Origin of the sequence: Chryseobacterium gwangjuense (assembly GCF_021311115.1) — a bacterium.
In the GTDB taxonomy this organism is placed as follows: domain Bacteria; phylum Bacteroidota; class Bacteroidia; order Flavobacteriales; family Weeksellaceae; genus Chryseobacterium; species Chryseobacterium gwangjuense.
Genome location: NZ_JAJTNP010000006.1, coordinates 288,358 through 346,028 on the forward strand (window position 1 = coordinate 288,358; position 57,671 = coordinate 346,028).

The 57,671-nt window shown below is 33.9% G+C and carries 57 protein-coding genes, 1 other RNA gene and 1 pseudogene (1 of these 59 running past the window's edge); 35 read left to right on the top strand and 24 right to left on the bottom strand.

Translation table 11 applies throughout. The features are described from left to right. Nucleotides 1-151 precede the first annotated feature (151 nt). Both panD and LV842_RS13675 read left to right on the top strand, forming a co-directional pair. Nucleotides 152-502, top strand: a complete 351-nt coding sequence (gene panD / locus LV842_RS13670) for an aspartate 1-decarboxylase (RefSeq protein ID WP_039366628.1) — start codon at nucleotides 152-154, stop codon at nucleotides 500-502. Nucleotides 503-506: 4 nt separating this feature from the next. Further along, on the top strand, nucleotides 507-1,532 hold the full coding sequence (locus tag LV842_RS13675; RefSeq protein WP_233111995.1) for a lysylphosphatidylglycerol synthase transmembrane domain-containing protein: 1,026 nt from the start codon (nucleotides 507-509) through the stop codon (nucleotides 1,530-1,532). A 59-nt stretch (nucleotides 1,533-1,591) separates the two neighbouring features. Here LV842_RS13675 and LV842_RS13680 read toward each other — a convergent pair whose 3' ends face one another. The 7 genes from LV842_RS13680 to LV842_RS13710 form a co-directional block, all read right to left on the bottom strand. Then, a complete protein-coding gene (locus LV842_RS13680) occupies nucleotides 1,592-2,254 on the bottom strand; it encodes a hypothetical protein (RefSeq protein ID WP_233111996.1) in 663 nt (220 codons plus the stop codon). A gap of 201 nt (nucleotides 2,255-2,455) precedes the next feature. Then, nucleotides 2,456-2,797 (bottom strand): hypothetical protein, encoded by a 342-nt coding sequence (locus LV842_RS13685; protein ID WP_233111997.1) that lies wholly within the window; start codon nucleotides 2,795-2,797, stop codon nucleotides 2,456-2,458. Between the two features lie 229 nt (nucleotides 2,798-3,026). Then, entirely contained in the window at nucleotides 3,027-3,299 is a 273-nt protein-coding gene (locus LV842_RS13690; protein ID WP_233111998.1) for a DUF4242 domain-containing protein, read from the bottom strand. Between the two features lie 176 nt (nucleotides 3,300-3,475). Further along, complete coding sequence (locus tag LV842_RS13695) at nucleotides 3,476-3,862, bottom strand: tetratricopeptide repeat protein (RefSeq protein WP_233111999.1); 387 nt, start codon at nucleotides 3,860-3,862, stop codon at nucleotides 3,476-3,478. Between the two features lie 94 nt (nucleotides 3,863-3,956). After that, nucleotides 3,957-4,487: a dihydrofolate reductase family protein gene (locus LV842_RS13700; RefSeq protein WP_233112000.1), complete on the bottom strand. Its 531-nt coding sequence runs from the start codon at nucleotides 4,485-4,487 to the stop codon at nucleotides 3,957-3,959. An 11-nt stretch (nucleotides 4,488-4,498) separates the two neighbouring features. Further along, entirely contained in the window at nucleotides 4,499-4,930 is a 432-nt protein-coding gene (locus LV842_RS13705; protein WP_233112001.1) for a hypothetical protein, read from the bottom strand. Between the two features lie 82 nt (nucleotides 4,931-5,012). Then, a complete protein-coding gene (locus LV842_RS13710) occupies nucleotides 5,013-7,067 on the bottom strand; it encodes a M3 family metallopeptidase (RefSeq protein ID WP_233112002.1) in 2,055 nt (684 codons plus the stop codon). Between the two features lie 201 nt (nucleotides 7,068-7,268). On the opposite strand from LV842_RS13710, the gene LV842_RS13715 reads away from it, so the two are divergent. Beyond that, entirely contained in the window at nucleotides 7,269-7,802 is a 534-nt protein-coding gene (locus LV842_RS13715; protein WP_233112003.1) for an SRPBCC family protein, read from the top strand. A gap of 35 nt (nucleotides 7,803-7,837) precedes the next feature. On the opposite strand, the gene LV842_RS13720 is transcribed toward LV842_RS13715, so the two are convergent. Further along, nucleotides 7,838-8,380, bottom strand: coding sequence for a hypothetical protein (locus LV842_RS13720; protein ID WP_233112004.1), 543 nt, complete (start codon nucleotides 8,378-8,380; stop codon nucleotides 7,838-7,840). A gap of 48 nt (nucleotides 8,381-8,428) precedes the next feature. Between LV842_RS13720 and LV842_RS13725 the strand changes: the two genes are divergently transcribed. Further along, nucleotides 8,429-8,878: a GreA/GreB family elongation factor gene (locus LV842_RS13725; protein ID WP_233112005.1), complete on the top strand. Its 450-nt coding sequence runs from the start codon at nucleotides 8,429-8,431 to the stop codon at nucleotides 8,876-8,878. Between the two features lie 144 nt (nucleotides 8,879-9,022). Further along, entirely contained in the window at nucleotides 9,023-9,535 is a 513-nt protein-coding gene (locus LV842_RS13730) for a nitroreductase family protein (protein ID WP_233112075.1), read from the top strand. A gap of 13 nt (nucleotides 9,536-9,548) precedes the next feature. On the opposite strand, the gene LV842_RS13735 is transcribed toward LV842_RS13730, so the two are convergent. After that, the gene (locus tag LV842_RS13735; protein WP_233112006.1) at nucleotides 9,549-11,165 is read right to left on the bottom strand and encodes a serine hydrolase; all 1,617 of its coding nucleotides are present in this window, start codon (nucleotides 11,163-11,165) and stop codon (nucleotides 9,549-9,551) included. A 177-nt stretch (nucleotides 11,166-11,342) separates the two neighbouring features. Between LV842_RS13735 and LV842_RS13740 the strand changes: the two genes are divergently transcribed. Together LV842_RS13740 and rimM are read left to right on the top strand one after the other, a co-directional pair. Then, nucleotides 11,343-11,906, top strand: coding sequence for a 30S ribosomal protein S16 (locus LV842_RS13740; RefSeq protein ID WP_233112007.1), 564 nt, complete (start codon nucleotides 11,343-11,345; stop codon nucleotides 11,904-11,906). Nucleotides 11,907-11,917: 11 nt separating this feature from the next. Beyond that, entirely contained in the window at nucleotides 11,918-12,460 is a 543-nt protein-coding gene (gene rimM / locus LV842_RS13745) for a ribosome maturation factor RimM (RefSeq protein WP_233112008.1), read from the top strand. A gap of 82 nt (nucleotides 12,461-12,542) precedes the next feature. On the opposite strand, the gene LV842_RS13750 is transcribed toward rimM, so the two are convergent. The 3 genes from LV842_RS13750 to LV842_RS13760 all read right to left on the bottom strand — a co-directional run bounded on the left by LV842_RS13750 (nucleotide 12,543) and on the right by LV842_RS13760 (nucleotide 15,997). Then, nucleotides 12,543-14,186: a serine hydrolase domain-containing protein gene (locus LV842_RS13750; RefSeq protein WP_233112009.1), complete on the bottom strand. Its 1,644-nt coding sequence runs from the start codon at nucleotides 14,184-14,186 to the stop codon at nucleotides 12,543-12,545. An 82-nt stretch (nucleotides 14,187-14,268) separates the two neighbouring features. Beyond that, the gene (locus LV842_RS13755; protein ID WP_233112010.1) at nucleotides 14,269-15,069 is read right to left on the bottom strand and encodes a helix-turn-helix domain-containing protein; all 801 of its coding nucleotides are present in this window, start codon (nucleotides 15,067-15,069) and stop codon (nucleotides 14,269-14,271) included. Nucleotide 15,070: 1 nt separating this feature from the next. Beyond that, the gene (locus tag LV842_RS13760) at nucleotides 15,071-15,997 is read right to left on the bottom strand and encodes an XRE family transcriptional regulator (RefSeq protein WP_233112011.1); all 927 of its coding nucleotides are present in this window, start codon (nucleotides 15,995-15,997) and stop codon (nucleotides 15,071-15,073) included. Nucleotides 15,998-16,101: 104 nt separating this feature from the next. Here LV842_RS13760 and LV842_RS13765 point away from each other — a divergent pair, with 104 nt between their 5' ends. From LV842_RS13765 to rpoN, 4 genes are all read left to right on the top strand, one after another. Then, entirely contained in the window at nucleotides 16,102-16,650 is a 549-nt protein-coding gene (locus tag LV842_RS13765) for a hypothetical protein (protein ID WP_233112012.1), read from the top strand. 2 nt (nucleotides 16,651-16,652) lie between these two features. Next, on the top strand, nucleotides 16,653-17,252 hold the full coding sequence (locus LV842_RS13770; protein ID WP_233112013.1) for a CDP-alcohol phosphatidyltransferase family protein: 600 nt from the start codon (nucleotides 16,653-16,655) through the stop codon (nucleotides 17,250-17,252). 136 nt (nucleotides 17,253-17,388) lie between these two features. After that, nucleotides 17,389-18,837, top strand: a complete 1,449-nt coding sequence (gene asnS, locus LV842_RS13775; protein WP_233112014.1) for an asparagine--tRNA ligase — start codon at nucleotides 17,389-17,391, stop codon at nucleotides 18,835-18,837. Nucleotides 18,838-18,995: 158 nt separating this feature from the next. Beyond that, nucleotides 18,996-20,459 carry an RNA polymerase factor sigma-54 gene (gene rpoN / locus LV842_RS13780; protein ID WP_233112015.1) on the top strand — a complete coding sequence of 488 codons (1,464 nt, stop codon included), beginning with the start codon at nucleotides 18,996-18,998 and terminating at the stop codon, nucleotides 20,457-20,459. Nucleotides 20,460-20,509: 50 nt separating this feature from the next. Here the strand turns inward: rpoN and LV842_RS13785 are convergent, their stop codons facing one another. The 3 genes from LV842_RS13785 to LV842_RS13795 all read right to left on the bottom strand — a co-directional run bounded on the left by LV842_RS13785 (nucleotide 20,510) and on the right by LV842_RS13795 (nucleotide 23,352). Continuing rightward, nucleotides 20,510-22,132, bottom strand: a complete 1,623-nt coding sequence (locus tag LV842_RS13785) for an AMP-binding protein (protein WP_233112016.1) — start codon at nucleotides 22,130-22,132, stop codon at nucleotides 20,510-20,512. A gap of 61 nt (nucleotides 22,133-22,193) precedes the next feature. After that, nucleotides 22,194-22,868 carry an MFS transporter gene (locus tag LV842_RS13790; protein WP_233112017.1) on the bottom strand — a complete coding sequence of 225 codons (675 nt, stop codon included), beginning with the start codon at nucleotides 22,866-22,868 and terminating at the stop codon, nucleotides 22,194-22,196. After that, entirely contained in the window at nucleotides 22,861-23,352 is a 492-nt protein-coding gene (locus LV842_RS13795; protein WP_233112018.1) for an RNA polymerase sigma factor, read from the bottom strand. Before LV842_RS13795 ends, LV842_RS13790 begins: the two co-directional genes overlap by 8 nt. A 161-nt stretch (nucleotides 23,353-23,513) precedes the next feature. Here LV842_RS13795 and rnpB point away from each other — a divergent pair. Next, an RNA gene (gene rnpB / locus LV842_RS13800) (RNase P RNA component class A) lies at nucleotides 23,514-23,838 on the top strand. A gap of 149 nt (nucleotides 23,839-23,987) precedes the next feature. On the opposite strand, the pseudogene LV842_RS16130 reads toward rnpB, so the two are convergent. The 3 genes and pseudogenes from LV842_RS16130 to LV842_RS13810 form a co-directional block, all read right to left on the bottom strand. Next, nucleotides 23,988-24,602: pseudogene (locus LV842_RS16130) on the bottom strand (CPBP family intramembrane glutamic endopeptidase); the annotation flags it as partial. Between the two features lie 3 nt (nucleotides 24,603-24,605). Continuing rightward, entirely contained in the window at nucleotides 24,606-25,475 is an 870-nt protein-coding gene (locus tag LV842_RS13805; RefSeq protein WP_233112019.1) for a PPK2 family polyphosphate kinase, read from the bottom strand. Between the two features lie 122 nt (nucleotides 25,476-25,597). Beyond that, nucleotides 25,598-26,086 (bottom strand): DUF1573 domain-containing protein, encoded by a 489-nt coding sequence (locus tag LV842_RS13810; RefSeq protein ID WP_233112020.1) that lies wholly within the window; start codon nucleotides 26,084-26,086, stop codon nucleotides 25,598-25,600. 128 nt (nucleotides 26,087-26,214) lie between these two features. Here LV842_RS13810 and LV842_RS13815 point away from each other — a divergent pair, with 128 nt between their 5' ends. The 6 genes from LV842_RS13815 (at nucleotide 26,215) to LV842_RS13840 (ending at nucleotide 32,139) form a co-directional block, all read left to right on the top strand. After that, entirely contained in the window at nucleotides 26,215-28,830 is a 2,616-nt protein-coding gene (locus tag LV842_RS13815) for a valine--tRNA ligase (protein WP_233112021.1), read from the top strand. 75 nt (nucleotides 28,831-28,905) lie between these two features. Continuing rightward, entirely contained in the window at nucleotides 28,906-29,265 is a 360-nt protein-coding gene (locus LV842_RS13820; RefSeq protein ID WP_233112022.1) for a GIY-YIG nuclease family protein, read from the top strand. An 11-nt stretch (nucleotides 29,266-29,276) separates the two neighbouring features. After that, nucleotides 29,277-29,918, top strand: coding sequence for a DUF4241 domain-containing protein (locus LV842_RS13825; protein ID WP_233112023.1), 642 nt, complete (start codon nucleotides 29,277-29,279; stop codon nucleotides 29,916-29,918). 112 nt (nucleotides 29,919-30,030) lie between these two features. Then, nucleotides 30,031-30,876, top strand: coding sequence for an alpha/beta hydrolase family protein (locus tag LV842_RS13830; RefSeq protein ID WP_233112024.1), 846 nt, complete (start codon nucleotides 30,031-30,033; stop codon nucleotides 30,874-30,876). Then, the gene (locus tag LV842_RS13835) at nucleotides 30,869-31,513 is read left to right on the top strand and encodes an HD domain-containing protein (RefSeq protein ID WP_233112025.1); all 645 of its coding nucleotides are present in this window, start codon (nucleotides 30,869-30,871) and stop codon (nucleotides 31,511-31,513) included. The genes LV842_RS13830 and LV842_RS13835 overlap by 8 nt, the downstream gene beginning before the upstream one ends. Before the next feature lie 89 nt (nucleotides 31,514-31,602). Continuing rightward, a complete protein-coding gene (locus LV842_RS13840; protein ID WP_233112026.1) occupies nucleotides 31,603-32,139 on the top strand; it encodes a hypothetical protein in 537 nt (178 codons plus the stop codon). Between the two features lie 116 nt (nucleotides 32,140-32,255). On the opposite strand, the gene LV842_RS13845 is transcribed toward LV842_RS13840, so the two are convergent. The 5 genes from LV842_RS13845 to LV842_RS13865 all read right to left on the bottom strand — a co-directional run bounded on the left by LV842_RS13845 (nucleotide 32,256) and on the right by LV842_RS13865 (nucleotide 37,045). After that, a complete protein-coding gene (locus LV842_RS13845) occupies nucleotides 32,256-32,480 on the bottom strand; it encodes a hypothetical protein (RefSeq protein WP_233112027.1) in 225 nt (74 codons plus the stop codon). A 192-nt stretch (nucleotides 32,481-32,672) separates the two neighbouring features. After that, nucleotides 32,673-33,563, bottom strand: a complete 891-nt coding sequence (locus LV842_RS13850) for a DUF72 domain-containing protein (protein ID WP_233112028.1) — start codon at nucleotides 33,561-33,563, stop codon at nucleotides 32,673-32,675. Nucleotides 33,564-33,932: 369 nt separating this feature from the next. Beyond that, nucleotides 33,933-35,600 carry a ribonucleoside-diphosphate reductase subunit alpha gene (locus LV842_RS13855; RefSeq protein ID WP_317207300.1) on the bottom strand — a complete coding sequence of 556 codons (1,668 nt, stop codon included), beginning with the start codon at nucleotides 35,598-35,600 and terminating at the stop codon, nucleotides 33,933-33,935. Nucleotides 35,601-35,645: 45 nt separating this feature from the next. Beyond that, nucleotides 35,646-36,020 (bottom strand): hypothetical protein, encoded by a 375-nt coding sequence (locus tag LV842_RS13860; protein WP_233112030.1) that lies wholly within the window; start codon nucleotides 36,018-36,020, stop codon nucleotides 35,646-35,648. A 50-nt stretch (nucleotides 36,021-36,070) separates the two neighbouring features. Beyond that, nucleotides 36,071-37,045, bottom strand: coding sequence for a ribonucleotide-diphosphate reductase subunit beta (locus tag LV842_RS13865; RefSeq protein ID WP_233112031.1), 975 nt, complete (start codon nucleotides 37,043-37,045; stop codon nucleotides 36,071-36,073). A 430-nt stretch (nucleotides 37,046-37,475) separates the two neighbouring features. Here LV842_RS13865 and LV842_RS13870 point away from each other — a divergent pair, with 430 nt between their 5' ends. The 4 genes from LV842_RS13870 to LV842_RS13885 all read left to right on the top strand — a co-directional run bounded on the left by LV842_RS13870 (nucleotide 37,476) and on the right by LV842_RS13885 (nucleotide 42,045). Next, nucleotides 37,476-38,165 carry an ABC transporter ATP-binding protein gene (locus LV842_RS13870; protein ID WP_233112032.1) on the top strand — a complete coding sequence of 230 codons (690 nt, stop codon included), beginning with the start codon at nucleotides 37,476-37,478 and terminating at the stop codon, nucleotides 38,163-38,165. 53 nt (nucleotides 38,166-38,218) lie between these two features. Then, nucleotides 38,219-39,448: an ABC transporter permease gene (locus LV842_RS13875; protein WP_233112033.1), complete on the top strand. Its 1,230-nt coding sequence runs from the start codon at nucleotides 38,219-38,221 to the stop codon at nucleotides 39,446-39,448. 17 nt (nucleotides 39,449-39,465) lie between these two features. Next, entirely contained in the window at nucleotides 39,466-40,734 is a 1,269-nt protein-coding gene (locus tag LV842_RS13880) for an ABC transporter permease (RefSeq protein WP_233112034.1), read from the top strand. 108 nt (nucleotides 40,735-40,842) lie between these two features. Further along, nucleotides 40,843-42,045, top strand: coding sequence for an efflux RND transporter periplasmic adaptor subunit (locus tag LV842_RS13885; RefSeq protein ID WP_233112035.1), 1,203 nt, complete (start codon nucleotides 40,843-40,845; stop codon nucleotides 42,043-42,045). A 161-nt stretch (nucleotides 42,046-42,206) separates the two neighbouring features. On the opposite strand, the gene LV842_RS13890 is transcribed toward LV842_RS13885, so the two are convergent. After that, nucleotides 42,207-42,587: a Fur family transcriptional regulator gene (locus tag LV842_RS13890; protein ID WP_233112036.1), complete on the bottom strand. Its 381-nt coding sequence runs from the start codon at nucleotides 42,585-42,587 to the stop codon at nucleotides 42,207-42,209. A gap of 108 nt (nucleotides 42,588-42,695) precedes the next feature. Here LV842_RS13890 and LV842_RS13895 point away from each other — a divergent pair, with 108 nt between their 5' ends. From LV842_RS13895 to LV842_RS13955, 13 genes are all read left to right on the top strand, one after another. Beyond that, a complete protein-coding gene (locus LV842_RS13895) occupies nucleotides 42,696-43,595 on the top strand; it encodes an NAD(P)/FAD-dependent oxidoreductase (protein ID WP_233112037.1) in 900 nt (299 codons plus the stop codon). A gap of 104 nt (nucleotides 43,596-43,699) precedes the next feature. Continuing rightward, the gene (locus LV842_RS13900) at nucleotides 43,700-44,026 is read left to right on the top strand and encodes an ArsR/SmtB family transcription factor (RefSeq protein ID WP_233112038.1); all 327 of its coding nucleotides are present in this window, start codon (nucleotides 43,700-43,702) and stop codon (nucleotides 44,024-44,026) included. A gap of 59 nt (nucleotides 44,027-44,085) precedes the next feature. Beyond that, nucleotides 44,086-44,559, top strand: coding sequence for a DUF6428 family protein (locus LV842_RS13905; RefSeq protein WP_233112039.1), 474 nt, complete (start codon nucleotides 44,086-44,088; stop codon nucleotides 44,557-44,559). A 132-nt stretch (nucleotides 44,560-44,691) separates the two neighbouring features. Then, entirely contained in the window at nucleotides 44,692-45,108 is a 417-nt protein-coding gene (locus LV842_RS13910) for an arsenate reductase ArsC (RefSeq protein ID WP_233112040.1), read from the top strand. Between the two features lie 106 nt (nucleotides 45,109-45,214). Next, nucleotides 45,215-46,480, top strand: coding sequence for a serine hydroxymethyltransferase (gene glyA, locus LV842_RS13915; protein WP_233112041.1), 1,266 nt, complete (start codon nucleotides 45,215-45,217; stop codon nucleotides 46,478-46,480). Between the two features lie 65 nt (nucleotides 46,481-46,545). Further along, complete coding sequence (locus tag LV842_RS13920) at nucleotides 46,546-47,007, top strand: regulatory protein RecX (RefSeq protein ID WP_233112042.1); 462 nt, start codon at nucleotides 46,546-46,548, stop codon at nucleotides 47,005-47,007. 458 nt (nucleotides 47,008-47,465) lie between these two features. Further along, complete coding sequence (locus LV842_RS13925; RefSeq protein ID WP_233112043.1) at nucleotides 47,466-49,745, top strand: T9SS type A sorting domain-containing protein; 2,280 nt, start codon at nucleotides 47,466-47,468, stop codon at nucleotides 49,743-49,745. Nucleotides 49,746-49,753: 8 nt separating this feature from the next. Further along, nucleotides 49,754-49,990 carry a hypothetical protein gene (locus LV842_RS13930; protein ID WP_233112044.1) on the top strand — a complete coding sequence of 79 codons (237 nt, stop codon included), beginning with the start codon at nucleotides 49,754-49,756 and terminating at the stop codon, nucleotides 49,988-49,990. Between the two features lie 222 nt (nucleotides 49,991-50,212). Continuing rightward, the gene (locus LV842_RS13935) at nucleotides 50,213-52,168 is read left to right on the top strand and encodes a polysaccharide biosynthesis protein (RefSeq protein ID WP_233112045.1); all 1,956 of its coding nucleotides are present in this window, start codon (nucleotides 50,213-50,215) and stop codon (nucleotides 52,166-52,168) included. A gap of 20 nt (nucleotides 52,169-52,188) precedes the next feature. Next, the gene (locus LV842_RS13940; protein ID WP_233112046.1) at nucleotides 52,189-53,181 is read left to right on the top strand and encodes a mannose-1-phosphate guanylyltransferase; all 993 of its coding nucleotides are present in this window, start codon (nucleotides 52,189-52,191) and stop codon (nucleotides 53,179-53,181) included. A 133-nt stretch (nucleotides 53,182-53,314) separates the two neighbouring features. After that, nucleotides 53,315-54,124 (top strand): polysaccharide biosynthesis/export family protein, encoded by an 810-nt coding sequence (locus tag LV842_RS13945; protein WP_233112047.1) that lies wholly within the window; start codon nucleotides 53,315-53,317, stop codon nucleotides 54,122-54,124. 26 nt (nucleotides 54,125-54,150) lie between these two features. Continuing rightward, nucleotides 54,151-56,523 (top strand): GumC family protein, encoded by a 2,373-nt coding sequence (locus LV842_RS13950; protein ID WP_233112048.1) that lies wholly within the window; start codon nucleotides 54,151-54,153, stop codon nucleotides 56,521-56,523. 69 nt (nucleotides 56,524-56,592) lie between these two features. Next, nucleotides 56,593-57,671, top strand: partial view of a nucleotide sugar dehydrogenase gene (locus LV842_RS13955; protein ID WP_233112049.1) — the 5' portion only. It continues 262 nt past the right edge of the window; 1,079 of the gene's 1,341 nt are visible here — the first part of the coding sequence; it begins with the start codon at nucleotides 56,593-56,595; the stop codon falls past the right edge of the window.

Sequence of the window (57,671 nt, forward strand, 5' to 3'; positions counted from 1 at the left end):
AAACTCTCAATGTTTTTAAGAATATGTTTGAATATTTGCTAATTAAAATTAAAAAAAAATATGTTTTTTTTAATTAAATCACTGGGTGTCTGTTAGTTTTAAAATCATTTTAAAAGGCTGTTTTCTGAATTTTTATTAATAAATTTGCAGCATGTTAATAGAAGTTTTCAAGTCTAAGATTCACAGGGTAAGAGTTACCGCTTCAGACCTAAATTATATCGGGAGTATTACGATTGACGAAGAGCTTATAGAAGCTGCAGGTTTGGTCGTAGGAGAAAGAGTATACATTGTAAATGTAAATAATGGGGAACGTTTTGATACCTACGTTATCAAAGGGAAAAGAAAATCAGGTGAGGTTTGCCTAAACGGTCCTGCTGCAAGAAAGGTACAGAAGGATGATATTATCATCATTATTGCCTATGCACAGATGACTCCGGAAGAAGCTAAAGACTTTCAGCCAAAAATCGTTTTCCCGGATGAAAAGACCAATCTTTTGACATAATCTGATGGAGAAAAAAGTAAAAAATCCTTTAAAATCTTTACTAACCATAGTGATCTCGCTTGCAATTGCAGGCTTTTTTTTATGGTTTGCTCTTAAAGGTTTAGATTTTAAGGTGATACAGAAGTCTATATCTAAAGCAAATTACTGGTGGGTTTTGTTTGCGGCCTGTTTTGGAATTGCAGCTTACTGGTTCAGGGCAATCCGTTGGAATTTGATGTTGGAACCTATGGGATATCAGATTTCCAATTCCAATTCATTGTGGTCACTTTCCTTTGGATATTTAATGAACCTTACAATTCCCAGAAGTGGAGAAGTAGCAAGAGCAACCGCTTTATATGGAGTGGAAAAAGTGCCTGTCGATCAGTCTTTCGGAACCATTATTTTGGAAAGAGTGGTAGATTTGGTTTGTATGCTTGCTTTTTTAGCACTGACTTTACTATTTAAAGGAGATGTAATTGTATCTTTTTATAAAAGTTCAGGAATAGATATTAATCCCAATAAGATTTTACTTATTTTGGGAGTTTTAGTTGTGGGAGCTGTCTTGTTTTTTGTTTTTAAAAAGCGATTGGCCAATGTTCCGGTTCTGGATAAGATTATCAAATTCATTGATGGAATTATACAAGGATTAACCTCAATATTCAAATTGAAACAAAAAGTAAAGTTTATTCTTTACACGATTGGAATTTGGGTTTCTTATTATTTTGCGGCGTATCTTGTATGTTTTGCACTTCCGGAAACCTCAGGTTTTACTTTTGATGATGGTTTTTTAATTCTTGTTGTAGGAACATTAGGAATGATTGTTCCTGCAAGTGGTGGAATTGGAGCTTTCAATCTGGCAATGAAGTTCGGTTTTATGGCATTGTTCATCTCGATGGGGAAAAGCGGTCAGCTGGGTGGAGAAATTGGATTAACGTATTCTTTTATTTCCTTACCTTTACAAATTACAATTATGATGGTTATGGGGCTTATTTCCATTCCAATGTTGGCAAAAGCGAGAAATAAAGCGGTTGCCGAAAAAGAGTTTGAATAACAGTTTATTTAAGATAAATATAAAGTGATCGGGAGAGTTTTCTTCCGATCACGTTTTTTTTAGACATTATTAACCTGAATGATGGAGCCTTTGTAAAATTTGGTAGAATCATACAGCTCAGAGAAATTGTCAAATAATATAATTCCTGTAGAGTTTAAATCTTCTGTAAGACCTGTTTTATTGCTTTTCTCTGTAAACTCCGATTGAGCGGTTTCGTAAATTGCCGGATATTGCGATTTTAAATAATCAACGAGAATGCGTTTTTCACTATCATCTTCCTGTGCAAGACTTGTATAAAAAAGTCCATACAGTAAAAACCTGTTAAATTTTTCAGCATCGGAAATATATTGAAAGTTGCTTTGGCTTGCCTTTTCATAATCCTTGAGAATGCTGTCAAAGGTTGGGGCAAGAACAGGTGGAATTTCATGAAACAGATCAATCCCATTAATATATAATTGGGTTTTCACTTCGTCATTATTTTTTGCTTCTCCATTTACGGAATTGGAAGCATATTGAAATTTAAACCAATTGAAGAGTTGCCGAAGCTCATCCGGAGTAAGATATTCTATCGAGTCCTGTAACTTGTCTTTAATAAGTTCGAGGCTGGTTTTATCATCATGTAGAAAATGTAAAACATTATCTTCTTCATTGCACAACTTATTGTATAAATTAATTTTGGCAACAAGAGGATTTGTTTTTAAAAAGTAAAGTTCTTCTGCCATATTGTAATAATTTATTTGCTGTTGCTTATTTAAAGATACAAATTAAGTTGATAGTTTTTAATGTTTTCAGCACGTATAAACTCTACATTTTTATAAGTTTCAGATCGGACTGTTTTCAAACCTAAAATACAATTATTATTAATTGGTGCAGAGTATTCTGTTTATATTTTTAATATGTATTGCATAGTTTGATCAGTTTCTTTATTGACTCAATCCTACAAGAGCTAAAATAGCACCAAATAAAAAGATAAGCAGAACAACCCCGATTAATGAAATGATTAATCCGGCAATGGCAAAACCTTTGGGTGCTCTGAAAATCCCGATAAATGATAAAATCAATCCTAAAAACCAAACGAACCAACCTAAAAATGGAATCCAACCTATGAAGATTGCGATTACAGACAAAACAAACCCCGCGATACCAATTCCATTCGATTGATTGACTCCTTGCTGGATAAGTATGGGTTGACTATTCAGCTGTTGGGTATTTTGAAGATCCTGAGAATTCTCATTGGTGGTTTTTTTGTATTGGCTTTCTATCATGGTTTTTTGATAATTGTTTAATAGTTATGATGATTTTCTACGAATTAAAAATAGAAAAAAATAAATGTAAATATTAACTTATGAATACTTTGAAATAAAAACTCAATATTTATAGTGTATGAGTTAGGTACAAAAAAACTTAGCATCAGATTGAGAAATATCTCCGTCTGATGCTAAGCCTCAGTTTATAGACTGCTCGTTAAAATTAAATGTATTGAATGTTCAATTTCTATTCAGCAGTTGTTGGATCAATAATGGTAGCAACTTCATTTACAGAGTTTGCAGGAAATCCACCTTGTCTTGCATGCTCCCGAACCATTTCTTCGTTGGGTGCAATGTAAACACAATAGACTTTATCACCTGTTACATAACTTTGTAACCATTGAATTTGTGAACCCATTTTACTGAGTACCCCACAAGAAGTTTGTGAGATTCCTTTTAATTGCTCGGCTGTTAATTGGCCTGCTCCGGGAATTTCCCGTTCAATTACGTATTTAGGCATGATTCAAAAAATCTAGTTTTCTACTTATTGGACCTTTGGGTATTGTCAGTTTTTCAAATGATAATTGACTTTCTTTTTTTGAAAGCCAAGGACAATGTTCGTCAAGGTTGTGGTGTTTGCTCTAAATTCCTTTATCTCAATCAAATATACGAATTTTTAAGATAATATTGAAGCGTTTAATGAGATTGAGGATCAAAGTAGGCCTTAAAAGTAAGTGGGTCTTCTTTTTTATCCTCCGCAATTTCAAGGTACTCGTGATATTCTTCCACATGCATTCCCATATCAACCATAACAATGGCAAGGTTGATATAAAGATTTTTGTCTTCCGAACCTAATTGTAATGCCTGTTTTAAATAATAAATGGCGGTTTCATTTTCTCCCAGATCAGAATAAATGGCTCCTATGTTGATTAAAGCGGCTGTATTTTTTGGCTCAATAAGCAATATTTCGTCTAATTCCTTTATTAAAAGCTCAGTGATTTCGTCCCAATGTTCTTCTTCGTTGTCCCATCTTTTGGACTGGAGTTTTTTTACGTTTTGGAGTCTTTGTGTTATATTGTTCATTGTTTAGAAATGCAGAATTGATAGTGCAAATTAAAAGAAAAGTCTCTGAAAACTCAGAAACTTTTAAGATTTATAAACATTTATTTTTTTGAATTCATTTTCCGTAAGTCAGATTGACAAGTCCGGTCTCGTATTGCTGTACATTTTCCAACTTCCACTCGGTTTCTGAAATGCCATCAGGAAATAAAGGGATTCCACCACCAATGATTTTTGGAATGATCGAGATAATCATTCTATCCAAAAGATTGTTATTGATAAAATATTTAATGAGTTCTCCGCCTCCCATTAACCAAATGTCTTTATCAGATTTTGCTTTTAGTTCAGTTATAAAATTATTAAGATTTTCGGTTAAAACATGGGTTTTAGGACTTTTGATTTCCAGATTTTGATCTCTCGTTACGATAAAAGTTTCTTTTTCAGAATACGCCCATTCCTCTTCAAACCCCAAAATGATATCATAGGTTTTTCTACCCATAATGATTGTTTCAATGCTGTTGAAAAGTTCGGTGTATCCATAATCTCCCAATTCGGAAGGCGGGGTTGACGTGAGCCAATCTAAATTTCCGTCGGGTTTTGCGATGAAACCGTCAAGACTTTGAGCGATGTAAAGGATGATTTGTGACATGGTTGTATTTATTATTGATATCTTATTTTGAAGTCAAGCCCATTATCATATTCCGCAGGATTAATAAAAGTGATGATTCCAATATTAGAATTTAATTTTTGTTTTAAATCATTTAAATAAACTTCGGCTAATTTAATGGTTCCATCAAATGTAATGCTAAAGATGGTTTTGTTATCATTTGTCATGTGTACACCAAACATAATTTTATCAGAATTTTCAATGTATTGATTCCAATAAAATGTTTGATTAGCATGATCTGTATTTGCAAAATAGTCTATCATTTCTTCATTGCTTTCAAAGCTTTGTTCATCATTAATTCTTGAAGCATAATCTAAATTCAAAGGTTCATGTTTAGGTAAATAAAAATTTAAAAGCTCAAAAATTTTTTTAGATGATTTTGCATCGAAATAGACTTGACAGATAATATCTTTGATTACTTTCACTGTTCAAAAATTACTGATTTTTATAAAATTAAAAAACCATTAAGATTTGATCATTTAATCGGCTCTTAATGGTTATATTTTCTTATCCAAACGCTCTCTTTAACAAACTCTCCACTTTCGGCTCACTGCCTCTGAAACTCTTATATAATTCCATTGGGTCTTTTGTACCACCGGAAGAAAGAAGTACTTTATATTTCGCGGCAATCTCAGGATTGAAGATTCCGTTTTCTTTAAAATATTGGAAAGCATCTGCATCCAGAACTTCCGCCCATTTGTAAGAATAATAGCCGGCAGAATATCCACCCTGGAAGATATGAGAAAAACTAGGGCTCATCGCTGTTTCAGGATTTACAGGATACAGCTGTGTTGCCTTTGTGTATTTGTCTTCAAACGCTTTTACGCTTTCATGCTCCAATTCTTCAACTTTTGTATGGTAATTCATATCCAGTAATCCGAAACCAAGCTGTCTCAATGTTTGGTAGCCTTCCATAAAGTTTTTTGAATGCTCGATTTTCTGGATTTTTTCATCAGGAAGCGTTTCTCCTGTTTTATAATGCTTAGCAAAAGTCTTTAAGAATTCAGGTTCATAACAGAAGTTTTCCAAAAACTGAGAAGGTAATTCTACAAAGTCCCATTTCACAGAAGTTCCTGAAAGAGTAGGATATTGTGTATTCGCCAACATTCCGTGAAGAGCATGACCGAATTCGTGGAACAGGGTAGTTACTTCCTGGAACGTCAATAAACTCGGAGTATCCTTAGTCGGTTTGCTGAAATTACAAACGATAGAAATATGCGGACGAGAATTTTCACCGTCTTTTGTATACTGATTTTTATAGCTCGTCATCCAGGCTCCGGCTCTTTTGCCTTTTCTTGGGAAGTAATCGACATAAAGCAAAGCTTTGTAGCTGGTTGATGGTTCCTGATTGTCAGTCTGAGCGGAGTCGAAGACTTCTTTTACTTCATATACTTTTACATCTTCGTGATACTTTGGAATATCATTTCTTTCTTCAAAAGTCAATCCGAAAAGTGTATTTGCCAATCCAAAAACAGCATCCTGAACCTGATTCAAAGGGAAATAAGGTTTTAATTCTTCATCGTTAAGATCGAATTTGGCTTTACGAAGCTTTTCTGCATAAAAAGCATGGTCGTACGATTGCATCTCATCGATTTCGTCTGCTTTTGCCAAAGATTTTAATTCTTCAATTTCTTTGTCTGCGTAAGGTTTTGCCTTTGTCAAAAGTTCATTCAGAAAGTCAATTACTTTTGATGGAGATTTTGCCATTCTTTCTTCTAAAACATAATCGGCATAATTAGCATAACCTAATAATTCAGCTTTTTGTTGTTTTAAAGTAAGAAGTTCTTTGATTAAATTTTGATTGTCAAATTCACTGCCATCAAAAGATTTTTTACCATTGGCCAATGCAATCTCTTTTCTCAGTTCGCGGTTTTCCGCATACGTCATGAACGGAATATAGCTTGGATATTGTAAAGTCACAACCCAGCCTTCCAGATTTCTTTCCTTTGCTTCTTCAGCATATTGCTCCAAAATGGCATCAGGAATTCCTGCCAAATCTTCTTTATTCGTGATATGTTTGAAATAATTATTGGTTGAAGCTAATACGTTTTGCCCGAACTGAAGCGATTTTAAAGACAAATCCATACTGATTTTCTTTAATTTTTCCTTGTCTTCTTCATTTAATAAGGCACCGCTTCTTACAAAACCTTTGTAGGTTTCATTCAAAAGCATTTGTTGTTCTTCGTTCAGATCGTATTTTTCCTTTTCATCGTACACTTTTTTAATTTTATTAAACAAAGCTTCGTTTTGAGCGATTTTTGAAGAATGTTCTGTTAAAATAGGTGAAACCTCTTGAGCGATTTGTTGTAGTTCGTCACTCGTTTCAGCAGAGTTTAGATTAAAGAATATATTGGAAACCTTATCAAGCTGCTCTCCGGAATAGGCCAAAGCTTCAATTACATTACTAAAAGTAGGCGCTTCTGGATTATTAATAATGGCATCGATTTCTTCTTCAGATTGTTGAATTAATTCTTTAAAAGCCGGAAGATAATCTTCATTTTTAATAGAATTAAATGGGGCAGAATGATATGGTGTATTGAAATTTTCTGTTAAAATATTCATTTCTTAATTTTTAATGATTGTAAATGTAAGGAATCATAGTGATTCGTGAGGTGGTTGCTCAAAAATGATGCCCGAATGAAAAGATGTGACAAAATTGTTTATCTTTAATTAATCTTGTCATAAGCGAAGTTGAAATGGGGAGGTAATGATTAATTTTGACAACAAGTTTGATGTTGAAAATTTAACCCTAATATAAATACTATGAAAACAATCTTAAAAATTCTTGGTGTAATCATCCTTTTAATTCTAGTGTATGCTGTGGTTGCAGTATTGGCTTTCGGTAAAAATTACCATTATGAAAAATCAATAGTCATTAATGCTCCCAAAGAAAAAGTATGGGAACAGGTAAGCTCTATGAAAGCTTTTAACCAATGGAATCCATGGCTGAAATTAGATAAAAATATACAACTGACATACACAGGGAATGCGGGACAAGTAGGAGACAAGTATTGCTGGGATAGTCAAAATGAACACGCAGGATCAGGTTGTCAGGAAATTAAAGAGTTGGTTGCCAATCAAAAGCAGAGAACAGAAATGATCTTTAAAAAACCTTTTGAGGGACAAGCGACTTCAGATATTGTTTTAACTTCTGAAGGAAATGCTACAAAAGTAACCTGGAGTATGGATACTGAGCAAGATCCTATGATGAAAATAATGAGACCTATGATGGATTACCAAATGGGAAAATCCTACGGAGAAGGATTGGATAACCTGAAAAAATTGTTAGAAAAATAAAATCGAAAGCCTTGTAGAAAATTTTACAAGGCTTTTTAGTGAAATAAATTTTTAATAATCGTATCAACAATTCTTTTTACCCTAGGAGTATTGTCTTTTAGTCTGTATTTTGAAATTTTTTCAGCTATAATTTCTGAATTAGGATTGTCAAGTAATTCAGGATTTATTTCTCTCATCATTAGAGATGTATTTAGTTTATCCCCTTTTATTGTACAAAAATTTATGGCATCTAATGCAACTAAACTCAAAGGTCGACCAGAGTCAATCCATTTTTCTGCCCTTATCCAGTTAAATTTAGAAATTGCGGCTAAATGTCCCCAACTTAAAGAAATATTTTCTGTTCTTGATATATTTTCTTCAATCCAATCAAGGCATTTTTCAAACTGAATATAATTAAAGGCTCCTATACATTCATTTAGATATTTATTTTCAAGTGAGTCTAATTCAGCTTTGATAATTTTATATGCTTCTTCTTCAGTTTTTGATTCACTAATTATTATTGAACGCTCAAGAAAAGCATTTACTACTTCATAATTATACATACGATTTAAATTATTATAAGATTTTGATGGCTTCAAAAATAAATATTATTTAAAAAATATTATCTTTATGTAAAGATTCGATGTATGGAGAAGATCGTATTTGAGAAAAATAACATAAGAAATTATGTGAAAAGCGTGATTACTGAAAAGATCGAAAAGCTTAAAAACTTTATTGAATTTACTTTGGAGGCAAGTCGCGATATTAAAAAGACTCCTAAGTATGACAGTATGAGAGAAGAAATGCAGGAGGAAATTTACCAGATGCAGAGACAGCTAGGGGCTTTGAATGATTTAAAAAGAAATATGGCAAAAGTGTTGACGAATTCTACAGAAAGGGTTCAGTTAGGCTCTTTGGTCATTACGAATAAAGCACGTTTTTATATTTCGGTTTCGCTGGGCGAGTTTTTTTATGAAGGCGACCGTTTTTATGCGATCTCCCCTGAAAGTCCGATGGCAAAAAAAATGATGGGCATGAAATCCGGAGATGAGTTTACGTTAAATAAAATCCATCAGAAAGTTGTTGAGGTTTTGTAAAGTAAGAAGTAAGAAGTAAGAAGTAAGAAGTAAAAAGTAAAAAGTAAGAAGTAAAAAGCGAGAAGTTTTTTCTGCTCAATAATTGATGTTAAACTTTTGTCATCCATCTTCAAGCTTCCGGCATTTTTCATTATTTTTGTCTCCATGAATACAGCAGAAGTTTTAAAAGAAATCATAGAGCAAAGAAGAAGTATCTTTCCAAAAGATTATAATGAAAATGAAATTTCTCAGGAAATTATTGATGAGATTTTACATTCAGCTACATTAGCTCCCAATCATAAACGTACCAAACCTTGGCGTTTTAAAATATTCAAAGGGGAGGAAAAAGCAAAACTAGCTTCAGAAATGCAGGCGATCTACAAACAAACCCAACCCGAACATCTTTTTCTGGAGAAAAAATATAACGACATCGGTTTTAAAATTAATAAGGCAAATGCAGTCGTTTCTATTGTTGTTAATTTCAGTGGAATGGTTCTGGAATGGGAAGAGATTGCAGCGGTTTCTATGGCCGTTCAGAATATGTATCTGACGTGTACAGCCAACAGAATCGGTTGCTACTGGAGTTCTCCGAAAATTGTAGATTATCTGAAAGAATCTTTAACGATCGAAGAAAACCAGAAGTGCCTTGGACTTTTCTATATGGGATGTATTAATTAAGAGAAGTATTCATTTACTTCTTTTTAATTAATTGATAGGTTGGTCGTATTGGATTGGTTGTATCAAAAATGATATCATAAGTTCCAGCTTCGACGCTGATATTTCTTCCATATTGAACAAGTTGATTGTCGTCGTTGATGCCCAGATCCAATGTCCATTCGTTATTGGCTCTGAATTTTATTTGACCGGATTTTAATTGGATATTTCTAGCTTCTAAAATGTTTTTATTGCTTTTGCTTGGAGTTAACTTAATATCCGGACCATCCCATCCATTTTTAGTGGCATCTCCTGTAATGCCCCAAAGGAAATTATTGTTAACCTTTTTCGCTTCTTTTACGATTTTATCTTTAATAATAATTTGTAATACCGGATTTTTACTGTTGCTATCAGGTTTGAAATTAAAGAAAATTCTGTCACCATTATTATTGTCAATATAGAATTTTGTATTGCTTTCTGTAAAAAGAATACCGTCTCCCTGGTTGGTTTCTTTAAAAATCAGTTGATTATCATTGGCTAGAATATAAAAATAAGAATCCTTTGACTGATACAATCCGGTTAAATACGCTTCTTGTTTCGTGTCAATTCCCAGTTTTTTAGGGGTATTGTAGGTTTGGTTACCCATAATTGACATGATTTTTTGTCCGATTTCAAAAACACTGTTATCTCTTACATTACTCAGCATAATAACACAGACATCGTCTTCGGGAATTGTTAAAAAACGACAAATAAATCCGGGTCCGCCACCATCATGACCAATTATTGTTTTTTCTTTCATTTTTTGCTCCTGCCAACCATAGCCGTAATGGTAATCTTTAAGAGGAGTTTGTGCTTTTTCTAATGTTTCTTTTTTAAGGATTTTATATGCAGTAAGACCCTGGTAGAATTTGTATAAATCTTCAACAGTAGAATACATGGCTCCGGCTGCATGAGGGTGGTTGTAATCATAAACAACAGCTTCGCGGTAATTGTGTGGTGACAAATATTCATAGCCCGTCGTTTTGTTTTTATTTTTTAATTCTTTAAAATAAAATCCTGTATTTTTCATCCCAAGCGGATCAAGAATGTAGTGTTGAAGGGCTTTTTGATAAGATATGCCACTTACTTTTGCAATGATATACCCTAAAATATAATAATTAGGATTACTATAACTCCAGTTAGTTCCTGGAGAAAAAGCAAAAGGTTGTTTATAAATAGACTCTAAAAAAGTGGCTTCGTTTTTTGTGCTCTCAGGAGGAGTTCCTTCAGGAATTCCGGAAGTATGGGTAAGTAAATTTTCTATGGTAATGCTGTCTCCTTTTGGAAAATCAGGATAATATTTAGAGAGTTTATCAGTTAGAGACAATTTCTTTTCTTCATTTAAAAGAAGAATCAGTGTGGCAGTAAATGTTTTCGTAGTTGAGTAGATTCGGTAAATACTTTCGTTGGTGTTTTTTTCTTGAGTCTGAAAATCCTGAATACCAAAACTCTTTTCGAAAATTATTTTTCCTTTTTCGGCAACCAAAATACTTCCGTTATAACGGTTTAAATGACTATAAGCGTCAACTAAATTATTGATTTTTTCTTCTTTAGTTTGGCCTTGAACTTTTAGAGCAAATAAAAAAATAAAGATCAAGAGTGAATTTTTCAACATTTTCCTGTTTTTTGTAGTCAAATATCCTAATTTTTTTAGCAAATAAAGGTATTGTAGATGAAAATAGTAAGTTAATTCTTTCGGAAAGTAATTTTATTATGGGGGATTGAATTTTTTTATTACCTTTGCACTCTTAAATAATTAACTGGGACGAGTTCCCGTAAAATTCACAACATTATGTCAGTAAAAATCAGATTACAAAGACACGGTAAAAAAGGTAAGCCTTTCTTCCACATCGTGGTTGCAGATTCTAGAGCTAGAAGAGATGGTAGATTCATCGAAAAACTAGGAACTTACAACCCAATTACTAACCCTGCAACTATCGATTTGAACGTTGATGCTGCTGTACAGTGGTTAAACAACGGTGCTCAGCCAACTGATACTGCAAGAGCTATCCTTTCTTACAAAGGTGCACTTTACAAAAAACACTTACAAGGTGGTGTTGCTAAAGGAGCATTTGATGAAGCTGAAGCTGAAAAAAGATTCAATGCTTGGTTAGAAGCTAAGGATACTAAAGTACAAGGTAAAGTAGAAGGTTTAGCAACTGCTAAAGCTGATGCTAAAAAAGCTGCTTTGGAAGCTGAAGTAAAAGTAAACGAAGCTAGACTTGCTGCTGCTGCACAAGCTGAAGCTGATGCTAAAGCTGCTGAAGAGGCTGCAAATGCACCTGCTGAAGAAGTTACAGAAGCTACTGAAGGAGAAGCTGCTGCTGAATCTACAGAAGAAAACACTGAAGCTTAAGAAACCTCTGTATGCGTAAAGAAGATTGCTATTTATTAGGAAAAATCACACGCAGACACGGACTTGCGGGAAATGTTATCCTTAAGTTGGATACCGATCAACCCGAGCTTTATAATAAACTGGAATCAATATTCGTTGAAATCAACGGATTATTGGTTCCTTTTTTTATTGCAAAATCATCTTGGAGCAAACTGGATGCTCTTAATATTGCTTTCAAAAATTCTACTGAAGCGGTAGTAGACCAATCTTTGGGTAAAGATGTGTATTTACCTTTAACTTCATTACCGAAACTCTCAGGAAAGCAATTCTATTATCACGAAATTATAGGATACACTATTTTTGATGAACATGATAATGACTGTGGAGTCATAAGATCAGTAAATGATCAGACGGCACAAGTTTATTTCATCACAAATCTTGACGGAAAAGAAGTGGTAATTCCTATGATCAAAGACTGGATTCTTGAAGTAAACAGAGAAGAAAGATGTATTAAAATGCAGCTTCCTGAAGGTCTTATCGATGTCTTTTTAGTTCCTTCTAAGAAAGACGAATAATTTTCTTTTGCCAAGAAAGTAAATGAGCTGAGAACGCAAACTCACGGTTCACTTTTCATTATTTTTTATTACTCATTACTTATTACTCATAAACGGAGGGTAATAAATATTCTTGTACTATTTTATCGACCTGTGAATGACCATAAGGTTTGTTGTAGGCTTTTGCTGTAACTACTATCACGAGTGGAATTTTCGTGAATATGATAATTTTGTTTCCACCATTTCCGTTGGATTGATACGTTTCAAATTCTTTATTTCCGACTGTATACACTTTTCTCCAAAATAGATATCCATAACCATCAAAGTCTTTATTATCAGCGAAATAATTAGTGAAAGTCTTTTTGACCCAGTTTTTATCTATTATGGTTTTTCCTTTCCAGACCCCATTGTTTTTATAAAGTTGTCCGAATTTTGCGAAATCCAAGGCCTTCATTCTTAATCCTCCGGCTAAAGAAGGCTTTTGTTGAGGAGTGAACTGCCATTTATAATTCGTGATTCCCAAAGGTTGAAAGAGTTTTTGGTGAGCATAATTTTCCAATCCTTTTGGTACTGATTTATCCAAAATATCACCTGTTAGAACGACTCCGGCTGTGAAATAATTCCAGTTTTTTCCGATTTTGTTTTCTGTCATAGGTAAATCCAGAACAAATTTTATCCAATTATCCGTTGGATACATATTTTCTTCGTTTCCGGGAGAGTCGTAATCTTGATCGTTTCCATTAAACGCTGAACTCATCGTCAGTAAACTCTTAATAGTTACACTATCTTTTTTAGGAGTGTAATTGTTGAACTTTTTTAAATCATAGAATTCTCTCAGATTTTGATTTTCATTTTTAATATAGCCGTCTTTTATTGCAATTCCCATCAGTACTGAAGAAAAAGATTTACCGACGGAACGAGTGTCATACAAACTATCCCTTTTGTATCCATTAAAATACTCTTCCAACAACAGTTTTTCATTTTTGATGACAACAATTCCCGTGATATCGCGGAATCTGTTTTCTGCAATTTTTTGGTTTAAAAGTCTAATTTTTTCCTGATTAAATTTTTCTTCAGAGATCTTCCAGTCTCTATTGGGTGCGATTTTTTGGACTGCAATCTGATCTTCTGAAATATCTTTTTTAGGAATTATCAATTGAACTTCTCCCTGAGCAATCACATTTCCAACTTTCAATGTTGATGTTTTCAGATAAGGTTTAATTTCAATTTTTAACGTATGACTTCCCGTTTCTAAAGCATCAATTCCACCATTTATTAGATAAAATCTCATCCACAAATACCTTCCCCAGGAATCTTCATTTGTTTTACTGAGAAGAGGAAGTCTGAAACTTGTCTTGACTTTTTTGTTTTCTGCTGTTCCTGCTCCTGAATTTAGATTTTCAGTATAGACTAGTTTTCCATCAACAAAGAAACTGAATTGATAGTTTCCTTTTTTAAGCAAATCATCTGCAGACAAAGAAGGTTCAAGCTGATGTAAATAATTAATCAAAGAATTGTCAAGAAAAACACGAATATCGAAATTCTGATCTTCCTGAAATAGGATTTTTTTCTGAAAATCAGTTGCTTTTATATTTCCTAAAGGAATTGCTTTTTCCAGGAAAACAATTGTATTTAAATAATCTTTCTGAACGGGGTTTTCAATTTTCTCAGGTTCAATAATATTTTGAGTCTGGCTTAAAGACAGGCTGAAAGTGAAAATTAAAAGAAATAGGATGATGTGTTTCATTGTCAATTTTATCTAAACAAAAATATAAAGTGATTGTGGGGAAAAATAGAATGAAATTAACATTTGAAAATTAGCCTGAAATTTATTTTAAAAGCTTTTTGTATTTCAAAGGAGTAATCCCAATATTTTCTTTAAAACAGCGAATAAAATGACTCTGATCTGAAAATCCGCATTCCAAAGCAACTTCGGATAAAGATTCAAACTCATTCAAAAGTTTTAAAGATTTTTCAACTTTTAATTTCCTAAGATATTCTCCCAGATTACATTGAAAATGCTTTTGGAAGTCACGACTCAAATGCATGGGATGGATGTTCAGGTTTTTAGAAAGTGCTGTCAAATTCAATTGTTCCGTACAATTTTCATGTAAAATCTCATCAATTTGCTTCACCCAAACCGGTTTTTTATCTGAGTTGTTTTTTTGATGGGGTAATTGATCGAAAATATTCAATACAAGTTGATTGATAGACAGGTTGAATGAGTCATCATTCAGTTTTGTTTCTTTGAAAATCTGATAGACAAGTAATTTTACAGTTGGGTTTTTAATAGTAAAGCTTCCTTCAATCTGATCTTTTGAAAGCTGAAATTTTTCAAACCATTCTTTCGTGATTTCAATGTGAAATCCTCGCGTGAAAACATCAGGTTTTATATTATAATGGGCGTCTTCCCAATGATGATAGAGTAGTGTGCCTGCTGAACAGTCATAAACTTCTTTTTTGTTCCCTTCGCTCATATTTCCCTGAAGCAGAAAAGTGAAATATGGATTTTCGTGATAATGCCAGTCTACAAAAGAATGAGTGTACTCTGTGTCTGTAAAGGTGAGTCCATCGAAACTGAGTGTTTCATGGGTTTGCCCAAAAAATTCGCCATTACGAAGGTTTTTCATATTAGAGTTTGTGTTTTAAATTTTCAATCTGTTCATACATCTTATTGAAAAACACTTTTCTGTCGCGATTTCCGGAAGTACCTAAAGATTTTGAATTTTTAATCTGGTGCTCAAAATAATTCTTTGTTTCGCTACAGGTTTTGGCATCATTAATCAAAATATATCCAAACATATTCGTTGGTAAAGCAAAAAGAGACTGTTGTGGATGATGAAAAAAGATGTCATTCGAAAGATGCATCAATTCATTTTCGTACAGATGAAATTTGGGATGGTTTTCCGTTTTTTCTTCAATATATACAATTAATTCCTTTAATTCTTCTAAAATAATCTGCGCTTCGTTTTTTTGTAAAAGTCTCGTGTCATAGTAGTACGAGATCTGTTGTAAAATACTGGAAACGGTCATGTCATTCCATAATTCTATCACGTTTTGCTCTTCATATTTTTTCCTTAATTCCTGTGTGTTGGCTTCAAAATGAGGTGGAGAAAACTGCAAAAAAGGAACGAAAACCTGTTTGGCATTCAGTAAATTCATCCAGACATAAATTTTGAAACGGGAAAGTAAGGTGTCTGAAAGGGTATAAAAAAACGGAATGTCTTTCGCGGAGTAATAAATTGTGATTCCGTCAGCAAGAGGTAAATTTTCAAAAACGTTCAGATTGTTCTTAAAAAAAGACTGTAAATCTTCAGTTTCAGTTACAGCAGTAGTTTTTTGTGCCAAGATTTGATGATCTGAAGTTAGGAACTGATCCAAAGAGATCTGATAATATTTTGCCAGTTCCAATGCTTCTTCAAAACTGAATTTTGCTTTTAGGGAAGTTCTTCTGTGTGCTGCATCATAGCTTATATTGAGAATATTGGCAATCTCGTCATTCAAAGATTTGTTGACAATTTTTTTGCGAATTTCTTTGAGAAAACGTTCCTGATGCATGCTTTGTGATTTTCACAAATTTAGAAATTTATTTTAATTTTTTTTCGCATTCATATTTGTGATTTTCACAGATAATTTTGGTTTAGAATTTTAAGATAATCATTATGAGAAAAATATTTTTTTGCCTATGTCTCGTCTTGACGATGTTTAGTTGTGCAGGTTTCAAAAATGTTGATAATAGTAATGTGGGTTTAAACAAAAATAATTTAAGCGCTATAGATGGAGATTACAGTAATTATCCTGTTGATGGACAGTTGGGTTACATCAATGGTCTTGTTGATATTTTTGACAGAAATACGAATATGTTCATTTTTAAGGATAAGTATGATACAAGAGCTATAAATCTGAAACTAAAAATGATCAATGATAAAAATCTGAATGTAAAAATTTATAAAAAAGAAAAATTATTATTTGATAAAGATTTGAAAGTGAAACTAAAAAATGATGGTTTTTTATATTTAAAAGAGAAAAGATTTATGCTGGAAGGAATTCCATTGGTTTTTGGTGGCTGGAATTTTCAGAAATCTCGTTTTACCGTAGATGAAAATAATAATCTTCATATCCAGACCAACTATTTTTTCTGCAATGGAGTATTTATCATTATAAGCGATTGGAAAACCTTTCATTATGATTTAATGTTTAAAAAAATGTAATCATGAAAACAATACCCTATATTTTAATATCCATACGATTTATTCTGGCACCCATCATCTTTTTACTGGCTTATTTCCAGGGTGAAGAATCCAGGTTTTTAATTTTAATAGTAATGTATTTAGGATTATTAACCGATATCTTTGACGGAATTATTGCCCGGAAAGTGGGTGTTTCCTCAGAAAAATTACGAAGATTAGACAGTCAGACCGATTTGGTTTTCTGGCTTTCGCTAGGGTTTGCAGCCTATTTTTTGAATCCTGAATTAATAAAAACTGAATGGAAAGGAGTTCTTTTAATCTTTGTTATGGAAGCGCTTTGTTATGTTGTCAGCATCTGGAAATTTGGGAAAGAAACGTGTACCCATGCTTTTTTGTCGAAAATGTGGGGGTTGAGTCTGCTTATTGCTTTTACTTATTTAATCGGATTTCAGCAGGCGGGTTGGGCTTTTTATACAACAGTTGTTTTGGGGTTTATCTCTCACATCGATGTTATTTTGATTATTCTGTTGCTCCCAAAATGGCAATATGATGTTCCAAGTTCTTACCATGCCTGGAGAATCCGGAACGGAAAACAGAGAAAAAAGACGATTTTCTTTAATTAATTACTATTTAAAGCATCGTTTTTCATTAAATAATTGATAAATCATTTTTTAATTAAGACAGTGTAATCATCAAGTTGCGCTGTTTTTTTGTAACTTTGCACTCATTAATTTTTATACGAAAATTTATAATCGACAAATGAAAAAGCAGACCATTAAGGAAATCCTACAGGATTACAAGAAAGTATTACATCATGACATTACGGTTTACGGTTGGGTAAGAGCGTTCCGTTCAAATCGCTTTATAGCGCTTAATGATGGTTCTACGATTAATAATTTGCAAATTGTTGTTGATTTTGAAAATTTTGACGAAGAAGTTATTAACAAAATCAGTACGGCTGCATCTTTGAAAGTAGTTGGAGAAGTAGTAGAAAGTCAGGGAGCAGGACAAACTGTAGAGATTATTGCTAAAAAGATTATTATTTTAGGAGATAACTTTACTGAAGAAAGAGATAAAACAATTCTTCAGCCTAAAAAACACTCATTAGAAGTTCTAAGAGAGCAGGCGCATTTAAGATTCAGAACGAATTTGTTCGGAGCGGTTTTCAGAGTGCGTCACGCAGTAAGTTTTGCGGTACATTCATTCTTTAACCAAAACCAGTTCTTTTACATCAACACGCCTGTCATTACAGGAGCTGATGCAGAAGGAGCGGGAGAAATGTTTGGAGTAACCAACTTTGATTTAAACAATATTCCTAGAGATGAGCAGGGAGATATCGATTTCGCTCAGGATTTCTTTGGTAAAAAAACAAACTTAACGGTTTCAGGACAGCTTGAAGGAGAAACGGCGGCAATGGGATTAGGAAGAATTTATACTTTCGGACCTACTTTCCGTGCAGAAAACTCGAACACAACGCGCCACTTGGCAGAATTCTGGATGATTGAGCCTGAAGTTGCGTTCAACAATCTTGAAGATAACATCGACCTTGCGGAAGATTTCTTAAAATATGTGATTCAGTATGTGTTGGATAACTGTAAAGATGATTTGGAATTCCTAGATAAGCGTTTTGAAGAAGAACAAAAATCTAAGCCTGAAAAAGACAGAGCAAAAGAAGGATTAATCGAAAAACTTCAGAATGTAATTGCTAAACGTTTCAAGAGAGTTTCTTATACGGAAGCGATTGAGATTTTGATGAGCTCTAAAGAAAATAAGAAAGGAAAATTCCAGTATCCGGTTGAAAACTGGGGAACAGACCTTCAGTCTGAGCATGAAAGATATTTGGTTGAGAAGCATTTTGAAAGTCCGGTAGTTTTATTTGATTATCCGAAAGAGATCAAGGCATTCTACATGAAACTGAACGATGATAATAAAACAGTTGCGGCAATGGACGTACTTTTCCCTGGAATCGGAGAAATCATCGGAGGTTCTGAAAGAGAAGCTAGATTAGACGTATTGAAGCAAAAAATGGCAGATATGCATGTTGATGAGCATGAACTATGGTGGTATTTAGACACCAGAAAATTCGGTTCTGTTCCGCATGCAGGATTTGGATTAGGGCTTGAAAGACTGGTTCTTTTCGTAACGGGAATGACAAACATCAGGGATGTAATTCCTTTCCCAAGGACACCGAAAAACGCAGAATTTTAAAAATAAAAAAAGCCTTAAAGTAATTTTTAAGGCTTTTTCGTTTATTTAAATAGTTTATTATAAAGTATTGTAATACAAAAATCGTGCTAAAAATTATTATTCTACAAATAAATTTATTAAATTCGTAGAATATGTTATGTTAAAACACAAAGACAAATATGCTTAAACAACACTTACAACTCAAATTAGGACAGAAGCTGGCGCCTCAGCAAATCCAGTTGATGAAGTTGATTCAGCTTCACACATTGGAATTTGAAGAGGAATTAGAGAGAGAGTTAGAGGAAAATCCGGCGTTGGAAATAGCAAAAGAAGATTCTAAAGAGGATGATTACTCATCTTTGGAAGATTCTTACGAGAATGAGGGTACAGAAAGCATTGAAACAGATTTTGATGTGAATGAATATCTTTATGATGACGAACCTAGCTATAAAACAGCATCTAGTAACTATTCTCCTGATGATGAAGAATTTGATAATGAAAGTCTTCTGACGGAAGGTCAGTCTTTATATGATTATTTAATGGAACAGATTCATCTTGTAAATATTACAAATGAAGATGTGAAAATTGCAGAATACGTCATAGGAAATCTGGATACAGATGGTTATTTAAGAAGGGAAATTAAATCAATTGTAGACGATTTAGCTTTTTCTCAAGGGATTTATACAACGAAAGAAAAAGTAGAGGATATTCTTGAAAACTATATTCAAAAGCTTGATCCGTCTGGTGTGGGAGCAAGAAGCCTGCAGGAATGTCTTCTTTTACAGATAGAAAAGAAGGTAAGTTCTGATAAAGCGGTTTCTTTAGCCGCAAATATTTTAAGACATCAGTTTGATGCGCTTACGAATAAACATTATAATAAGATTATTCAGAAGTATGATATTGAGGAAGAGGATCTGAAGGATGCACTGGATGAAATCTCAAAATTATCTCCCAAAGTAGGAGGGAACTTTGATACTCAGACGATTACAATTAATCAAGAGATTATTCCCGATTTTGCGATTCAGGTAAAAGATGGACAGGTCATTCCGATGCTGAATAGTAAAAATGCTCCGACTTTAAGAGTTTCTGAAGAATATAAAGATATTTTATCAACGTATTCTCATGATAAAAACTCTGCAGAGCACAAACAGGCTGCTTTATTTATCAAACAAAAACTGGATGCGGCGAAATGGTATATTGATGCCATTAACCAGCGTCAGAATACCTTGTTGCAAACCATTAATGCAATTGTAAAATTCCAGAAGGATTATTTTATTACAGGTGATGAGAAATCATTAAAACCAATGATTTTAAAGGATATTGCAGATATTACCGGTTTTGATATTTCTACTATTTCCAGAGTGGTTAAAAGTAAATATGCAGATACGCCAAACGGAATCGTATATCTTAAAGATTTATTTTCTGATAGTTTAACGAATGATGATGGTGAGGAAGTTTCTACTAAAGAAATTAAAACTCATCTGCAGGAAGTTATTGGTAAGGAAAATAAAAGAAAACCATTAACGGATGATGCTTTAGTGGTAATTTTAAAAGAACAGGGTTATAATATTGCAAGAAGAACAATCGCAAAATATCGTGAACAGTTGAATATTCCTGTAGCAAGATTAAGAAAAGAACTTTAAAAAATAATAAAAAAGCATTTCAATTGAAATGCTTTTTTTGTGTTTGAAATTTATTCAGTTATATCGTCTAAGCCTAACTCTTTTATAGAAACTTCTCTCATTTCTACTTTTCTTACTTTTCCTGAGATGGTCATTGGGAATTCTTCCACAAACTTCCAGTATTTAGGTACTTTATAATGAGCAATTCTTCCTTTACAATAATTTAAAAGTTCATCTTCAGTTACATTAAATCCTTTTCTTACTTTTACCCAAGCCATCACTTCTTCTCCGAATTTTTCACTCGGAACACCGATGATCTGAACATCTAAAATATTAGGATACGTGTATAAAAAATCTTCAATTTCTTTTGGGGAAATATTTTCTCCGCCACGAATAATCAAATCTTTAATTCTTCCGGAAATCGTAATATAACCTTCTCTATCCATTACGGCCATATCTCCGGTATGCATCCAACGCGAATCATCGAGAACTTTTTTGGTGTTTTCGGGATCATTCCAATACTTCAGCATGACAGAATATCCTCTTGTACACAATTCACCATGTTCACCACGTTGAAGTGTTTTCCCGTTTTCGTCAACAATTTTTATTTCTAAATGATTCTGAACGGTTCCTACAGTATTTACTTGCTTTTCAAAGGGAGTTCCAATTAAAGTCTGAGTAGAAACAGGTGAAGTCTCTGTCATTCCGTAACAGATACTCATTTCTTTGATGTTCATTAAGTTTTCTACTTTTTTCATGATTTCAGGCGGACAAACAGAACCTGCCATTACTCCGGTTCTCAAACTTGAAAAATCAAAAGTATCAAAATCTTTTACGGCTAATTCAGCGATAAACATGGTGGGAACTCCATATAATGAAGTGCATTTTTCTTCAGAAACAACTTTTAGGGTGATTTCAGGATCAAAGCTATCGTTGGGAATGACCATGCAAGCGCCGTGAGACGTACAGCAGATATTTCCGATCACCATTCCAAAACAATGGTAAAAAGGAACCGGAATGCAAACTCTGTCTTTTTCCGTGTATTTTAAGCGTATTCCGATAAAATACCCGTTATTTAAAATATTATGATGAGAAAGTGTTACGCCTTTTGGAAAACCTGTTGTCCCTGAAGTGTATTGAATATTCACAGGGTCATCAAATTGTACATGCTCTTCAAAACTATGTAAAATATCATCGGAAATTTCCTGTCCGTTATTCAAAAAATCTTCCCAATTGTCATCAAAGAATACCTCTGATTTTAAAGTTGTACAGAATTCTTTTGCATCAGCAATCATATTTTTATAATCGCTGGATTTAAAAGCTAACGAAGAGAAAATATGTGACATTTCAGACTGGTTGATCACAAAGATCAGCTCACTGGTCCTGTACGCAGGGTTTATGTTGACCAGAATAACACCAATTCTTGCTGTGGCATACTGCAAAAGAACCCATTCGTAGCGGTTGGTAGACCAGATTCCGATGCGATCCCCTGCTTTTGCTCCAAGAAATATAAGTGCTTTTGCAACGGCAGTGGTTTGGTTATAAAATTCCTGATAAGTGGCGCGATAATTTTGATGGACGCAAATTAAAGCTTCCTGGTGCGGAAATTTTTCTACAGTGTTCTTTAGATTGGCTCCAATAGTTTGTCCCAACAACGGAATGTCAGAAGCACCATGAACATAAGATAAAGGCATAGATTAAGATTTGATAAAATAAAATTAACAATTATATCTTTATCTATGGCAGGTAAGGAAACTAAATTTCCTGAGAATCTATATCTTTCAGTTGTTTTAAATTTTTGTCGAGTTTTCTGATGATGATTCCGTAAACAAGTTTGTAATAGAGCCAGATAAGCAATACACAGAGTACTGTACTAAGTATAATCACCACAATTACTACCATAAGGTCTGAGCTTTTAGGTTCTATGTTTTGAGAATTCATGGCATAAAAAATAAATGCTGTGAATGTGATGATAAAGGCGATTAATATAGCGATGCTTATAAAAATGAAAGCATTTACAGTAGTTTTAAATTTAATAATACGAGTAATAAGCCCTTTTAAATTTTCTTCAATTTTTATTTTTCGATAATTTTGATAGAATTTAAAAACAAAATAGGCGGTAACAAGCAAGCTTAAGATCTTTATGGCAAAATAAATCGTATCAAAACTCGCAATAATTTCCGGAGTTTTTTGCGCCCCCAGTCGTTCCAAAAGTTTTAAGAAACTGTTGGATTCTTCATTCTGTAAGAGATAAAATAAACCGATACCGGAAAAGAATAATAATTCAACAACGCTGATCCAAAAAATATACTTCACATAGTTACGTGACTTTTTATTCAGCATCTGAAGAATTTCAGTGTTGTCATATTTTTCCTGAACAGGCTGTTCTTGCCATGTTTTCTTAAAGCTATCTAAATCAAATTCAGGCATGTTTTTCCATCTTTTCTTTAAGGGTTTTCTTTAATCTGTTCATTTTCACACGCGCATTTACTTCGGTGATCCCGAGGTTTTCTGCAATATCCTTGTAAGGCAAATCATCCAGATACATCATGACGATGGCTCTCTCTATATTGGGAAGGGTCTTAATCACAGTGTATAAAAGAGAGATCTGCTGTTGCTTTTCATCATCATCCTCTACAAAATCTTTGTGATTAATATCCAGCTCATTGGTAAGCGGGCTTTTACTTTTTTTTCTGAAAAGGGTAATGGCAGTATTTAAAGCGACACGATACATCCAGGTAGAAATTTTGGAATTTCCTTTAAAAGAGCCATAGCTTCTCCAAAGCTGTAAGACAATTTCCTGAAAAAGATCTTCTTCATCTTCCAAAGAATTGGTGTAAAGACGCGAAACTTTGATAATCAATCCCTGATTATCTTTAATAAGTTGCGCAAATTCTTTTTCTTTTGAAGCCAATGAGGATATGTAATTTAGTTGCACGAAGATAATAATAATAAGTCAATTGTCAATTTTACTTCGTAAGTGAATAATGAATCTTTTTTAGAAAGTCAAAGTTTTAAATTGACAAAGAATTTAATTGACGATTTACAATTCACATTTTGTTATCTTTGCAGCCACGAGAAAATCGGCTTGTTGATTTCCCGTTTATCGGGAGGTAGGAAAGTCCGGACACTATAGAGCAGCAAAGCGGATAACATCCGTCACCCGCGAGGGTAGGACAAGTGCAACAGAAAGCAGGTACAGTTCGGCTGTAGTGAAACCAGGTAAACTCTTTGTAGTGCAATGATAAGTATATCGGTTCTTTTCAGTAATGAAAATAGGAGTTGCTCGCTCTGAAAGCCGAGGGGTAATCAGCTAAAGTTTTGCAGCAATGTAAGACGCAGATAAATAACAGGCACTTCTTCGGAAGTACAAAATCCGGCTTATAGATTTTCTCGTGATTTTTTATATAATTTTTTTTTCGTTTTTAAAATCCAGATCCCAAACATTATTGTTACTAATCCCATTATTACATAAATTAAATTATTATAGCTATTTTGGAGACTTTCTTCCCTATAATAATAGTTAAATGAATATATAATAAAGTTTGAAACAGAATGAAAAATGATGGAATATTCAATTCTATGGGTTTCCTGAAACACAATACCTAAGCTTATTCCCAAAATAAAAATTTGAAAAAAAGAACTTAAATCTGTATGGTATAAGGAAAATAAAATACTTGCACTTAGTAATGCAAATGTATTAGTATAACGTTTAGATAAATTTTCCTGAATAAATTTTCTGAAAAATAATTCTTCAACTAGCGGAGCAACTACACAACCTTTTATCAATCTTAATACAAAATATGAAAAGGGAATATTTCCTCCATTTGTATCACTCATAGTATTTTTCTTAAAAATGATATCCTGAATATTATTAAATCCATATTGAAAAGTAAGATCTCCAACAATAAATAAAGATAATACAATAAAAATATAAAAATTAGTAGAAGGCTTCTGTAAGGATAGTTGTTCTTTAGAAAAGAATATTTTTTTAATTATAAAAAATGAACAGATTTGAGATATAATATTTATAAATATTTGGTAGAAATTGTAGCTGTAATGACTTAAATTTATAAACAACCTTAATATATCTAATAAAGAATAAATTAAAAAACCAAAAAATAAAAATATCAATGATATTATAATTGCCCTCCAAATTGTCATATTTTATTCGTTTTCTAATTGTTTCTTCGCTTCCTGCAAGCCCTGTCTGTCTTTTTCCGAAAGCTTAGGATATTTTAAATTCATTTTTTCAAGGGTATCAATAATGATTTGAATAGCAGCTACTCTGGCAAACCATTTATCATCTGCCGGTAAAACATACCACGGTGCGTGATCTTTTGAAGTTTCGTTAATAGCCTCTTCATAACATTTCATATATTGATCAAATAAAGCTCTTTCAGGAAGATCACCTAAAGAGAATTTCCAGTTTTTTTCCTGTTCATCAATCCGATCGAGAAATCTTTTCTTTTGTTCGCCTTTAGAAACATTTAAGAATATTTTGATAATGGTGGTTCCGTTTTGAGAAAGGTGCTTTTCAAAATTACGGATGCTTTCGTAGCGGTTTTCCCAGAATTTATTATCAAAATCTTTTACAGACTTCCATGTTTTTTCACTTAAATTATACTCAGGATGTACTTTGCACACTAAAACGCTTTCGTAATGCGAACGGTTGAAAATACCGATTATTCCCTTTTGTGGTAATGCTAAATATTGTCTCCATAAAAAGTCGTGAGAATATTCCTTTGAACTTGGAGTTTTAAAGCTTGTCACGTTGCATCCTTGTGGATTTACTCCACCGAAAACATGTTCTATTAAACTGTCTTTTCCGGCAGCGTCCATAGCCTGAAGGATAATTAAAAGAGATTGGCTTCCGTCTGAATATAATTTTTCCTGAAGTTCCCGAAGCTTTTCTTTTTCAAGAATCAATAGTCGCTCTCCGTCTTCTTTGGTAAGTTTTCCTTTATATTCTGTTGAAACTTTTTTTATAGAAAAATTGCCTTTAATGAGAAAATCGTCAGAGAAATTAGTGTCCATATATTTTGTAGGTTAATGGTGTTAAAACTTGATTTAGACTCATATTTGAAAGTAAGTCTAGTATAAATGTAATAAAAAAACCGTCTCCACGGAGACGGTTTTTTTATTTTTTTGAGTAGAGATTATTTTTGCACTGCAGTATTTGCTGCTTTCTTAGCTTCTCTTTTAGCAATCTTAGCTGCTTTTTTTTCAGCTTTCGCCTTTTCTTTTAACTCAGCAGGAGTTAATGGTTTTGGATCTGGAGCATTAGCATTTACGTCCCCTTTAATGTAAATTACACTTCTGCTGTTTACTGGGTCGTTAGAAAATACTTCAATCATTTTGTTGAAAGGAGCTGCATTAGCTGTATTGTAACCTACTTTAATTTTAGCAGATTTTCCTGGTAAAATTGGGTCTTGGCTGAATTCAGGAGTTGTACATCCGCAAGATGGTTTTACGTTTGAAATAATCAAAGGCTTATCACCAGTGTTCGTTACAGTGAAGAATCTTGTTCCATCAGAACCTGGCTTAATCATACCATAGTCAAAAGTAGTTTTGTCAAATGTAATAGTCTGAGCAGATGCAATCGCAAATGTTCCAAATAATGCAATTCCTGCAATTAATTTTTTCATATTCTTGAATATTAAATATGTAGTTAGATAAATTTTAAGAAACAAAGTTAAAAATTATTTTAATTCATACTTAAAATTTTTTTTCTTTAGACTATTTTTGCAAATTGTAAATTAAAGTAATAGAATTTATGCAGATTTCAGAAAAGTACAATCCACAGGAAACAGAACAAAAGTGGTACAATTACTGGTTGGAAAACAAATACTTCCATTCAGAGCCGAATGACAAGCCGCCTTACACTGTTGTAATTCCTCCACCGAACGTTACGGGGATCTTACACATGGGGCATATGCTGAATAATACCCTTCAAGATGTTCTGGTTCGTCGTGCAAGAATGCAGGGCTTCAATGCTTGTTGGATTCCGGGAACAGATCACGCTTCAATTGCTACTGAAGCTAAAGTTGTTGCTAAACTGAAATCAGAAGGGGTCAGTAAGTCTGATATTACCCGCGAAGAATTCTTAAAACACGCATGGGACTGGACTGATAAATACGGAGGAACTATTCTTGAGCAGTTGAAAAAACTAGGTTGCTCTTGCGATTGGGACAGAACCCGTTTCACCATGGAACCTAAACTTTCTCAGCAGGTAATAAAATCTTTTGTTGATCTTTATAACAAAGGATTGATTTATCGTGGGTACAGAATGGTAAACTGGGATCCTGAGGCGAAAACCAATATTTCTGACGAAGAAGTAATCTTTAAAGAACAAAACGGAAAATTATATTTCCTGAAATATAAAATCGAAGGTTCGGAAGAATTCCTTTCGGTGGCTACAACACGTCCTGAAACTATTTTCGGGGATACTGCCGTTTGTATCAATCCTAATGATGAGAGATATGCTCATTTAAAAGGTAAAAAAGTTATTGTACCGATCGTTGACAGAGTTATTCCGATCATCGAGGACGAATATGTTGATATTGAATTCGGAACGGGAGCTTTGAAAATTACGCCTGCTCACGACATCAATGACTACGAAATCGGACAAAAACACAATCTTCAGATGATTGATGCTTTGGATGATGACGGAAATCTTAACGATTACGGTTTACATTATGCCGGAAAAAACAGATTTGATGTAAGAAAACAAATCGCAAAAGAATTAGAAGAAAAAAATCTTTTACTGAAAGCAGAAGATTATGTAAATAAAGTAGGGACTTCTGAAAGAACTGGTGCGGTTATCGAACCGAAAGTTTCTGTTCAGTGGTTCTTAAAAATGTCTGAAATTGCAAAACCGGCTTTAGATGTTGTAATGGATGATGAGGTGAAGTTCTATCCTGAGAAGTTTAAAAATACGTACAAATACTGGATGGAAAACATCCGCGATTGGAATATTTCCCGTCAGCTTTGGTGGGGACAACAGATTCCTGCGTATTATTATGGTGATGGAGAAAATGATTTCGTAGTTGCAGAAAACATCGAAGATGCTTTAGCTTTGGCTAAAGAAAAAACTGGAAACTCGGATCTCGAAATCTCGAACCTAAAACAAGACGAAGACGCTCTTGATACATGGTTCTCATCTTGGTTGTGGCCAATGTCAGTTTTTGATGGATTGCTAGATCCTGAAAATAAAGACATCAATTATTATTATCCGACATCAGACTTGGTAACAGGTCCGGATATTATCTTCTTCTGGGTTGCCAGAATGATCATGGCCGGATTGGAATATAGAAAAGAAGTTCCGTTCAAAAATGTTTATTTTACAGGAATTGTAAGGGATAAGCAGAGAAGAAAGATGTCAAAATCTTTAGGAAATTCACCGGATCCGTTGGAACTGATGGATAAATATGGAGCAGATGGTGTTCGTGTAGGGATTTTATTGAGTTCTGCAGCCGGAAATGACCTTCTTTTTGATGAAGATTTAATGCTTCAGGGAAGAAACTTCATGACGAAAATCTGGAGTGCATTCCGTTTGATTAACATGTGGAATCATGAAGATAAACCTGCCAATACAACAGAAATAGAAACGATCGAATGGTTTGAAAATAAATTGAATAAAACGATTGTTGAGATTAATGATCAGTTTGAAAAATTCAGAATTTCTGATGCTTTGCATTTGATTTATAAACTGATCTGGGATGATTTCTGTGCTTGGTATCTGGAAGCAATTAAACCCAACTACGGAGAAGGAATTTCTAAAGAGGTGTATAATAAAACAATCTACTTCTTTGAAGAATTAATGAAGTTATTGCATCCGTTTATGCCTTTCTTAACAGAAGAATTATGGCAGACCATTTCTGAAAGAAGTATTGAGAATGCACTAATGATTTCTCAGCAGAAAAAAGCAGAAACATTTGATGAGACTATCATTAAAAACTTCGATGCTGCGGCAGAAATTATTTCAGGAATTAGAAACTACCGTCAGACAAAAGGAATTTCTCCAAGAGAAGCTGCTGAAGTATATACCAATGCTTCAGAATTCGCAAACGAATCTGTTATTAAAAAATTAGCAAACGTTTCTGAAATTCATTTTGGTACAAAAACTGATAAACCTAGTTTTACATTCTTGGTAGGTGCAACAGAAGTTTCTATTCCTTTAAGTGAAAACCTAGATTTAGGAGAAGAAAAAATCAAGACAGAAGAAGAATTGAAATATTTAAAAGGATTCCTGATCTCTGTTGATAAAAAACTTTCAAACGAAAAGTTTGTAGCCAATGCAAAACCTGAAGTTGTAGAAGTTGAGCGTAAAAAGCAAAAAGATGCGCTTGATAAAATTGCAATTTTGGAAGAGAAGCTGAAGAGTTTGTAGATTGGTCTTGGATCATTAAACGTAAAATTGTCGGGATGTCAGGCTGAGCGGAGTCGAAGCCTGTTTAAAATAAAAATGGAACAGTATTTCTTGTACATTTTAAAATGTTCAGACAATTCTTATTATACAGGGATTACGAATAACCTTGAAGTGAGGCTGGCTCAGCATCAATCTGGAAAATACCCTGAAAGTTATACTCATAAAAGAAGACCTGTTGAACTTGTCTTCTTTTATGAATTTAATGATGTACTTCAAGCCATAGCATTTGAAAAACAAGTGAAAGGTTGGAACCGAAAAAAGAAAGAAGCCATTATAAATGATAATTGGGAGAAATTAAAAGACTTGTCAATTTGTAAAAATGAAAGTCATTCTGATAATTTTGAACAAGATAAAGGAGGCTTCGACTCCGCTCAGCCTGACACTGGAGAAAATTAATTGAAATTAAAATGACACACCTAGAAAATATACAAAAACTATTCTCAAAAAACTTTGTAGAAAGTCCATTACTGGAAAGCTTCGAAGTGGGGAAGATCTATCTTTCAAGTGGAAAGCTGGTGTCTTGTGATCCTTTGATTACAAATGATATGCAGCCTTTTGCAACGGAATTTCCAAAAGGAGATTTTTCTGTTTTATTACACAAAGAAAGAGAAAGCAATTGTGTGGCGTATGCCGAAATTATTTTCAGTAATTCGGAAATTTCTGAATGGAAAATGGCGACAACAGTTGGACAAAATGTAAAAGATTTAGCTGAAGGAGAAGTTTTTGGATATCCTGTAGAAAGCGGAATGGGCTGTTTTATGGATGTTGATACGCAAAACAATCTTAATGAATTAGAACAGAAATTATACAAAAGCAAAGGAGTTGATTTCATGGGGATTTATGAAGAGTTTTTTCATGAGTATTTCTTTGATGAAAACGGTGCAATAGACCAGTATGCATTTTTAAAACCTTCAGAAGAACATTCGGGAACTATTTTTGCCTTTGAAACAGGATATGGAGAAGGATTTTATGCAAGTTACATAGGGTATAACAAAAACGGAGAACCTGTAAAAATTGTAACTGAGTTCATAGAAGTGCTTGTAGGTTAGTATTTGATTTGTATAAGTTTAAACAACTATTTGCCGCATACTGAAATAAAGATTTCAGATAAAATATTTTAAAATAAAAAGTCCATTTTTGAAGTGGACTTTTTATTGTTTTATGGAAAAAATTATTCTTAAAACTGAGGATGGCGTAAATCTAGCAGTTCATGTTTTTATTCCTGAAAAAAGTAACCGAAAGGTTTTGCTGATTAATTCGGCGACAGGAGTAAAGCAGCAGGTTTATTTTTCTTTTGCTCATTTTCTGGCAGAACAAGGGTTTACTGTGATTACTTATGATTATGCCGGGATTGGTCTTTCAAAGCCTTTAAAAATGAAGCATTTCAAAGCCTCGATGAGAACTTGGGGAACGAAAGATTTTAAAGCCCTTACAGATTATCTGCAGGAAGAATTTTCGACATACACAAAATATTGTTTGGGACATTCTGTTGGCGCACTGATTTTAGGAATGAATCAAGATGCTGAGATATTTAAGGAATTTGTTTTTGTAGGCACTCAAAATGCTTTTGTAGGAAATTTGAAATGGCAGACTAGGGCAGAAGCCTTTTTTGGATTTGGGGTAGCACAACCTCTCTTTACGGAGCTTTTAGGATATTTTCCGGCAAATTGGTTTGGTTTAGGAGAAAGTCTTCCAAAAAATTGCGCTTATGACTGGAGAACCTTAATTTTGAACAAGAAATCTACTAACAGATTGTTGGATAAAATAGAGGACTATTCTAAAAAATTAACGCAGAAAGTATTTGTAATCCGCGCAGAAGATGATGCATGGCTTACTGAAAAAGGGGTGAGAAGCTTATTGGAAGATACGTATTCGAATCTTAAGCCAACCTATAGAATCGTAAAAACCTCTGAATCGGAAAAAGGAGAAATTGGGCATGTTAATTTTTTCAGAAGTTATAATAAAAAACTTTGGGAAATTATTTTAAAAGAACTGGTAAATGAATAATTTGATTGATAACACGATACAATTTGTAAAAGAAAAATTAGAAGGAGCAGAAGCGGGGCATGACTGGTTTCATATCGAAAGAGTCTGGAAACTTTCTAAGAAAATTGCTGAAAAGGAAGAGTGTAACGTTGAGGTAGTAGAACTTTCAGCATTATTACATGATATTGCAGATCCTAAATTTCATAATGGAGATGAAACATTGGCTTTGAAAATCTCTCGCGAATTTTTAGAAAGTCAGAATACTCCTGAAAATATTATTGAACAGGTTCTATTTGTGATCAAAAATATTTCATTTAAGAATAGAGGAGAAGCTCCTGAAAATCTCCCTATCGAGCTTAAAATCGTTCAGGATGCAGACCGAATTGACGCCATCGGAGCCATCGGAATCGGCAGAACCTTTAATTTCGGAGGTTTTAAAAATAATCCGATGTACGATCCGAATATTCAGCCGAGTCTTAATATGTCTAAGGAAGAATATAAAAAGTCTAACGGAACAACAATTAATCACTTCTATGAAAAACTCCTTTTGCTAAAGGACTTTATGAATACTTCTGAAGGAAAGAAAATAGCAGAGGAAAGGCATGATTTTATGCTTAAGTTCCTTGATCAGTTTTATAAGGAATGGAATGTTGATTAGAAGATTTCTTAATTGACTATCTTTGTAATATGGGGTACCTACTTTTTATCATATTAATTACTCTTATAATTTCGCTGTTTTTATCAAAGGTGAGATCGGGGTGGGCAAAGATCTTCAGAGCAGTAGCACTGGTTTTTTCCATTTCTCTTTTTACCTATTGGTTTATCAAAAAAAGCTCAATCGGTGTTGTACAGAATGCTGTTGCCTTGCAATTGATCAATAAGCTTCCTCAGTCTTTGGATTTTTATGTGATTAATGTAAACAGGATTGATAAAAATAATGCTCTTGAAGTGATGCATTTAGGCAGGATTCGTCCCGAATATTACAGAATTGAATATCTGAAAATGGATACTTCTGATGAATATTGGATTATCGGTTATCTGGGAAAAAAGAATGCTGTTTACTTTTCTCAGCATGCGGTTCCGAATAAAAATATTGATCAGATGATTGAAGTACAGAATTATATCAATCAAAGTGTAAAGCTGTCTGATATTGCAAAAAAAGAAGTAGAAACCTATCATCAGGAGAATACTAAAATTGGGGTTTTAGTAACCTTGAATCTCCTTCTTTTATTCTTAAATCTTTCTTTATTCCTGAGAAAAAATAAATTGGGCAGAGCGGTCTAAAAATGTTTAAACCACATAAACATCTGTTTTTCTATCCGCAATTTTTGCGTAAAGTCTATATATGTTTATGTGGTTGATTTCGATTTAAAATAAGCAGTTGTTTGATTGTTCCTTACTTAAGGATAATCTAGAATCTGCATTACAATTTCTTTTACATCTTCCGGACAGCTTCTGATAATTCTGTCTTTATTATGTTTGTTTATTTGTTTAGGATTCAACCATTCTATTAATGGTTTCTGATGGTCGGTATTATCTACCTTCTTTATAGTATTGTCACTGTAGAAGGTATACTGCTCCGGCTGATCTCCTGTGAGGGTGATTGTACAAATTTCGTTTTCCATGGTTTTAGTTTTTAATAACTCTACATTAGTGTGATTTATGTGATCACAATATAGTGAATTTTCTAAATATTCAAAATATATTTTTATTGTCGAGTTTTTTGAGTTTTTTTGTTGCTAACTTGTTGTTTTCTTGAGCTAAATTTTATTTATTTTTAATTAATAATGTTGTTTTGATGAATTGATTTTTGTGAACTAAAAAAGCGTTTGCATATTTTCAGTTGCCATTTGAGGGAGTTTCAGTTCAGTTTTCCACTCTTCGTTCATTTTTTTTATGAAATAAGCAGATAAAAGAGGAGATGCTTTTTCAATGTTCTGATGTACAAAGAAGTAAAGATTCTGAAGTCCTTCTTTTTTCCATTTGGTCAGATGTTCCAGCCAGTCGTCCAGTCTTTCATAATCACTTTCAGCATTAGCTCCTACATATCTGATAAAAGCATTTGGAGTAGTCAGTCTCATATGAAGCATATCTCGTCTTCCGGCTGTATCTACTATAATGTTGGTGATATTATTCTGCTCAAAAAGATCACAGGTTTTGTTAAGAATTTCCTCATCACTGAACCAGTCTGTATTTCTTAACTCGACGGCTAACGGTACTTCCTGAGGCCAATTATTGACAAATTTTTCTAACCTTTCATAATCTTTAGGCTTAAAATTGTCATGAAGCTGAAGAAAAACCATTCCTAATTTTTCATCAAAATTCAGAACCGCTGAAGCAAACTGTGTCACCACATCATCAATATTTAGTAATCTTCTGAAGTGGGAAACCGTATTGGTAATTTTGGGGAAAAACTTAAAATCTGCCGGTGTTTTTTCCTTCCAGGTTTGTACCTGCTCCGGAGTTGGCATTCCGTAGAAAGTGGCATTCAGTTCAATAGAATTAAATTGCGTAGAATAATAGGAAAGCTCATCTTTTGTCCCCTTTGGATAAAAGCCTTTTAGATCTGTTTTATTCCATTTGGCGCATCCGATGGAGATGTTTTCTAAGCCTTTTTTGTTTTGCTTTAAAATATCTTTTGTTCTTGGATGATCTTTTGGTAGAGTGAAATCTATTTGTGAGGGGTCTTCAACTTGTCCGAATTTCATAAGAATATTTTTGTCTATAGCGAATTTAAGAATTTAAGAGCTTAATATTGTTATTTATTCTTTTTAATACTTGTAAATTGCTACTTTTTTCCTGTAAAAATTGTTTATTTCATTTGATTAGATGCAAAATTAAATAAAAAACCACAGAATTTCTATGGTTTTTTGCTAATAATATTTAGTTTTGATTATAACTAATCGTTATTTTCAAGTAAAAAAATATCTTCCACTTTTTTATCAAAATATTTTGCAATTTTTAAAGCTAAAACTGTAGACGGAATGTATTTTCCTGCCTCTATTGCATTTGTGAAAATAAAAAACCGCAGAATATTTCTGCGGCTTAGCTAGTTATTTTTAATAGTCAGTTATTTGCTATGCTTCACAAGCTGAGCAGCTAACAAAATTCACCATCAGTTCCTTAGAAACTGAAGAGCTTCTTTGATAATATAGTGTTTTTACTCCTTTTTTCCATGCTTCAATATAAAGATAGTTGACATCTTTTACGGGCATTGTAGAAGGAATTTGTAAGTTCAATGACTGGGCCTGATCAATATATTGCTGTCTTTGTGCAGCCTGAGAAATGATCTCCATCGGAGAAATTTCTTTAAATGTTTTGAATACTGCTTTTTCTTCGTCAGTTAATTCTTTCAAATGCTGAACTGAACCGTGATTCAACATGATGGTTCTCCATGTTTCTTCGTTGTCAAGACCTTTTTCTTCCAGCAATTTTGCTAAATATTTGTTCTTACGCATAAAGTTTCCTTTTGCAAGACCAGCCTTATAATAGTTAGAAGCAAATGGTTCGATTCCCGGAGAAGTTTGTCCTAAAATCGCAGAACTTGAAGTGGTAGGAGCAATGGCCATTGTAGTGGTATTTCTCAATCCGTATCCTTTCAGTAATTCTGGCTCACCATAAATATTGGCAAGTTCTCTTGAAGCTATTTCTGCCTGTTCTTTAATATGTCTGAAAGCTCTTGCATTGAATTGAGTGGCTTCAAAACTTTCGAACGGAATCATGTTTTTCTGTAAATAAGAATGGTAACCTAAAACTCCTAATCCAAGCGCTCTGTGACGCATAGCGAAGTTTCTTGCTCCCTGAAGATAATAGTTTCCTTCAGTTTTCTCGATAAACTCAGTTAAAACGGCATCAAGGAAATAAACTGCTAATTGTACAGCATTTGTATCTTTCCATTCGTCGTATAACTCTAAGTTCATTGATGATAAACAGCAGATGAACGACTCTTCTCTTGTAGAAGGAAGCATGATTTCAGAACAAAGGTTACTTGCATTTACAGGCATTCCTAAGTCTTTGTAAACCTGAGGTTTGTTTCTGTTTACGTTATCGGTAAAGAAAATATACGGAAGACCTTTTTGCTGACGACTTTCCAGCACTCTTGCCCAAACTTTACGTTTTTCCATATCGCCATCAATCATATCCTGCATCCAGTAATCCGGAACACAAACTCCTGTAAATAAGTTCTGGATCGGACTTCCGATGTCTTTAATCGATAAGAATTCTTCAATGTCTCCGTGGTCGATATCAAGATAAGCTGCAAACGCACCTCTTCTTACCCCACCTTGAGAAACGACATCCATTGCCGTATCAAAAAGCTTCATGAAAGAAACAGCTCCCGATGATTTTCCGTTGTCTGTAACGGCAGTTCCTCTGTTACGAAGTTCTCCGAAATATCCTGAAGTTCCTCCTCCGATTTTTGTCTGCATGATCACTTCACCCATTTTGTGAGTAATGCCTTCAATGCTGTCCGGAATATGAACGTTGAAACAAGAAATAGGAAGACCTCTTTGTGTTCCCATATTTGCCCAAACAGGAGATGAGAAACTGATCCAGCCTTTGGTAATCATTTCTTTGAATGCGGGCTGAAGTTCAGGTTTGTATAGTTTTTTGGCAGCAGCAGTAGTGATTCTTTCGATAGCACCGTCTACTGTTTCTCCCTTTAGAAGATATCCTCTGTTAAGCATTTGCTCAGATTCTTCATTGAGCCACCATATATTGTTGTTTTGTTCTTCCATAGTCTTTATATTTTCGAATTCCGAAACAGGTTGAGTGCTTCGGAATTTTGTTTTTTATACTGTTTGTAAAATTTCTACTTTATGTGAACCGTTTAGTCCACTTTCATCTCTTAATCTTTGGAATTCTTTAAAAGACGGAACATTCAGAACCTCATGCTGTACCTCTTCATTGATATAATTGGAATAATGTAAAAATGTAATACCATCTTCTTTTACATATACTTTATATTCAAATGTTTCTGGGTTTAGATTTTTGAAATCATCTAAAAACTTTTGAATATTTATCTTGTTTTCCGGAACGAATTCCGGTTTTACAGTATAGGTTACAATTACATTAATCATTTTGTGCTTGATTTTTATTTTAAACAGACTGTCATTCTTAAGGAACGTGGAATCTGTTTTTAAAGATGCTTCGACTCCGCTCAGCATGACACCTTTAATGCTAACTGCTTTGACGCTCGCTTCTAAAAATTTAAATTTTAGAAAAGATCGTTCGCAGTAATACTCTTATCGTGTTTTGTATAATCTACCGGTCTTTTTGCAAAGAAATCATCCATGGAATTCGCAAAAACTTCCTCTTCGAACCAAACCATCGGTCTGTATTGTTCAGGAGAGACATTGTATTTTGTTTTCATGTTGATTTTCTTCAAACTGTCATCAACACGGTATTTCATGAAATTTAATAAGTCTTCTTTTGAGAAAACGCTTAATTCACCTAATTCAAAGATCCAGTCAAGGATTTCGCCTTCCAGTTCTACCGATTGATCTACCAAAGTATAGATGTCTTCAATATCAGAATCAGTTAAAAGATCAGGTTGTTCCTCACGGATTTTGTTGATTAAATAAATTCCAGCATTAGCATGAATTTGTTCGTCAACAGAAGTCCAGGCAATAATATTAGAAACGTTTTTCATATATCCTTTAAATCTTGTGAAAGAAAGGATGATTGCAAATTGTGAGAAAAGAGAAACGTTTTCAATCAAAATACTGAATAATAGAAGAGATGAAACATACTCTTTCGGCGTTGCAGAATTCGCGTGTTTCAAAACGTTTGATAAGAAATCAATTCTCTTTTTTACAGCAGGAATTTCTATTACGTTTGCAAATTCTTCGTTATATCCCAGAACCTCCAAAAGTCTTGAATAAGCTTCTGAGTGGCGGAATTCACATTCTGCAAAAGTAGCTCCTAAACCGTTAAGTTCCGGTTTTGGAAGGTGGTTGTATAGATTTCCCCAGAATGTTTTTACAGATACCTCAATTTGTGCAATAGCCAACAATGCGTTTTTTACTGCATGTTTTTCATGGGGTTCCAATTGTGAATGAAAATCCTGAACATCTGCAGTAAAGTCTACTTCCGAATGTACCCAAAACGATTTGTTGATCGCTTCTACGAATTGAAGAACCTCCGGATATTCGAATGGCTTATAACTTACTCTTTTATCAAAAATTCCCATATTAAAATAATGTCTTTTAAAATTTTACAAAAACGATCCGTGTGAATAACATTCAAAAGATGAATAATGGATTGAATATCAAATGGTTGTTTTGTAAACTTATCCACTTGGATTTTCCTTCATCTCTTGTGACCAGCGATGCACAAAGTTAGAAAACAGGAACCTATTTTGAAAGGGGGAAAGCTTAAATGTTTGAATTTTAAAGCTAAAAGTTTTCCACATTTGTTAGGAACTTGCTCTACCATTGGTTTCGAGATACTTAGCTTTTAAATTTAAATGGTTTGGAATGGTTTTAATTAAACATTATTTTGTAAATCATTGTTTTTTAGTTGTTTACTTATTAAACAATTAAATATTTTAATTAATTGTAATTCTTGTAACAAAATAAAAATATCTTCTACTTATAAGAAAACAAAATGAAAATCACTTAATGTTAGTAATTCAGAATTTACATAAGTCATACGACACGGGTAAGAGTAAATTACACGTTCTCAAAGGGATTAACCTTAATATTGACGAAGGAGAATTTGTTTCTATTATGGGAAGTTCGGGGTCCGGAAAATCGACTCTTCTTAATATAATAGGTATTTTGGATGAAAAAGATTCAGGAACTTATGAATTGGATCGCGTTCCTATCGAACATTTGTCTGAGGTAAAAGCTGCAGAATACAGAAGTAGGTTTTTAGGTTTTATCTTTCAATCTTTTAATTTGATCGGGTACAAAACAGCTTTAGAAAATGTGGCGCTTCCATTATACTACCAAAATGTATCAAGAAAAGAGCGGAATCAGAGGGCAATGGAATATTTGGAAAAAGTAGGTCTTGCTCAGTGGGCAGATCACCTTCCGAATGAGCTTTCCGGAGGTCAGAAACAAAGAGTTGCTATTGCAAGAGCTTTGATTACGGATCCTAAAGTGATTTTAGCTGATGAGCCTACCGGTGCGCTTGATTCAAAAACGACGCACGACATTATGAAATTGCTTCAGGAGATTAACAATGACGGAAAGACGATCATTGTGGTAACTCACGAACCTGATGTGGCTGCACAAACCAAAAGAAATGTAATCCTGAAAGACGGAATTATAGAAAGTGACGGGTTTATAAAACAATTGGTTTTATAGATCAATTTGAAAATTTAAAGAATCTGATTCTTCAATCTTTTAATACATAAAACATGTTCGACCTAGATCGTTGGCAGGAAATATTCAGTTCTATTCGCAGTAATGTATTGCGAACGGTACTTTCAGGTTTTACCGTGGCTTTAGGGTTATTTATTTTTATTGTGCTTTTCGGAATCGGAACGGGACTTCAGAATGCTTTCACACAAGGATTCGCGAGAGATGCTCAAAACCTGATTTCAATCGTTACAGGAAAAACAACCATTGCTTATAAAGGACTTCAATCCGACAGAATTGTCACGATGAATAATTCTGACTATGATTTCCTGGTGAATGTGGATAAAGAAAAAGTAGGAAGTTCTACACCGAGATATACCGCGAACTTATTAGTTAAATATGGTAAAGAAAGCGGAAATTATCAAATTAATGGAGCTGAACCTGAAGAGAAAATTATCGAAAATCGGAAAATGTTGGACGGTCGTTATCTGACACCCACAGATTTGGAAAGAAAGCAAAATGTTGCCGTAATCGGAAGAATGGTACAAAGGGATTTAATTAAAAACGGAAGTCCGGTTGGAAAAGAATTAAATATAAATGGTACGATGTTTAAGGTTGTAGGAGTTTTCTCCGATGACGGAGGTGATTGGGACGAAAGACATATTACAGTTCCTATTACAACATTGCAGCAAATGAAAAAAGGTTCTGATACGGTGAGTATAAATTATATCGCTTATAATGATAAATTAAATCCGCAGGAAGCTATAAAATATGGTGACGAATTAAAAGAAAGATTAAAAGCCAGAAAAAACGTTTCTCCTAACGACGAAAATGGGGTAAGAGTCTGGAATAATGCTCAAAACATGAATGATACATTTACTTTCATGGCAGTTCTTACGGCAATTGTAGGATTTATCGGTATGGGGACATTGTTGGCCGGAATTATCGGGATCAGTAACATCATGGTGTATATCGTAAAAGAAAGAACCAAAGAAATCGGGGTTCGAAAGGCTATTGGTGCGAAGCCGAGAAGTATTGTTGCTTTGATTGTTCAGGAAAGCGTTGTGATAACTGTAGTTTCAGGATTTGTAGGAGTAGGATTGGGTATTTTAGCATTAAATTTAATTGGGGATAATCTTGAAGAGTATTTCATTAAAAGCCCGAGTGTAGGATGGGGAACGATCATTATGGCATTCATCGCACTGATTTTTTCAGGATTGATTGCAGGGTTTGTACCAGCATACAGGGCATCAAGAATTAAACCGATTGAAGCGCTTAGAACAGAATAACTAATAACGTAACACAGATGAATATCATATTCAAAAAAGATACTTGGCAGGAAATTTATTATTCATTGAAGAATAATAAGCTTCGAACATTCCTTACCATGATTGGTGTGGGTTGGGGTATGTTTTTGTATGTAAGTTTGCTTGGAGCGGCAAAAGGGATGGAAAACGGTTTCGATAAATTGTTTTCAGGTTTTGCAACGAATTCTATATTCCTTTGGGCTCAGAATACATCGATTCCTTACGACGGTTTCCCGAAAGGAAGACAGGTTCACCTGAAGCTTGAAGATATTGAAATATTAAAAAGGAAAATTCCCGAAATAGATTACATTTCTCCGCAGAATTCAAGAGGAAACTTTGGGAATGCAGGAGAGCAAATGTCCAGAAACGGAAAATCAGCAACGTATACTTTGAATGGTGATTATCCATTGGGAAATAAAATCTCAGAGAAAAAATTAATATTCGGAAGATATCTTAACGATGCGGATATTTCACAAAATAAAAATGTTGTAGTCATTGGAGAAGAAGTTTACAAAAACTTTTTCGACGCTAAAAAGAATGAAAATCCATTGGGAAAATCCATTAATATTAAAGGTATTTTCTTTAATGTGATTGGAGTTTTCAGAGTGAAAAAAGGAGGGGGAATGGAAAACGATCAAACGGTTTTTATCCCGCTTTCAACTTTTACAAAAATGTATAACAACGGGGATAATGTAGATTTTTTCGCTATTGTAAGCAAACCGAATGCAGATGTAAATAAAGTAGAAGAAAAAGTAAGGCAGCAATTGAAATCAAAAAATAATGTGTCACCGGATGATACGAATGCTTTCGGAACTTTTAACCTTGGAAAAGAATTTAAAAAACTGACAGGTTTTTTATCCGGTATGCAGCTTTTAACCATCATTGTAGGGACATTAACGATTCTTGCGGGAGTAATTGCCATCTCAAACATTCTTTTAATTACGGTAAAAGAAAGAACCAAAGAAATTGGGATCAGAAGAGCTTTAGGGGCGAAGCCATCTGAAGTTAGAAACCAGATTTTGCTGGAAAGTGTGGTCATTACGCTTTCGTCCGGATTGCTCGGATTCATGTCTGGAATCTTTGTATTAATGATTTTAGATATTGTTACAAAAGGTCAGGATTCCTTTCCGTTTTATAATCCGACGGTAAATTATGGAAACGTTTTCGCAGCAATGGCGGTAATGGTTATTCTGGGATTGATCATTGGAATGATTCCGGCACAGAGAGCTGTGAAAATCAGACCAATCGAAGCTTTAAGAACTGAGTAAACGTTATGGATTGAAAAATGTGAGTTATGAGTTTTGTACAATTAATTCTTTGATTTTTTAATCATTTAATAAATATAAAAACCAATTAATAAAAAATAAACTATACATATGAAAAAGAAATTCACTTGGAAAAAAGCCATTTACATTTTCTTGGGGCTTTTATTTGCAGTGGCATTATTCTCGGGAATCGGGTATCTGGTGAAATCGAATTCTAAAGAGAGCGAGACTTTCCTTACCCGCAAACCTACCATTCAGAATATGGATGATAAAGTGATGGCTACCGGAAAAATCGTTCCGAAAGAAGAAATTGAAATCAAACCGAATATTGCAGGGATTATTGATAAAATTTTGGTAGATGAAGGAGATAAAGTAGAAGTGGGTCAGTTGATCGCAACAGTAAGAATCGTTCCGAATCTTTCTGATGTGAACAGTGCGCAGCAGAATGTGTCCAATTCTCAGCTTCAGATCAGCAATGCTAAGTTGAATGTGGATAATATGCAGAAGCAGTTTTCAATGCAGGCAAAATTATACAAACAGGGAGTAATCTCAAAACAGGAATACTTAAATGCTCAGCAACAATTATATTCTCAGCAACAAACCCTTAAAAATGCTCAGCAACAATTAACGACTGCTCAAAAAGCATTACAGATTGCAAAAACAGGTTCAACGCCTGAATTGCAAGGATTAGCAACGACTCAGATTCGTTCTAAAGCATCAGGAACAGTACTGGAAGTACCTGTAAAAGTGGGAAGTCAGGTTATTGAGGCAAACTCTTTCAACGCTGGTACAACCATTTGTTCAATTGCAGATCTTAACTCTTTGATCTTCCAAGGGGAAATTGATGAAGCGCAAGCTGGAAAATTAAAACAAGGAATGAGCATGAATATTGTAATCGGAGCCTTACAAAACAAAACTTTCCCAGGGAAGCTTACGATGATTGCTCCTAAAGGAAAAGATACAGGCGGAACGATCAAGTTTCCTGTAGAAGGAGATGTTGATAATCCGAATAATGAATATATCAGAGCCGGTTTTTCTGCTAATGGAGAAATTGTATTGAACTCTCAGAAAAATGCTTTGTTACTGGATGAATCTTTGGTTCAGTATGAAAAGAAGAATGGAAAAGATATTCCTTTTGTTGAAGTAAAACAAAAAGACGGAAAGTTCAAAAAAGTATATATCAAATTAGGAGCTAGTGACGGAATCAACGTTCAGATTCTTCCTGGATCAGGAATTGATCAGAAATCAGAAGTAAAAGTTTGGAACCCATCTGATAAAGACAAAGAAGAACTGAAAGAAAAGTCAAAAAAATAGTAAACTAACACTATAAATTTTCAAACTGTGATCCTGGGATATTTTCTCAGGATTTTTTGTTTAAATAAGCAAAAGATTTATCTGTCATTCTGAAAGAAGCGGAGCGGATTGAAGAATCTATTAATTAAGAAACATGCAAAGGGAACGATGATTAAAAAGAACTACGAATTCGAACAATCTTTACAATAGCCGGAAATAAACCCATTAAAATTGACCGATTGATAACCATGTGGCAATCTCACTTCCATTTCATTCGGCAAACATTCGATTTTTCCGCAGGATAAACATCTGAAGTGGAAATGATTATGCTTGTGCTTTTTCTCTGAACAATTTACACAAACTGCAAAATAATATTTCCCGTCATCACCTAAGATCTTGTGAACAATTCCGTCTTCACAAAAACTGTTTAAAACCCGGTAAATCGTTGCGCGATCTATGGCTTCTCCCAATTCTTTTTGTAAAATTTCCTGACTCAACGCAGACTTGGATTTCTTTAAAGAGTCCAGAATTAATTGCTTGGTGATGGTATTTCTCTTAGCCATACTGCAAATATAAAAATTATTATTGCGATTAAGTCGCATTAATGAAAATTTATTTTAACTTTGTAACAATCAACAATCAACAATCAACAATCAACAATCAATAAACCTATGGAAAATAAATTTGACGTCATTATCATCGGAGGAAGCTATGCCGGTTTATCGGCAGCGATGGCTTTAGGAAGATCTTTGCGAAATGTTTTAATTATTGATAGCGGACAACCATGCAACCGACAGACTCCGCATTCTCATAATTTCATTACACATGATGGGAAAACTCCGAAAGAGATTTCCGATCTGGCAAAAGCCCAGGTTTTAGAATATGAAACCATAAAATTTCAGAATGGAGTAGTGGTAAAGATGGAGAAAAATGTTGATGGTTTTATCATCAAAACTGATAATGGTGATACATTTTATGCAAAAAAACTCGTTCTGGCTTCGGGAGTTAAAGATATAATGCCAAATATTCCCGGTTTTGCTGAATGTTGGGGAATTTCTGTAATTCATTGCCCGTATTGTCATGGATACGAAGTAAAAGGAGAAGTAACAGGGATTCTTGCTAATGGAGATATAGCCTTTGATTTTTCAAAACTGGTGTACAACTTAACAAAAGACCTGACTTTATTCACTAACGGAAAATCTGCTTTAAATGAAGAGCAAGTTGAGAAATTCAAGCAGAATAAAATCAATAGTAATGAAGATGAAATAGAAGAAGTTCAGCATGAAAGCGGATCTATTCAAAAAATCATCTTTAAGAACGGAAAAGAAGTTTCGTTACAAGCATTGTATGCGAAAATCGGTTTCGAACAAAATATTGATGTTGAAGATTTAGGAATTGAATTAAATGAAAATGGCTTTATCAAAGTAGATATGATGCAAAAAACAAATATTCCGGGAGTTTTTGCCTGTGGAGACAATGTGACGATGATGAGGTCTGTTGCGAATGCGGTTGCACAAGGTAATTTTGCCGGAGCAGTTGTAAATAAAGAGCTTTCAGAAGAAGAGTTTTAAACTTTTATTGTTATGTATACATCCTTTCAGCTTTTGAGAGGATTTTTTTGAATTTAATTGGATATGAAAATTTATTATCGTAATATTGCGATATAGTTTTAATTATGGGAGCAACCAAAACCGATTTTTTTACCGAACAGCAAAATAAAATTGCGACGATTGCAAAAGCTTTGGGGCATCCTGCACGAATTGCCATTATTGAATATTTGCTGAGGGTAAATGAATGTATTTGCGGAGACATCGTGAATGAACTTCCATTGGCGCAGCCTACCGTTTCTCAACATTTAAAGGAATTGAAGAACGCAGGATTAATTAAAGGAAATATCGAAGGAAATTCAATTTGCTATTGTATAGATGAAAAAGCGTTTGAAGTTCTGAATGCTTTTTTCTCTAAATTAATCTCTACTGTAAAAAAGCAGAAATGCTGCTAAAAAAATTTGAAACAAATTATCGTAATATTGCGATATTGCAATTTAAAATACAATATATTATGACACTTGAAGAAATCAAAGAAATTCTTCCCACATTAGACAATGTGGAATTTGAACTTGAAAATGGGAAATTTGTACCCGAACATTTTCATGTAACTGAAATCGGAATGGTTACCAAAAACTTTATCGATTGTGGCGGCACCATCAGAAAAGAGGAAAAAGTAAACTTTCAACTTTGGAATGCGGATGATTATGAACATCGTTTAAAACCGGGAAAACTCCTTCATATCATTCATCTTTCAGAAGAGAAATTAGGCATCGGAAATTTTGAAATTGAAGTGGAATATCAGGACACAACGATCGGAAAGTATGATCTTGAATTCAACGGAAAGCATTTTGTTTTAAAAAATAAACTGACTGCTTGCCTTGCTCAGGATGCTTGCGGAATTCCTCCTCAAAAACAGAAAATAAGTTTAAGTGAATTGGCAGGAAATAATCAGAATTCTTGTTCGCCTAATTCCGGTTGTTGCTAAGCTATGAAAGATAAACTGATTCAATATAAGAAACCTATCATTATCACAGCCTCAGTTATTATTTTGCAGCTGATTTTCGGATTTGATCCCAAGTTTTGCATTATTAATATCATTTGGTTATTTGTTTAAAATATGAAAAAGAAAATACTTGTTCTTTGTACCGGAAATAGTTGCAGAAGTCAGATTGCGGAAGGCTATTTGAGATATTTTGCCCAAGAGGAAGCAGAAGTTTACAGTGCCGGAATTGAAACCCACGGTGTAAATCCAAAAGCGATTGCAACAATGAGAGAAGACGGAATCGATATTTCTCATCATACCTCTAATGCTATTGATGAATACAAAAATATTGACTTTGATTTTGTTATTACCGTTTGCGACAATGCAAAAGAAAATTGCCCGTATTTTCCAACAAAAGCGAAAATTTTTCATCATAACTTTCAGGATCCTGCAAAAGCTTCAGGAACGGAAGAAGAAATCAATTTGGTGTTTGGAAAAGTACGTGATGAGATCAAATATTATTGTGAAAAGTTCATTAATCAAGAGCTTTGATAGGATTTTATTACATTTTAAAACAAAAAATCATATTTCGTAATACCAAAATCTCAAAGGATTTTCCGTACATTTGGGGTGGAAAATTTCAAAAACTAAAAGTAATATGGACATTATTTTCGACCTGATTGAAAAGGAAAGACAAAGACAAACCCATGGAATTGAGATGATTGCATCAGAAAATTTTGTTTCTGAAAATGTAATGAAAGCAATGGGAAGCGTATTGACTAACAAATATGCAGAGGGATATCCTGGTAAAAGATATTACGGAGGATGTGAAGTAGTAGATGAGGTTGAAACTTTGGCTATCAATAGAGCTAAAGAACTTTTCGGAGTAGATTATGTAAATGTTCAGCCACATTCTGGTTCTCAGGCTAATGCGGCAATTTATTTGGCAGTTTTAAAGCCGGGAGATAAAATCATGGGAATGGATCTTTCAATGGGAGGTCACCTTACTCACGGTTCATCTGTGAACTTCTCAGGTATTCAATATAATGTGGTTTCTTACGGAGTTCAGCAGGAAACTGGTCTTATTGATTACGATCAGATGAGAGAAGTGGCATTGAGAGAAAAGCCAAAAATGCTAATCGCAGGTTTCTCTGCTTATTCAAGAGATTTGGATTATGCTAAGTTCAGAGAGGTTGCTGATGAAATTGGAGCTACACTTTGGGCAGATATTGCTCACCCTGCAGGTTTGGTTGCAAAAGGTCTTTTAAATAATCCGTTCGAACACTGTCATGTGGTTACCACTACGACTCACAAGACGTTGAGAGGTCCAAGAGGAGGAATGATCATGATGGGTAAAGATTTCGAGAATACTTACGGTCACAAAACGCCGAAAGGTGAGATCAAAATGATGAGCCAGGTTCTTGACGGAGCTGTTTTCCCGGGAATTCAGGGAGGTCCACTAGAGCATGTAATTGCAGGTAAAGCAGTTGCTTTTGGTGAAGCTTTAGATGACCAGTTCTTAACGTATGCAAAACAAGTTCAATCAAACGCACAAGCTTTAGCAAAAGCAATGATCGACAGAGGATTTGATATTGTAAGCGGTGGAACAGATAATCACTTAATGCTTGTTGATCTTAGAAATAAAAATGTAAATGGTAAAGAAACTGAAAAAGCTTTGGTTCTTGCTGATATTACATGTAATAAAAATATGGTTCCGTTTGATGACAAGTCGCCATTCACGACTTCAGGAATCAGATTGGGAACAGCTGCAATCACAACAAGAGGATTGAAGGAAAACGATATGGATACCATTGCAGGATTAATTTCTGACGTTGTTGATAATATCAAAAATGAAGAGGTAATTGCTTCTGTAAGAAAGAAAGTAAATGAACTAATGGAAGGTAAGGCATTATTTAACTATTAATAATTATCTTCGTTTAAAATATAAAGAATGGGCATTACGCTCATTCTTTTTTGTATCTGTAAGTTATGGAAAAGAAGTCTTTCACTTTTGATGAAATCAAACTCAAATTGGTAAACTATTGTGTTTATCAGGATCGTTGTCATGCGGAAGTAGAGCAGAAAATGAAAGAGTTTCTTTTGATTGAGGAGGCTAAGGAAGAGATTATGCTTTATCTTCTAAAAGAAAATTATTTAAATGAAGAAAGGTTTACCAGAAGTTACATTCGCGGGAAATTTTACATCAAGCATTGGGGCAGGAATAAAATTAAAATGAACCTGAAACAGAAGCAGATTTCTGAAAAATTGATCAGTTCTTGTTTTAATGAAATTGATGAAACAGATTATGAAAAGACACTTCTGAAAATCTATGAAGATTATTTTTCAAAGCAGAAAGGTTTGAAAGAATATCAGAAAAAAGCAAAAACCATAAAATATTTAATGAGTCGAGGTTTTGAATATGAAAGTATTTTGAATATACTGGATATTTAAAATTCCTTGATTTTCCATCTGAATTTTAGTCACAATCTACAAGAATTTTAAAAATGATGATTTTGGAAAGAGGTTAAATCTTATCGAAGAATTAAACATTATTACTAAAGCTGTTTATATTTTCTCAAGAAATATGAACAGCTTTTTTCCTTTTTTAGGCTTCTATATCGCCTGTAGATTGGTTTTTCATATTTAAATAAAACATTTATTGGTGATTTTTAATTAAAATTTTCAATCAGAAATTATATTATTTTGAAATATTTGCTATATTTATTTTAATGAATATAGTTTTTTATTAAAATGTTTATGATGATATTTTAAAATAATTATTAAAAACACAAAATGTAACTATTTGATAATTAGATTATTTATTAATGATTAATTAATAAGCAATGATTCTGATTACAACAAGAACTTTCTATATTTGGCATCTGAAAATACTTAAAATAATATAATTTATGATGAAAACAACAACTTTTTTAAAGCAAGCGCTCTTATTGGGAGTGGTTGCTTGTTCCTCAGCTTTATGGGGGCAGGGAGGTTTATCTAATCCAATTTTTGCAGAAGATTTTGGAATATTAGCAGATGCAACTCCACTGACTACGAGTAATACTGCTTTCAGTTATATACGTGTCGGTACAACTACATCAGGAACTCCTCCTAATGAAATTATTGCAAAAAACCCTTCTTCTTTTACTAACAGCTCTGGGCTGATAGGTGCCAAAGGAGGGAGTATTTCTACTGTAGATAAAACAGGGTTTACTTCTTTTAGTAGTGGTACATTGACGTTGAAATTTAAAACCCCTAGTTCACTTACATCGGCAGTGATGGTTAGTGGAGTTGGTACAGGAAGTAGTTTCGGATCAGCGAATGGATTTACAGGGTCTCAACTTTCTGCTGCTTTCCAAATAAGTGGAGGTAATTTACAAATAAGAAGTAGCAGTAACTGGACTACTGTCCAGGCAGTTACTGCTTCTACTAGTTATACTGTGACAATAGTATTTAATAATACAGCGGGAAGTTTGAGTTATAATGGAAATACATTACCCTCAAATAAAGTTGATATTTGGGTAAATGGTGTTAAAGCGTCAACTCAATATAGTGCGGCAACATCTTCTTTGGCAGCTGCTGCTTTTAGAGTTTATACTACCACTGCAGAATTTGAGGTAGATGACATCGCTGTTTACAATACACTTCCTACAGCTCCTACTTGGGACGGAACACAATGGGTTGGAGGAACGCCAAGTGCAAGTACGGATGCTGTTATTAATGGAGATTATTCAGGTTCTTCTTTTACAGCGGCAAATCTAACAGTAAATGCTACAAAAACTTTAACGATTACAAATGGTAATACAGTAACTGTTACTAATGTTACTAATAATGGAAGTGTTATAGTTGAAAATGGAGGTAATTTTATCCAAGCAACAGGAGGTACATATGCTAATAGTGGAAACTTTACCGTAAATAAAAATACGACAAGTGCCATCAACAAATATGTATTTTGGGCATCACCAACAGTATCTCAAAATATGTTTGGAATTCATACGACTACGCCACAGTATGTAATGACTTATAATAGCGATACAGATTATTATAATACGCTAGCTAATCCTGCAACTTCTGTGTCTGGAGTAGGATATTCAGTAAAAATGCCAGTTGCAAGTGCAATAGCTACTTTCGGAGGAACTTCTGCACAGCCAAACAATGGCGATGTGACAGTTACGCTAAATAATACTTCGACAAACAAATACAATTTAATTGGGAATCCGTATCCATCAAATTTAAATTTGAATACGTTTTATAATAACGGAAGTAATAATGTAGGTTCTACATTCTGGTTTTGGGATAATACAAGCAACAATGTAACTACTCAAACAGGAAATACTACAACCAATGTTGGATATGCTACCTATAATGCAGCGGGTTCTGGAACTTGGACAGAGGCGCCGTCTTCTTCAGTATCACATTCTGGGAATGCAGCTGCGATAGGACAAGGGTTTATTGTAGAAGCAACAGGGGCAACAGCAACATTTACCAATGCAATGAGAGTTTCTACTTCTGGAAATACCTTTAATAAATTAAATGGTAATGATACAGGTAAGTTCTGGCTAAAATTGGCAACACCATATGGAAGTCATACTACGCTAGCGGTTAATTATGAAGGAGGAGCATTAAATGGATATGATCAATATGACTCCAATGCTATGGGAGTGGGTTCCGATGCTTTCTATAGTACTATTGGTGCTGAAAAACTAGTAATTCAAGGGAAATCGCCATTTACAGTTGATGATGTTGTGCCATTAGGAAATAAACATTTTGAAGCAGGGAGCTTTGTGATTTCATTGACTCAAAAAGAAGGACTTTTCAATAATGGGCAAGCGATTTATCTTCACGATAAAGATTTAGGAACATATACTAATCTACAGAACGGAAATTATAGTTTCTCGGCTAATGCAGGAGAATTTACTAATAGGTTCGAAATTGTATACAAATTAGGAGTTTTGGCAACTCAAGAAATTGAGAAAACAACTTTTGAAGTGTATAGAGACGGAGAAGGATTTGTGGCAAGAAATAATAAGAATATTGATGTTTTAGAAATATTCGATGCCTCAGGAAGAAAAGTAGTGGAATTAAAGCCAAATGTTAATTCAATCAAATTTAAGTTGGATACAAAAGGAATGTATATTCTAAAAGCAATATCAGCAGGGAAGGAGTATACAAAAAAACTAATTAAATAAGAAAAAATATGAAAAAGATAATAATTATAGGTTCGGTGGTTTTTTCAGGTCTTGTTTTTGCACAGCAATCGGATAATCCTTATGTATATGATGAGCCATCACAAACAACTGAAGTAGAGAAAAGTCCGGGTGATCCAGGTGATCCTCCTGCACCGATAGATGACTATATTCCACTTTTAATGGCAGCAGCAGTAGGTATGGTGATTGTTTTTGCCAAACGTAAAAAAACAATTGATTCTTTTTAAAGAAATATTTTTTAATCCCGGAGTTCATGAACTCCGGGATTTTTTCTGAAAATACCTGATAAGATATTTTCAGAATAGTGAGAAATTTCCATTATGTAATAAGCATTTAAAATTATTTTTTAAGTAATGTGAATCCCACAAAAAATAAATTCAAGACTAGGTGATAAGAAAGAATAATATCATTATATTTGTAGCCAAAATTATAAAACCAATTGATGTTGAATGAAAAAGCTATTTAATGCTTTTAGTGTACTGTACGATGGGGATAACATATTGAAAATTACAAAATTAAGATATGTCCCTCGTTGGTTAGTGATTGTTATAGATATTCTTATTGTGCTGTTTTCTATAGTGCTGTCTTCTCTGTTTTTAGAGAAGCTACATGTGAGAGATAGTTTTCCAGAATATACATTTCAAAAAATCAGTGGGGTCATTTTTATTAATGTCCTGTTTATGTTTATGTTTAAAACATATGCGGGGATTATAAGGCATTCTACTTTCTTTGATTTTTTTAAAATAATGTTTTCTTCAGGGAGTACTTTAGCGACTTTGCTTGTTATTAATTATTTTACGGAAACACTCTTAGGAAAGGCTCCGTTCCTTTACCCTAATTTATTTCTATACTTTTTTATCTCTGTTTCTGCAATGTTCTTTTTTAGAATGGTGACCAAACAGTTTTTCAATATGTTGATTGATTATAAAGGTTTTTCATATAAAGTAAAAGTAGCTGTTGTAGGGGTAGGGGATGCGTCAGTATCCGTAGCGAGAGCTATTATGCACAATCCTAGTTATCCATATCGATTATATGGCTTTTTGACGAAAAGATCAGATTCCAATCGCGCAATGCTATTAGGGCATAAAATATACAATCAGGAACATTTCTTTAAAAATGAAAATTTGATCAGAAAGTTTGATGCGGTATTGATCATTAAAGAAATAATGACAAAGCAGGAACTTGAAGAATGGATGACTTTAGCATTGGATAATGGATTGAAAGTATTGAAAGCCCCATCATTGAGTAAAATGAGAGATTCTGATTTGGTTGGAGGGATACGTCAACTTCAAATTGAAGATTTGTTGAATCGGAAACCTATCAAAATTGAGAATGAGGAAGTGAAAAAAAGACATTTTGATAGAAATGTTTTAGTAACAGGTGGAGCAGGTTCAATCGGAAGTGAAATTGTAAGACAGGTTGCCCAATTTAATCCTTCTTTGATTGTTGTGCTGGACCAGGCTGAATCACCTTTGTATGAACTGGAATTAGAATTATTGGAGAAATTTCCGGATCAGAACTTTAAATTTATACTGGCAGATATTTCAAATAAATACAGGCTTGAAAAAATATTCGAGGAACATCAGTTTTCAATGGTATATCATGCAGCAGCATACAAACATGTACCTTTGATAGAAGACAATCCTCATGAAGCAATTTTTGTCAATGTTTTGGGAACTAAAAACGTTGCATTGCTATCAAAAGAATACAAGGTTAACCGTTTCGTAATGGTTTCTACCGATAAAGCAGTAAATCCTACGAATGTAATGGGAGCTTCAAAAAGAACTGCGGAACTTTTTGTACAGTCTTTGCAAAATTCGGAAGGGAATGTAACCAAATTCATCACAACACGTTTCGGAAATGTATTAGGATCAAATGGTTCTGTGATTCCTCATTTTAAAAAACAAATTGAAAAAGGAGGTCCGATTACGATTACGCATCCTGATATTATCCGTTACTTTATGACAATTCCAGAAGCTTGTGAATTGGTATTACAGGCAGGAACAATGGGAAATGGAGGTGAAATTTATGTCTTCGATATGGGAGAGCCCGTGAAAATTTTGGATTTGGCTAAAAGAATGATTAAGCTATCAGGATATACACCGGATTTAGATATTAAAATAAGCTTTATAGGTTTAAGACCAGGAGAGAAACTGTACGAAGAATTGCTAAGTGACAATGCGACAACGGTTCCTACGCACCACGAAAAGATCATGATTTCTAAAGATCCGACTATAGGATTTGAAGAGATTGATTTGTTATGTGTACAGATTATTAAATCGGCAGTTAAAAGAGATAGATTGGAAGTAGTAAAGATATTAAAGACCATTGTACCTGAATTTATTAGTAATAATTCAGAATTTGAAATTTTGGATGCTAAGAATGCAGAAATTATAATAGAATAAAACTTGCTTAAAATAAAAATATGAAAATTTATAATGTTATTTTAAGCGGTGGAGTAGGAAGCAGGTTATGGCCACTGTCACGAAAACAACATCCGAAACAGTTCTTAAAGCTTTTTTCTGGAAAATCTTTATTTGAATTAACGGCAGAAAGAAATGTAGGGTTGGTAGATGAGCTGATGGTAGTAGGTAACCACGATCATATTGAATGGAGCAGAAATATTCTCAAAGGAATTAGCATTCATAAACAATTTATCACAGAAACGGTTGCTAGAAATACGGCAGCAGCTATTGCTTTTGCAGCGTTGGCTGTAGATAAAGAGGATATTTTATTAATTACGCCTTCAGATCACCAAATTCAGGATGAGGAAAATTATGAAAAGGCAATTAGAGAATCTATAGATCTAGCAAAGCAGGGTTTTTTAGTGACTTTTGGAGTAATTCCTTCTAAGCCGGAAACGGGCTATGGGTATATTGAATATGAAGGGAAGAATGTATTGTCATTCAGAGAAAAACCCAATACGGAAACAGCTCAGGAATTTTTGGAACGTGGAACTTTCCTTTGGAATTCAGGGATGTTCTGTTGCAAAGCCGGAGCTTTATTAGAGGAACTAAAAAATTATCAGCAGGAGATTTATGAAAGATGTTCAGAAGTATGGGAACTTTCTAAAGACCATATCCTGAATGCTGAAGCTTCATCAAGAATACCATCTTTGAGTATTGATTATGCGGTAATGGAGCGTTCAAGAAAAATTAAAGTGATTCCGGCGTATTTCAGATGGAATGATTTAGGATCTTTTGAATCATTGTATGATTACCTCAGATCAAATGGTCATCCGGTAGATGAAAATGGAAATATGGTGATTGGAACCGATATTTTCACTGCTTTTGTCGGGATGAAAAACTGTATTTTCGTATTTACTTCGGATGCAGTGTTGGTTTTGCAGAAAGAAAAATCTCAGGAAGTAAAGAAAGTATACGCAAAATTAGATAAATATAAATCAATATTAAGATAAATAAAGAAATGCTGAAGTTCAAAAGTAGTATAAAATCTAAATTTTGATTCTTAATTTTAGTATGAATAAAAAATAAAATTGAGGCTTTTGTTTAAAAAATAATAATCATATTTTTGTGAAAAATATATCAGGAATGAATTGGAAAAATTGTATTTGGGGCGGTGCGCTGTCCGTGTTATTGTTTTCATGCGGAACAAGACAGGAGATCAACTATATGAAAGATATTGAAAACCTGGTATTAGACAATTCTGTGAAAAATAGCAGGAGTACATTACAACCGGGAGATCAACTATTAATTACGGTTTCTGCAAAAGATATGGATGTAGTGAAGCCTTTTAATCAAGTGTATTCTTCGGCGTCTACGATTACGCAGTATTCTACCCCAAGTTCTAATAATCTTCCTCAACAGATTCCTGTTTCTGGACCTACATACAATATAGATACTGATGGAAATATTGTTTTCCCTCAAATTGGAAAGGTAAATACAAAAAATGAAAATATAGAGACATTCAGACTAAAACTTACAGATTTAATTCGGGAGTATGTTAAAGATCCTGTGGTAGATATAAAACTGATCAATTTCAGGGTTTCTGTATTAGGAGAAGTAGCGAGACCGGGAACTTATTTGGTTCCTGACGGAAATGCGACTTTATTAAGTGCATTGGGATTAGCGGGAGATCTTACTTCTTTTGGAATAAGAACTAATGTATTAGTGGTGAGAAATGTTGATGGTCAGTTTACTAAAGAGAGAATAGATCTTACAAGTGCTCAGTTCATTAATTCTCCTTATTATTATTTAAAACAAAATGATATTATTTACGTGCAGCCAAATGCTAATAGAGAAAAGGCAGCAAGAGTAGATCCGAATACAGGATTATATATTTCTGTGGCATCGGTTATTGCTTCTTTGGCAATCGGTATTTTAGCATTGACGAAAAATTAATTTATTTACACACCTAATCATTTATAGTGGATCAGAATTATTTGGATCAGAATCAGGAGGAAACATTAAACCTAAGAGAAATTCTTAAGCCTTATCTTCATCGTTGGTATTGGTTTATTATTGGAATTATTATAACAATTATAGGGGCTTGGTTCTTCTTAAGATATAGTATTCCTGTTTACAATACAGAAACTACGCTGCTTATTAAGGAAGTAAAGAAATCGGCATCTGGACAGCCCGAATTATCGGTAATTTCTGAATTGGGCGGAATTGGCGGAATGGGTACGAATTCGGTGGATAACGAAATTGAAATTTTTAAATCCAAAAAGTTAATGCTTTCGGTTGTGAGAGAGTTGGGGTTGGAAACCGGGATTTATGCAAAAGGAAAAGTAAAAGATACGGAATTATACAAAGAAACGGCACCATTTATAGTAAGGGTAATTGAAGAATTCTCTACAACTAAATATCCGGCTAAACAAGTTCTTGTATCAATACGAAATGAACGTATTGTTTTAAAATCAGAATTTTTTAAACAGGATATACAAACAGATTTTAATAAAGCGGTAAGATTACCTTTTGGAGTTGTAATTTTTCAGAAAAATCCACGTTTTAAGAAGATTGCCAAAGATGAGGAGAAGTATGCATTACAATTCATGTCTGGAATGAATCGTACAAGAAGTCTTTTGAGTAAGTTGAGTGTTACTTTAGTACAGAAAGAAGCAACAGTTCTGAAGATTTCAATGAATGATATAGTTCCTGAAAAAACAGAAGAAATTCTGAATCGTTTAGCAGTAAATTACAATCGTGAAGCGATTTTGGATAAAAGTTCAGAAGCCCAAAAAACAGCTTCATTTATTGATGATAGAATTAAATTGATTGGTAATGAACTAGGTAAAGTTGAAAATCAGAAAGAAGATTTTAAAGTTAGAAATAATATAGCAGATATTCAGACAGAAGCAGAATTGTCATTAAAAAGTGTAGCTGCTACCCGTGATGTGCAACTTGAAAATGAATCTCAGTTAGAATTAGTAAATAGTTTAATAAGCTATTTAAATAGACAAGGAAATTTTCAGGTTTTGCCACTGAATGTGGGACTAAAAGATTCAAATACAACTTCTGATATTGCAGCATACAATCAGTTGGTGATTGAAAGAAACCGATTGCTGGAGAATTCAACCACAGCAAACCCATTGGTTCAGGATGTGACCAAGCAGATTAACGGAATGCGTACTGCAATCGGGGCCAGTTTACAAAAAAGCAAATCGGCATTGCAAATTACAGGGTCAAATATTCAGATGGAGCAGAACCGTCTATCAGGAATGATTTCTAAAATTCCGGTACAGGAAAAGTTATTCAGAAGCATTGAGAGACAACAGAATATTAAAGAACAATTATATTTATTATTATTGCAGAAAAGAGAAGAAGCGGCAATCTCTTTGGCAATTGCTGCCCCTAAGGCTCGTATAGTAGATGATGCATTAACGAATCCTATTCCTGTTTCCCCCAAAAAAATGATTATTTATTTGGGAGCTTTAGTTATTGGATTATTGATTCCGTTTGGGGTTATTTATTTGGTGGAGTTATTTAATAATAAGGTGCAAACTAAGCACGATCTTGAAAAACTCTCTGAAGGAGCTTCGGTAATTGGAGAATTACCATCGTTGGAAAAAGGAGAACCAGAATTGGTACAGTTGAATGATTTATCACCGTTAGCGGAAGCATTCCGTATTTTGATTACCAATCTGAATTTCATGTTACCAAAAAATAAAAAAGGAAATGTGATTTTTGTGACGTCTACAGTGAAAGGCGAAGGTAAAACATTTACTTCAGTAAATTTGGCGTTAACATTAGCTACGCCTAGAAAAAAAGTGATTATTATTGGGTCTGATATCAGAAATCCACAACTACAGCGATATAATGAAAGCAGAAGAGGGATGATTGGGCTTTCAGAATTTATGTACGATGATCAGATGCTTGCTTCCGAAATTACTCACAAGACTTCGTTCAACCCCTATTGTGATGTGATTTATTCTGGGGCCATTACACCAAACCCTACCGAATTATTATCTAATGGAAGATATCAGGAAATGGTAGAAAGCTTAAAACCTCACTATGATTATATTATTTTAGATACGGCACCACTAATGTTGGTAACCGATTCTTTCCTGATTGCAGATGTAGCAGATGTTACGGTATATGTAACAAGATCTAGACATACAGAAAAAGAACTAATTAAATTTGCCAATCACCAAATTAAAGATAAAAAGATTCATAATGTAGGCTTTGTTCTCAATGATGTATCAAAAAGGAATAGTGGTTATGGTTACGGGTACAAATATGGGTATGGCTATAGTGCAGATGTAAAAAAGCTTTGGTGGAAAAAAATATTCGGAAAGTAGGGAATAGAGATTGTTGAGTAATAATATCTAAGTGTTCCGATAGCTGGAGGCTAATATCTAAAAAAGTAAATGAACAAAAAACATAAAATAGCAGTAATTGGTTTAGGTTATGTCGGCTTACCCTTGGCAAGGTTATTGGCAACAAAATATCCGGTGGTGGGTTTTGATATTAATCAAAACAGAGTTGCTGAACTTAACAACGGACACGATGCTACGCTGGAAGTTGAAGATGAAGTTCTTCAATCTGTTTTATTAAGTTGTACTGAGATTTCAAATAGTAATGAGGAGTCCCAAATCGAAATAAAGAACGGTTTGTATTGTTCAACCAACTTAGAGGATATCAGACAAGCCAACATATACATTATTACAGTTCCTACTCCGGTTGACAAGCATAACCGACCTGATCTTACACCACTATATAAAGCATCAGAAACTGTCGGAAAAGTTTTGAAAAAAGGAGATATTGTAATTTATGAATCTACAGTTTATCCGGGAGTAACAGAAGAAGAATGTGTTCCGGTATTGGAAAAGGTTTCCCGATTGAAATTCAATACAGATTTTTTTGCGGGCTATTCTCCGGAAAGAATCAATCCTGGAGATAAACAACATACCGTAGATAAGATATTAAAAGTAACATCTGGCTCAACTCCTGAAATTGGAAAAATAGTAGATCATTTATATAAATCGGTAATTACTGCCGGAACTCACCTAGCTCCTACTATTAAAGTAGCAGAAGCTTCAAAAGTGATTGAGAATTCACAACGTGATGTCAATATTGCTTTCATGAATGAGTTGGCAAAGATTTTTTCATTGATGGATATTGATACACATGATGTATTGAAAGCAGCAGGAACCAAATGGAATTTTCTGAACTTTAAACCGGGATTAGTTGGCGGACATTGCATTGGAGTAGATCCTTTTTATCTCGCTCAAAAAGCTCAGGAGATAGGATATTATTCGGAATTAATATTAAGTGCAAGAAGACTGAATGATTCTATGGGAGCATTTGTCGCTTCTCAGGTTATTAAATTAATGATTCAGAAAAATATTCCAATCAAGGGTGCCAGAGTGTTGAATTTAGGAATTACGTTTAAAGAAAACTGTCCGGATATCAGAAATTCAAAGGCCATAGATGTAATTACAAATCT

Bases quoted from the DNA above. Each gene is read 5' to 3' on its own strand.
- panD (WP_039366628.1), top strand. From the start codon at position 152: ATGTTAATAGAAGTTTTCAAGTCTAAGATTCACAGGGTAAGAGTTACC.
- LV842_RS13675 (WP_233111995.1), top strand. From the start codon at position 507: ATGGAGAAAAAAGTAAAAAATCCTTTAAAATCTTTACTAACCATAGTG.
- LV842_RS13680 (WP_233111996.1), bottom strand. From the start codon at position 2,254: ATGGCAGAAGAACTTTACTTTTTAAAAACAAATCCTCTTGTTGCCAAA.
- LV842_RS13685 (WP_233111997.1), bottom strand. From the start codon at position 2,797: ATGATAGAAAGCCAATACAAAAAAACCACCAATGAGAATTCTCAGGAT.
- LV842_RS13690 (WP_233111998.1), bottom strand. From the start codon at position 3,299: ATGCCTAAATACGTAATTGAACGGGAAATTCCCGGAGCAGGCCAATTA.
- LV842_RS13695 (WP_233111999.1), bottom strand. From the start codon at position 3,862: ATGAACAATATAACACAAAGACTCCAAAACGTAAAAAAACTCCAGTCC.
- LV842_RS13700 (WP_233112000.1), bottom strand. From the start codon at position 4,487: ATGTCACAAATCATCCTTTACATCGCTCAAAGTCTTGACGGTTTCATC.
- LV842_RS13710 (WP_233112002.1), bottom strand. From the start codon at position 7,067: ATGAATATTTTAACAGAAAATTTCAATACACCATATCATTCTGCCCCA.
- LV842_RS13715 (WP_233112003.1), top strand. From the start codon at position 7,269: ATGAAAACAATCTTAAAAATTCTTGGTGTAATCATCCTTTTAATTCTA.
- LV842_RS13725 (WP_233112005.1), top strand. From the start codon at position 8,429: ATGGAGAAGATCGTATTTGAGAAAAATAACATAAGAAATTATGTGAAA.
- LV842_RS13730 (WP_233112075.1), top strand. From the start codon at position 9,023: ATGAATACAGCAGAAGTTTTAAAAGAAATCATAGAGCAAAGAAGAAGT.
- LV842_RS13735 (WP_233112006.1), bottom strand. From the start codon at position 11,165: ATGTTGAAAAATTCACTCTTGATCTTTATTTTTTTATTTGCTCTAAAA.
- LV842_RS13740 (WP_233112007.1), top strand. From the start codon at position 11,343: ATGTCAGTAAAAATCAGATTACAAAGACACGGTAAAAAAGGTAAGCCT.
- rimM (WP_233112008.1), top strand. From the start codon at position 11,918: ATGCGTAAAGAAGATTGCTATTTATTAGGAAAAATCACACGCAGACAC.
- LV842_RS13750 (WP_233112009.1), bottom strand. From the start codon at position 14,186: ATGAAACACATCATCCTATTTCTTTTAATTTTCACTTTCAGCCTGTCT.
- LV842_RS13755 (WP_233112010.1), bottom strand. From the start codon at position 15,069: ATGAAAAACCTTCGTAATGGCGAATTTTTTGGGCAAACCCATGAAACA.
- LV842_RS13760 (WP_233112011.1), bottom strand. From the start codon at position 15,997: ATGCATCAGGAACGTTTTCTCAAAGAAATTCGCAAAAAAATTGTCAAC.
- LV842_RS13765 (WP_233112012.1), top strand. From the start codon at position 16,102: ATGAGAAAAATATTTTTTTGCCTATGTCTCGTCTTGACGATGTTTAGT.
- LV842_RS13770 (WP_233112013.1), top strand. From the start codon at position 16,653: ATGAAAACAATACCCTATATTTTAATATCCATACGATTTATTCTGGCA.
- asnS (WP_233112014.1), top strand. From the start codon at position 17,389: ATGAAAAAGCAGACCATTAAGGAAATCCTACAGGATTACAAGAAAGTA.
- rpoN (WP_233112015.1), top strand. From the start codon at position 18,996: ATGCTTAAACAACACTTACAACTCAAATTAGGACAGAAGCTGGCGCCT.
- LV842_RS13785 (WP_233112016.1), bottom strand. From the start codon at position 22,132: ATGCCTTTATCTTATGTTCATGGTGCTTCTGACATTCCGTTGTTGGGA.
- LV842_RS13790 (WP_233112017.1), bottom strand. From the start codon at position 22,868: ATGCCTGAATTTGATTTAGATAGCTTTAAGAAAACATGGCAAGAACAG.
- LV842_RS13805 (WP_233112019.1), bottom strand. From the start codon at position 25,475: ATGGACACTAATTTCTCTGACGATTTTCTCATTAAAGGCAATTTTTCT.
- LV842_RS13810 (WP_233112020.1), bottom strand. From the start codon at position 26,086: ATGAAAAAATTAATTGCAGGAATTGCATTATTTGGAACATTTGCGATT.
- LV842_RS13815 (WP_233112021.1), top strand. From the start codon at position 26,215: ATGCAGATTTCAGAAAAGTACAATCCACAGGAAACAGAACAAAAGTGG.
- LV842_RS13820 (WP_233112022.1), top strand. From the start codon at position 28,906: ATGGAACAGTATTTCTTGTACATTTTAAAATGTTCAGACAATTCTTAT.
- LV842_RS13825 (WP_233112023.1), top strand. From the start codon at position 29,277: ATGACACACCTAGAAAATATACAAAAACTATTCTCAAAAAACTTTGTA.
- LV842_RS13830 (WP_233112024.1), top strand. From the start codon at position 30,031: ATGGAAAAAATTATTCTTAAAACTGAGGATGGCGTAAATCTAGCAGTT.
- LV842_RS13835 (WP_233112025.1), top strand. From the start codon at position 30,869: ATGAATAATTTGATTGATAACACGATACAATTTGTAAAAGAAAAATTA.
- LV842_RS13845 (WP_233112027.1), bottom strand. From the start codon at position 32,480: ATGGAAAACGAAATTTGTACAATCACCCTCACAGGAGATCAGCCGGAG.
- LV842_RS13850 (WP_233112028.1), bottom strand. From the start codon at position 33,563: ATGAAATTCGGACAAGTTGAAGACCCCTCACAAATAGATTTCACTCTA.
- LV842_RS13860 (WP_233112030.1), bottom strand. From the start codon at position 36,020: ATGCTGAGCGGAGTCGAAGCATCTTTAAAAACAGATTCCACGTTCCTT.
- LV842_RS13865 (WP_233112031.1), bottom strand. From the start codon at position 37,045: ATGGGAATTTTTGATAAAAGAGTAAGTTATAAGCCATTCGAATATCCG.
- LV842_RS13870 (WP_233112032.1), top strand. From the start codon at position 37,476: ATGTTAGTAATTCAGAATTTACATAAGTCATACGACACGGGTAAGAGT.
- LV842_RS13875 (WP_233112033.1), top strand. From the start codon at position 38,219: ATGTTCGACCTAGATCGTTGGCAGGAAATATTCAGTTCTATTCGCAGT.
- LV842_RS13880 (WP_233112034.1), top strand. From the start codon at position 39,466: ATGAATATCATATTCAAAAAAGATACTTGGCAGGAAATTTATTATTCA.
- LV842_RS13885 (WP_233112035.1), top strand. From the start codon at position 40,843: ATGAAAAAGAAATTCACTTGGAAAAAAGCCATTTACATTTTCTTGGGG.
- LV842_RS13890 (WP_233112036.1), bottom strand. From the start codon at position 42,587: ATGGCTAAGAGAAATACCATCACCAAGCAATTAATTCTGGACTCTTTA.
- LV842_RS13895 (WP_233112037.1), top strand. From the start codon at position 42,696: ATGGAAAATAAATTTGACGTCATTATCATCGGAGGAAGCTATGCCGGT.
- LV842_RS13900 (WP_233112038.1), top strand. From the start codon at position 43,700: ATGGGAGCAACCAAAACCGATTTTTTTACCGAACAGCAAAATAAAATT.
- LV842_RS13905 (WP_233112039.1), top strand. From the start codon at position 44,086: ATGACACTTGAAGAAATCAAAGAAATTCTTCCCACATTAGACAATGTG.
- LV842_RS13910 (WP_233112040.1), top strand. From the start codon at position 44,692: ATGAAAAAGAAAATACTTGTTCTTTGTACCGGAAATAGTTGCAGAAGT.
- glyA (WP_233112041.1), top strand. From the start codon at position 45,215: ATGGACATTATTTTCGACCTGATTGAAAAGGAAAGACAAAGACAAACC.
- LV842_RS13920 (WP_233112042.1), top strand. From the start codon at position 46,546: ATGGAAAAGAAGTCTTTCACTTTTGATGAAATCAAACTCAAATTGGTA.
- LV842_RS13925 (WP_233112043.1), top strand. From the start codon at position 47,466: ATGATGAAAACAACAACTTTTTTAAAGCAAGCGCTCTTATTGGGAGTG.
- LV842_RS13930 (WP_233112044.1), top strand. From the start codon at position 49,754: ATGAAAAAGATAATAATTATAGGTTCGGTGGTTTTTTCAGGTCTTGTT.
- LV842_RS13935 (WP_233112045.1), top strand. From the start codon at position 50,213: ATGAAAAAGCTATTTAATGCTTTTAGTGTACTGTACGATGGGGATAAC.
- LV842_RS13940 (WP_233112046.1), top strand. From the start codon at position 52,189: ATGAAAATTTATAATGTTATTTTAAGCGGTGGAGTAGGAAGCAGGTTA.
- LV842_RS13945 (WP_233112047.1), top strand. From the start codon at position 53,315: ATGAATTGGAAAAATTGTATTTGGGGCGGTGCGCTGTCCGTGTTATTG.